Origin of the sequence: Streptomyces griseoflavus (assembly GCF_014649995.1) — a bacterium.
GTDB lineage: Bacteria > Actinomycetota > Actinomycetes > Streptomycetales > Streptomycetaceae > Streptomyces > Streptomyces griseoflavus.
Genome location: NZ_BMUC01000007.1, coordinates 1 through 57,671, shown reverse-complemented (window position 1 = coordinate 57,671; position 57,671 = coordinate 1). Strand labels below are relative to the sequence as shown.

Sequence of the window (57,671 nt, the reverse complement as noted above, 5' to 3'; positions counted from 1 at the left end):
AGCCGGTCGAGGCGTGCGAGCCCGTCACGAATGTCCGGGTACAGGGGGCTCGACATGACGTCGGGGCCGTAGATGTCCGCCAGCAGTTCCCGGTACCCGGCTTCCTCCGGGGACGGCTCCTGCGCCCGGTCGTCGTCCACGTCGTCGTCCTGGTGGTCGGACAGCGGCGCGTCGAAACCCTCCAGCAGGCCGTCCAGGCTCGGCAACGGGGTCTCGAGGCCCCCGACCGGTCCGGGGTCGAGGAGGTCGGCGAGCGCGGCGGGCGGCTCGGCCGGGACCTCGGTCGCGGGGCGGTCCGCGAAGGTGACGTCGTCCGCTCCGGTGCCGCCGTCGCCGGGCCGGACGGCCGCCCAGTCGGCCGCCGCGGGACGCCCCGGCGCGCTGGGCAGGAGGGAGGGGACGTGGGGCCGTGAGGGCCCGGTCGGGGCCAGGCTCACACTGCCCTGCGAGGCCCATACGGTACGGCCGGTGCCGGCGCCGACGACGGCCCGCGGATCGGGGCCCGGGGTGCCGCCCCCGGCCGGTGCGGTGAAGGCCGCCTTCGGGACGGCCAGGACGACGTCCGTGGTCTCCTGCGGCCGGGTGTTGAGCACCGGGTCGCGGGCCAGCAGCTCGGCGACCTCGTCGTAGGGGACCCGGGCGCGGAAGCCGCCGGGCAGGGTCATGAGGAGGTGGTCCCGCCCGCCGCCCGCCCACACCAGGTAGGCCGGCGATCCGCCGGGAACGCTCCACGGCGGGCGTTCCTGGCCCACGGCCCGGTAGCCGCCGTCCTGTTGCGGGGCGGCAACGACGACCCGGTCGGTGAGCGTGGTCGTGGCAGCGTCCGGCGGGGTCGGGGACCAGCGCCGCCCGGTGGGCACACCGCCCGGGTCGAGCAACTGGGTCTGGGGCGAGAGGGCGCCCAGGGTCTCCAGGTGGAACGCGCCCAGCTCGACCGGGTCGTCCACGTCGACGCCGACGGCCGCCGCCCGGGCGACCAGGTCGAGCAGCTCGGGCCGCCGGGCCGGGTCGGGCCGGTCCAGGTGCAGGATCCGGCCGGTGAGGGCGTCCGGGTCGGGGGTCCGGCTCTCCCACTCCAGGGCCTTGACCGTCGCCCAGAACAGCCGGGCCCGCTCGGGCTCCCCGACGGCCGTCGGGCCGTCGTCCAGTCGCAGGACGCGGGCGGCCTCGGCGTCCAGGTCCTGGTCCGTCAGGCCGCCCAGCCGCTGTGCGGCGGCGGTGACGTGGGGCAGGGTGACGAAGTCGGACAGCACGGTGTCCGGCCCTCGGCGTACGGCGTCGGCGGCGTCGGTGAGCAGGCCCCGGTAGGCGTCGGGGACGGTGTCACCCGGCCGGCGGGCGTGGGCCGCGCGTTCGAACAGGTCCATGGAGAACGGGGCGAGGTCGCGCAGGGCCGGGTCGGTCGCCCGCAGGGACTCCAGCGCGCCGATCCCGGCGAGGAGGTCGCCGTACCGGCTGTCGTCCTCGATCGCCGCGCCGAAGGCCAGCCGCAGCGCGCGGACCAGCCGCAGCGTCCGCTCACGGACCTCCTCCGAGGCCGGTCCCACCGGGTCGGTGTGCAGGCCCGCCGCGCGGGCGCGGTCGTCGAGCAGGGCGCCGGTGGGTTCCGGCCGGTGCTCCACCCACTTCCCGCGCCGGCCCCGCGAGTCCGTGTAGAGGCGGTGGACGAACGTCCCGTCCGGTCGCGTCGCGAAGCTGACCATGTGGGTGCCGCCGTACGTCGTGCGTCCGGTCTCGTTGGCGACGTGCTGGCTCTCGCTGAGGACCGCCAGCGGGTCGGGGACGAAGGTGTCGTCGATGCCCCTGCGGGTGCGGACGATCCCCGGCGGCTCGGCGCTCGAGCACGCCTCCATCAGGACGCCGTGGTCCTCGGGGAGCTGCGCCAGGCTCGCACGCCGCCTGAGCATCCCGCCGGTCGCCCGCCCGCGGGTGTGGTGCCTCGGGTCCGTCGTGGTCGGCACCCGGGTCGCGCCCGACCGGGCGTGGCCGCCGAAGACGTACACCGGCTTGCCGGCGAACGGGACCGGCTCGTCGTCCTTGGTCTCCTCCTTGGTGACCGGGTTGTAGTGCCACAGCTCCGACGACTCCGTCGCGAGCTTCAGCGCCGCGATCCGGCGCGGGGCCTCGGAGTCCTCGAACACGCCCCTGCCGATGGTCGCGCCCCCGTCGACGACGACGCTGTGCGACAGCATCTCGCGCTCCCACTCCGGCGCGTTCTCGCGCTCCGCCGGGTCGAGCACCTGGCCGGGGGTGCTGCGGATCCAGTCGGCGCGCGGCAGCCCCTGTCCGAACAGCAGGGAGACGACGTGCGGCTGCGACGGGTCCCGCTGCGGGGACACCTTCACGGCACCGTTGGCCGACCAGACCTCCCTGCCGATCCGGTCCGCCGCCTGGCGCGGGAGGTCCAGGCCGCGGGCGCCGGCGTCGGGGACCAGCAGCACCACGGGGGTGCCCGGGGGCAGTGCCGCGAGCCGGGGATCGCGGGCCAGCAGTTCGGCGAACACGTCGATCGGCACCTGGCGCGGGGCGCCGTCGTAGCCGCGTACGACGATCCGCTGGTGGTCGCCCTCCGCCATGACGACGTACGGCTTCGGCTCACCGGGCCCGTGCCAGGGCGCGGGCTGAACGTCGCCGCGGCCCAGGGTGCCGTCGGGCTGCCGGACCACCTTCCCCACCTCGGTGAGGTCGAGGTCGGGGATCGTGGCGTTCGTCCAGTTGCGGCCCGGGACGCCGCCGGCGTCGGTCAGCTCCTGGGTGGCGGACAGGACGCCGCGGAGTTCCAGGTGGAAGGCGGCCAGGGCGGCCAGGCTGCCCGCCTGCTCCACCTCCGGGGCCATCGCCACCCGGAACAGTTCGCCGCGCTGCGCGTCGGTCACCGGGTGGGCGGTGTCCAGGAGCAGCACCTGGCGGGTCACGGCGTCCAGGTCGAGCGGGCCGTCACGGAGCGCGGGGACGGCCTGCCGGAGCTGGTCGAGGTGGGCGAGGGTGTCGCGCAGGGCGGGGTGGAGGGGGTTCGTGGCGATGGAGGGGCCGAACACGTCCGTCAGCAGCCGGTCGTACCGCGCCTCGGTGGCCGGGTCCGGCTGCGAGGCCGCGTCGTACCCGGACGCGTCCCGACCGTCCTCCCAGTCCATGATCATGTCGAGGGAGTCCGGGGAGCCGGGCGTGGAGGACTCCCCGGCCGGGATCCCGGTCGGTGCCCGGGAGCTGAGCGGCGTCTCGTCGACGGTGACGGGCCGGGTGGGCTCCGCCGTGGGGCCGTCGACGGCCGGCGGGTCCTCGGACTCGGTGCGCACGGGCCGGTGGGGCTCCGGGTCGCCGGACATGGTCCGGGTATCGGCCTTCGGCACCGCGGGGGACGGGCGGGACGGCTCGGGCTCCTCGGGCGCGGGGGTTCGGGCGCCGCCGGGAGCGGTCGCGTCCGGGTCCGGGTCCGGGTTCGACGGCTCGGCGGTGACCGCCGGGTCGCCGGGCGGTGTGGTCTGGGGCCGTGACTGCGGGGTGGCGTTCGGCGCGGCCTGGCCCGGGGGCGTGGTGGTCGACGGGGTGGGCGCCGTGTGGGTCGCGAGGGGCGCCTGCGGATCCGGCTGCTGCGGCCCCTCGGAGCTGGACCGGGTCGTGTCGTCGCCCGTCGAGCGCTGCCGTTCGGTCCCGTCCGGGGTGAAGCCGCTGCCCCCCGTCCGGGTCGGGGACGGCTCCGGGACGGAGGAGCCGGCGGTGGAGGGACCGTCGGCCGTCGGGGCGTCGTCCGTGCCGCCGGTCCCGTCGGTTCCCGGGGTCCTGGTCACCGACGGGTTGAGGGTGGAGAAGACGGTGTCGGTTCCCGGGTCGTCCGCGAAGGAGTCCTGGTGGGCGTCGGTGTACGCGTTCGGGGAGGGGGCGGAGTAGGACGACGTCCTGACCGCGCCCGTCGTCCCCGGATGCCCGTACGCGCCGGTGTCCGTGCCCGTGCCGGTGCCGTGGTCCGAGAGGGACGGGAGGGACGAGAGGGAGGAGACGGACGAGACGTCGCTGGTGTCGCTGAAGACCGACGCGGTGTCACTGGTGTCGCCGACGGAGGAGCCGGCGTCGTCGTACGTGTCGCTGTGGGTGTCGTCGTAGGTGTTCCGGTACGTGCCGCTGCTGGTGTACGGGGCGCTGTACGGGCTGTACGGGTCGCTGTGGAGGTCCTGGTGGGTGTTTCCGCCGTCGTACGTCTTGTCGTACCGGCCCTCGTACTCGTACCGGCCGGTGCTTCCGTTCCCGTTCTCGTACCGGTTTCCGCCGCCCGGCGGGTCGTTGACGTCGCCGGAGCCGAAGCCGGTGTTCTGGAAGTAGTTCTTGTAGACGAACTTTCCGCCGAACTCCGCCCCGGTGGAGGCCGCTTCGAAGATCAGGCCGCTGAGGCCGGCGCTCAGGAACGTGCCGGGGTTGAGGGTGAACGTGCCGAGGAAGATCAGGCCGGTGAAGGCCTCGGCGAAGGTCTCCGCCTGCCCCTCGTTGAGGAAGCTGAAGGGGAGTTCGGAGGCTTCCTTCCAGAAGGTGTGGTTCTTGAGGTACTTGTTGATGAACTTGCCGCCGACCTCCCCGAAGATGCCCCCGAAGAGTCCGGCGAACGCGCCGGCGACCGCCGACTGGCCGATGTCCGTCCAGTCGAACTTGTCCCGCCGGCGCTCCGGGTCGTCCGGCGCGGTCATGGAGATCAGCTGCGAGGCGAAGGAGACGAACGCCTCCTGGATGGCCTCCAGGAGCACCGAGAGCGGTGTGGGGACGGCGCGGCCCAGCCGCTGGAGGATCAGCAGGATGGTGAGCGCGGTGCGCGCCTTCTGGAGGGCGATCTCGGTGAGCGACGTACCGCCGGTGAAGACCGCCAGCGCGGCGATCAGGGCCAGTTCGATGTTCATCAGGATGAACTCGATGAGGATCTGGTACTTCGCCTCGGACAGCTTGATGGAGCGGTTCACCTGCTGGGCGCCCAGTTCCCGGAGTTCGTCGGAGAACTTCTGCAGGTGGTTCTGGCCGTTGTCGTCGACGAAGAGCTTCATCGCGGCGACGAACTCCGTGGCGATCCGCGGCGGGAGCGAGTTCCCGGCGGTGGAGATCGCCCCCTTCATCGCGTCGGACAGGTCCCTGACGTCGTCGGCCAGCCGCTTGTAGGGGTTACGGCTGTCGAAGCCCCGGTCCTCGTTGCCGGTGGCGACGTTCGCGCCCACCCAGACCTCGATGAACTCCCGCAGGCCGGGCGGGAACATGATGGCCATTCAGCGCCTGTTCCCGCTCTCCGAGCCGTGCGTCTCGATGTCCTCCACCGCCTGGGTCTGCGGCCGCCGCACGTGGTCGGCCTCCGCGGCGACCGCGTCGACCAGCGCCATGAACCCCCCGGTGATGGCGAGGACCGTGTCCGTCACCTGCTGCTGTTCGCGCCGCACCTGCTCGCCGACGGCGTTGGCGAACTCGTCGTCGCCGCCCTCCTCGCCCCACCAGCCCGCGTAGGCGGCGCAGCCGGTCTCGAAGCGGGGCAGCATCTCGTCGCCGTGGCGCACGGCGTCGGCGAGGTGCCGGGAACCCTGCAGGATCGCCTGGATGTCGGCGGAGTAGTTGCCGGCCACGCTTACGCACCCCCCTGCCGTCGCTGCCGTCCGTCGCCCCTGCCGCGGGCCGCGCCGGGCGGGGCGGCGGGTTCCTCGTCGTCCTCGACGATCTCGTCGCGGAGCCTGCTCATGGCCGTGGGCCCCTGCGCCACGGCGGTCTCGTCGAGCAGCGCCCCGAAGACGGACTCCCAGTCGACGCCCATCCGTTCCGGTGCGGCGCCGCGCGCGGTCATCCGGGTGAGCGGGTCGAGGGTGGCGACGACCTTGCGGGCCATCTCGGCCCGCGCGGTGTTCGCGGCCTCCAGCACCGCCGCGGAGAGCTGGGCGGCGGCCATGGTCCGGTACTTGCCGTCGAGGAACTCCAGGCCGGTCAGCTCCCCCTTCGCGCCGACGGACACCCGGACCGACCGGTCCGACGAGCGCGCGGTGACCGACGCCGCGTCCAGCTCGGCGCGTGCCGAGGCCGCGGCCTGCTCCGCCGCCTCGAGGTGGGCCATCGCCCGGGCCACTCGGTCCTCCATCGGCTGACTCATTCCGGTCCCCTCTCCCTCAGCGCCCCAGGGCCTGCGGCGCGCCGCCCTCGTCGGTGCCCCAGACGTCCTCGTCCTCGGCCAGCCATGTGGTCCGTTCCCTGTCCCCGCTCTCCGTCTGCGGCCTGTCCCCCGCCCCGCCCATGCCTCCCATGGGCGGCATGAAGGGCGTGCTGCTGCTGGTCTGCGTGGACCTGGGGACGACGCGGTGCTCCTCGTCGTCGACGGTCTGCGGGGTGACCGTCCGGCCGGAGCGGCCGGCCCCGGGTTCGATGACGGTCCGGGTGCGCTCGCCGGAGGTGCCGCCGGCCTCGCCGCCCGCGCCGCGCATCATCGGCGGGTACATCCCCGGCGAGCCCGCTCCCGTGCCGGCGCCGCCGGCGGAGGCCCCCGCCAGGGCGTCGCCGCCCTGGGGACGCCCGAGCGCCGAGGCGAGGTCGTCCTGGTTGTACAGGTTGTCGTCGAACACGGAGGAGTACGCGGAGCCCGCGGAGCCGGTCGGGCCGCCCGGGCCGAGTGCGGAGAGGTCGGGGGGTTCGGGGAGGTCGGCGATGCGCTGCCGGATCAGCTCGTCGATGTCCTTCCCGCCGGCGCCGATCCGGTCGTACTCGGCCTGGATGTCGCCCATGCGCCGGTCGTAGTCGGCCTTGGCGTCCTTGCGCGCCTGCTCGGCCTCCGTGCGCGCCTCGTCCCGGTCCGCCTGGGCGTCGGCCTTCGCCCGGTCGTACTCCCGCCTGGCCTCGGCCTCGGCGGCGTCCGCCCGCTCGACGGCCTGCCGTTCGGCGGCGTCGATCTCCGCGATCCGCCGGTCGTACCGTTCGCGGGCCTCTTTCTCGCCGGTGCCGTCGGCGATCTCGCGCTCGTACTCCCGGCGGGCCTCGGCCCGTTCCTGCTCGGCGTCCTGGCGCGCCCGGTCCCGCTGTTCCTGGGCCTCTGCCTTCTCCTGCTCGTACTCCTGGCGCGCGGCCGCCTCCTGGCGGTCGGCGTCGTGGAGGGCGGCGTCCCGCTCGGCGCGGGCCTCGGCCTTCTGCTGCTCGTAGTCGGCCTGTGCGTCGGCTTTGGCGTTCTGGGCGTCCAGCCGGGCCTGCTGCTGTTCGCGCAGTGCCTCGCGGCGGGCCTCCTCCTGCTGGGCCTCCGCCCTGGACCGCGCGTCGGCCTGGTCCTGCCGGGCGGCTTCCCGCTCGGCACCGGCCTCCGCCCTGGCCGCTTCCTGCGCGGCCTTCGCCTCGGCCCTGGCGGCTTCCTGCTCCTGCTTCGCCTCGGCCTTGGCGGCCTCCTGCTCGGCCTTGGCGGCCGCCTTCTCCTTCGCCGCCTCTTCCTTCGCGGCCTCCTGCTCGGCCCTGGCCTCCGCCTTCTCCCTCTCGGCCGCCGCCTTGGCGGCCTCCTGCTCGCGCCTGGCCTCCTCCTTCGCGGCCTCCTGCTCGGCCTTGGCGTCGGCCTTCTCCTTCGCCGCCTCTTCCTTGGCGGCCTCCTGCTCGGCCTTGGCCTCGGCGCGGTCGGCTTCCGCCTGGGCCGTGGCCCGTTCCCGCTCCTTCTTCGCCTCGTCCTGCGCCTTCTGGTTCTGCGCGAGGACGAACGCCTGCTGCTGGGACGCCGCCTGCTTCGCCTCGGCCTTCTCCTTGTCCTGCTCGGCCTTGGCGTCGGCCTTCTCCTTCTCCGCCGCCTCCTTGGCGGCGGCCTGTTCCGCCTTGGCCTCCGCCTTCGCGGCATCCTGTTCGGCCTTGGCGTCGGCCTTCTCCTTCGCCGCCTCTTCCTTGGCGGCGGCCTGTTCGGCCTTGGCGTCGGCCTTCTCCTTCTCCGCCTGCGCCTTCGCCTCGGCCTTCTCCTTCTCGGCCTCCGCCTTCTCCTTGTCCCGCTCGGCCTTGGCCTCGGCCTTCTCCTTCTCCGCCTGCGCCTTCGCCTCGGCCTTCTCCTTCTCGGCCTCCGCCTTCTCCTTGTCCCGCTCGGCCTTGGCCTCGGCCTTCTCCTTCTCCGCCTGCGCCTTGGCCTCGGCCTTCTCCTTCTCCGCCGCCGCCTTCGCCTCGGCCTTCTCCTTCTCGGCCTCCGCCTTCTCCTTGTCCCGCTCGGCCTTGGCCTCGGCCTTCTCCTTCTCGGCCTCCGCCTTCTCCTTGTCCCGCTCGGCCTTGGCCTCCGCCTTCTCCTTCTCGGCCTGCGCCTTGGCCTCGGCCTTCTCCTTCTCCGCCTGCGCCTTGGCCGCCGCGGCTTCGGCCTCGGCCTTCTTCTTCTCGGCGTCGGACTCCACCTTGGCGGAGATCTCGGAGAGGGGACGCTTGTCCCTGTCGGTGATGCTGGTGTCGAAGGCCTTCTCGGCTTCCTTGAACGCCTTGTTGATGGCCACGATGGCCTCGGCGCCCTTCGTGCTGAGCCAGTCCTGCACGGACTGCTCCCACCGGCGCACCGCCTCGTCGGCGATCGCCTTCCACGTGGTCATGTCGCTCGGCTTGCCGTACGGCTTCCCCCCGACGACGATCTCGTTGCGGAAGCCGGCGGTCGACACCACGTAGTTGTGCCAGGTGGTGTACGGCCCGGAGCCACTGGACACCGTGTCGAAGTCCGTCTTGTCGAACTGGTTGTCGATGAGGTTGAACCGGGCGTCCTGCAGCATGTCGTAGAGCCAGCGCTGCGGGTTGCTCTCGGCCCTCCACGCCACCCAGGCGTCACGCAGGTTCTGCGCCTGTTCGAGGACGACGCCCTGGGCCGCGGCCAGCGCCCGGGCCGGCTCGGACCTCACCGTCACCGTGTCGATGGTGACCGCGGAGCCCTCGGTGCCCTTGCCGTCGAGCTGGTCGGCGTACCCCTCGTAGTTCCTGGCCAGTTTGTGGATGAGCTCCTTGAAGACGGCGGCCGACGTGCCGTCCCAGGAGTCGCTGCCCTCTCCGATGTTCTCGGTGTCCCACTTGCCGATGGTGACCGCGCTGTCCTCGAAGAACTTGACGACCCGGTCGAACGCCTGGGCCGTCTTCGTGAAGGTCAGCAGGTCGACGTAGGTGCCGTCGCCCACGGTGATGCCGCGGTTGTCGAATCCGTGGGTGGAGTAGGGCCACATCGTCAGCTGGTCGAGGGCGGCCTTGGAGCCGTAGACGTACTGGACCAGGGCGCTGGTGTCCCAGTCGAGCTTCTCGCCCTCGCTGTTGGAGCCGCCCTTGTCCATCAGGACCTTGCTCGTCTTCTCGAACTTCGCGATCACGTCCTCCCCGCTCGGGGGCGCGGCCGCGGGCGTGGCGAGGAAGGTGATGTACACGCGGTACCGGTAGAGGTAGCTGCCCTCGGAGACGTCCGTGCCGTTTCCGGCGGGCTGGTAGTACGGAATCGTGTAGTTGGTGTTGTGGGTGCCCCAACCGCCCGAGGACAGAAAGCCCGACGAATAGCCCGGACCGCCCTCGTCCTCCACCCGGACGTGGATCATCGGGATGTCGTCGTTGCCCTTGAGGGTGTCGAACAACGTCTTCCGCTCCGGCAGAACGTAGCCGGTGAGCAGGTCGACCGCTTTCTTCCAGTAGTCGTCGTTGTTGTCCTCGGGGTTGGCCATCGCCGAACTCCGCTACTCTTCCTTTTCGCCGCCACCCGGATTGTCGAGATCACTGTCGACATCCTCGAAGATGTCCATGAACTCGTCCGCGGTGATGTTCTCGAGATTCTTGCCCTGGGCCTTGGCCAGCTCGTCGATCGTGTCCCACAGGGCCTGTTCGAGGTCCTCGAAGAGAACCGTCTGGTCCTCCAGGATCCGCTCGACCTCGCCCGCGCCCTCCCGGATGACCTTGTTCAGGGCGCCCCCGCCGACCACGCTGTTCTCGTCCGCCATCGGACCGATGACGAGCGGCTTGGCGGACAGGATCGTGGTGGTCGAGATGCTCTCCGCGATGAACGAGATCGCCGGTCCGGCGGTCGGACTGTCCTTGAGGATGTTCTCCAGGCTCGTACGGAAGCCGTCGATGTGGTGGTTGATGAAGTTCTTCAGGAACGTGCTGTCGAGGACCGTGACGGCCATGCGTTCACCCTTACGTCACCGGCCGGCGTCAGCGGCTGCCGATCCTGATGTCGCCCCACCGCTGCGACAGGTTCTGCTCCGTGTAGCGGTAGTTGCCGGAGATCTCGGTGAGCAGACCGGAGTGGTTGGCGAGCAGCGTCTTGATGTTCTCGACAGCGTTGTCCCATTTCGCCTGGACCTCGCTGTAGACGTCCCTGTCGTCACCGATCCAGCTGTTGCGGAGTTCGGCCAGTTCCATTTCCAGGTTGGCCAGAATACTCATGATCGCCTGGGACTGGCCGACCATGTCGTCCGCCGCGCCTTCGGCGTGGTTGTAGTCGACGTAGATGTAGCCGTCGGAGAAGTCCATCGGAGTCCTCGATCCATCGGGAGAACGGCGAGAGGGGGAAGGGGAGTCGGCGGCCCGCGGGTGCGCCGGGGATCAGTTCGACGACGTGTTGGTGCCGTTGAGCTCGTCGAACACCTGCGTGGAGCGCGAGTACTCCGCGTCGATCGCGTCGCTGGTGGATCCCTGCACCAGCCCGTGCTCCCGGAGCGTGCCGTTGAGCTCGTCGACCATCCGGTCCAGGTTGATCAGGATGGTGTCGACGTGCTCGTCCCACTGCTCCAGCAGCTTCTTGTACTTTCCGCCGTCCACGCCCCCGTAATTCGAGGCGAGCGTGTGCGACGTGGACTGGACGTCCTGCTGACAGCGCTGAACACCGGTGAAGGCCTGTTCCAGCGCCATGATCCCATTTCGGGTGGCGCGTTCCTCGGACTGCTGCATGGCCATGTGGAAACTCCTTATCGGTGGAACTCACCGGGCTGCGGCCCCCATGTCACCCCGTGGGCAGACAGGGTGTTCCCGCGTTCGCGACCGACTCGCGGGGCCATGGGACGGCCAGATGCTATGCAGGCCTCAACTTGTTTGGCAATTGCCCACCGAACGGCGAGAATCCATTACCGCGGGCTCAGTTGAGCAATGTCCTCGCATTCACGCCGCTCAGGTGAGCGGAATGGTGAATACGGCCGGACAGAACGGACGCCGGCGACGCCACGGTGACGTCGCCGCATTCCCGGATTGACGTGAGGTGACCACGGGGATGCCAAGAATTTCCCTGGGGGTCGCCGGCCGGTCACCCCGCGACAGCCGCTACGGCCCCGGGCACCGCAGCGTCACCCGGGCCCGTCCCTCCGCCGCCGCCTCGGGCGTCAGGTCCGGGCCGCTGGGCAGCATCGCCAGCATCGGGGCCGGCATCGTGCGCGCCCCGGCGGCCTCGTAGCCCAGCGCCTTCACCGCCTCCTGGGACAGCAGCCGGTACTTCACCCCCTCGTCCGTCACCAGGTACGTGGTGTCGCCCAGGGCGCTGCCGCTCGCGCTCGACGCCCGCACCAGCGCGCCCTTCCCGGCCCGCACGGCGATGGCGTCGACCTTCAGGCAGCCCGGTTCGGTCTCGGGCGCCGGCGGCTGCACGGCCGGGGGCAGTGCGTCCCCGGGCAGCACCGACGTGCCCACCCGCACACCGGAGTCCGTGGAGTCGACCTCGGCGCAGGCCACAAAGCCGGCGGCCACGGTGGCCGCCTCCGGCGGCCGCGCGGGGAGCCCCGCCGCACCCGGGTTCTCCGTGCCGGGGGCCAGGCGCCCGGCCAGGGTGTCCGCGCCGAGCGTCCCGACGGTCGCCGGGCCCCCGCCGTACGCCTTCTCCCGCGTGCGCGGGTCGCCCAGCAGGAGCGCCGTCCCGGTGTCGGTGAGCGGTACCAGGCCCTCCCGGGTGAGCAGGTGGTGGCGGGCGTCGGAGCCGGGGACGTCCACCCGGAAGAGCTGCCCGATCCTGGTGGCCCGCCCGGCCAGTTCGGGGCCCTTCTCGCCCCGGCCCGGCACGTCGGCGGGGGCCAGGTCGGGGCCCAGCGGGAAGGCGTCGAGGAACGCCGCGGACACCGGCCGGGGGGTGACGTCGCCGTAGCCGAGCGCCCCGGCCGCCTTCGCCCGCTCGTCCAGGCGCAGCCGGCTGCCCTGCCACAGCAGGTACGTGGCGTCGTCCGGGCCCGCGACCAGCAGGCCCTCGTCCCCGCCGAGCCGACGGCCGCCGGTCACGTCCTGCGGGGCGTCGGTGCCGAGGGCGAGGGTCGTGGTCGCCGTGACGACGCCCGTCGTCCTGGGAAGGATCCCGGAGCAGACCAGCCACGGCGCGTGGTCCAGGTCGCCGGTGCCGGGCAGCGCCTCGGGCGCGTCCGGGATGCCGACGGGGGTGCCGTGCGGGGTGCCGGCGAGGGAGGCCGTGCCCACCGTGGTGACGCCGATGTCCCCGCCGTTGACCAGCCGGGCCGAGGCGTGGTTGCGCACCGGGCGCAGCCGCCCGTCCAGGTACAGGTAGCGCGCGCCGGTCTGCTTGTCGACGACCAGGTTCTCCCCCGACCGCCAGGAGTCGTTGCCGCCGGGCCGGAGCAGCCCGAAGACGAACGCCCCGGCGCACACCAGCACGGCCACGATCACGCCGATCGCGGCGCCGCGGTTGGTCCGGCCCAGCGGGCTCTCCGGGGAGTCCGGCTCGGCCCGCAGCATCGCCGAGGCCAGCCGTCCCATGATGAACAGATGCGCCTGTACCTGGTCGCGTTTGCTGTGCATGTCGCCGTGTCTCCCGGTCAGCCGTTGATGCCGCGGATCAGGCCGTAGACGCCCATCGACCAGAGCGTCAGCGGCAGGATGCTGATGGCGGCGAGCGAGTGCAGCAGTTCGGCCGCGCGCCCCCAGTACGGGACGAGCCGCCGTCCGGGCACGGTCCACGAGGCGATGGTGAGCGCCGCGGCCAGCCCCAGGAGACCGGCCGTCAGGGCGAGCCGGTCGGCGGGGGCGAGGGAGCGCGCGGAGACGAGCAGCAGCAGGACCACGCCCCACGCCCCGGCGGCGGTCAGCGCCAGCCGCTGCCACACGTTGCCCAGGCCCCTGCTGTGCAGCAGCAGGAGCAGGGAGAGGGCGACGACGGTGAGGATCTCCGCGAGTCCCGGGCGGGCCAGCAAAGCCGCCTGGCAGGGCAGGCACACCAGGCCGATGACGCCGTAGAGGGCGGTCATCCAGCCGTCCGCCAGCGCCGACCGCGCGTCGACGTCGGAGGAGGAGTACGGGTCGATGCCCTCCTGGAGCTGCTGGACGTTGGTCGGCAGGGGCGGCATCCGCATGCCGGCCAGCCGGAACGACAGGGACGGCACGAACCCGCCGAAGAGCACCACCACGACGGCCACCACGCCGGCCGCCTGCCCCGGGTCCAGGCCCAGCGTGATCAGGGCGGCACCGAGGGCGCCCGCCGCCGCGACCGAGGCCGCGCCGATGAACAGCGCCGGGTACACCCCGACGGCCGCCAGCGCGAGCACCGCGCCCGCGCCGCCGGCCGCGGACGCCGCCAGCAGCCGGGCGCCGAGGACCGCCTCGCCGCCGGCGCCGCCCAGGTCGCCGCCCGGCAGCAGCCAGCCCGCCAGCGCGAAGTAGGGGGCCGCCGTCAGGCCGAGCACCGAGCCCGCTCCGGCGTCCCCGACGGCGCGGGAGGCGGCGCCCGCCCCGGCGATCAGCAGCAGCCCCGCGGCCGCGGCGGCGACCGCCCGTACCCAGCCCGCCGTGCCCGGAACGGCCAGCAGCACGAGGCCCAGCACAAGGGTGGCCCCGGCCAGTCCGCGCAGCAGCCGCCGGCCCGCCTCAGCGCTCCAGCCGTGCGGTCTGCGGGCCATGCCGTCGGAGATGCCGTCGACCAGGTCGTCGATGTGGACCTCCGGCAACTCCTCGGTGCGCGGCCGAAGATGAAGCTCCTCTCCGTCCCGCAGACCGAGGGAGTCCAAGGTACTCTCGGGGTCGAGCGGCGGACCGCCGAGGCGTTGGAGCACCCAACCGCCGTGCTCCAGGCCGGATTCCTCCAGGTCGTCCCCTCCGTACGCGATCACTGTGGGCAGCAGATCGGCGACGGGGACGTCGGAGGGCACGGCCAGGTCGACGGTCCTGGCCGGAGCACGTACGGTGACGCGGCACAGGCTTGCCGCCTGAATCTCAGTCATGGGTTCGGGATTCACACTCTCTGGCGGGCCACGGAATGCGCGGTGGCTGGAAGGTGGCAGCGGCACACCGGCCGGTCGCCGAACGCGACGGAATAGTCGGACGGGGCATGCGCCGACGAGTTTGACCGGACGCCGGGCTTTTCGCAACACCACGCGATGAGTTCAGCTTCACGGCACCCCGTGGACATTCTCCCGCCGCCCTCGCGCGGGAATCTGACCCTTTACCAGTGACCCGCGCCGTTCCCGCGGGGTTTCCCCGGAATTCCTTCCGAAATCATGGAGGAGGACGTTCGTTGAGCGTGATCCTGTTCCGCCGGCCGGCCCGCCGCAAAGGGCCGGAAATGCCGTCGGGGGAACTGAGTCTCCAGGAGCCGCCGACGCTTCCGGAAGTCGTCCCGGACAGTTCCGCGGTGTGGACGTATCTGCCGATGGCGCTGATGTCGGTCTCGATGATGCTGATGTTCATGCGGCCGGGGATGAGCCGGGACAGCGGCGGGTTCATCTACATCGCGCTCGGGGTGATGGTGATCGCGTCGGCGGGGATGATGCTGGGGCAGGTCATGCGCCGCAACGGTGAGCGCAAGCAGCGCCTGAAGGGCGAGCGCCGCGACTACCTGCGCTACCTGCGCCAGACCCGGCGTGTGGTGCGGGCGTCCGTCGTGGAGCAGCAGCGGGCCCTCGCCTGGCGCCACCCGGATCCGGACGCGCTGTCCTCGCTGGTGCGCAGCACCCGACTGTGGGAGCGGCGGGCGTCGGACGAGGACTTCGCCGAGGTGCGCATGGGGGTGGGCGACCAGCGGCTCGCGATGAGGCTGACGCCGCTGTCGACCAAGCCCGTCGAGGATCTGGAGCCGCTGTCGGCGCACGCGCTGCGCAGTTTCACCCGGGCCTACTCCACCGTCCGGGACCAGCCCATCGCCATCTATCTGCGGGCCTGGTCGAAGGTGCTGTTCCGCGGCGACGAGGAGCGCGTACGCGCCCAGGCGCGCGCCCTGATCGCACAGCTGGCGGTGTTCCACTCCCCCGACGACCTGTGGATCGCGCTGTGCGTCTCGGACGAGCGGCGCGCGCAGTGGGAGTGGGCGAAGTGGCTGCCGCACGGTCTGCACCGGCACGAGGAGGACGGCGCCGGGCCCGCCCGCATGATCGCCTCGGCCTTCGCCGAGCTGGAGAACCTGCTCGGCGCGGAGTTCCTGGAGCGGCCGGCCGCCGACCCCGACGCGGTCCCGGGGCGTGAGGAGCCGTACACGGTCGTCGTGATCGACGGCTGCACGGTGCCGGCGGGGCACCGCTTCGACGGGACCGGCTTCCGCAACGCGGTGGTGCTCGACCTCACCGGGGCGCTCGCGTGGAAGCCGGGGCGGACCACGCTGCGCCTGGAGGTGGACGAGGGCGGGGTCGCGCTGGTGCGCACCGACCGCGACCGCAAGGAGCAGTCGACGGTCCTCGGCCGGCCCGACCGGCTGGGCACGGTGGGCGCGCTGGCGCTCGCCCGGCTGCTGGCGCCCTACCGGATGAGTGTGGGCGGCGACGACTCCAAGCCGCTCGCCGACGACGTCGAGCTGACCTCGCTGCTGAACATCCCCGACCTGCACCGGCACGACCCGGCCACGCTGTGGGAGCGCTCCAGGGGCGGCGCGCGGCTGCGGGTGCCGATCGCCGTGAGCGGCGAGGGCAGGCCCGTGGAACTGGACATCAAGGAGTCCGCGCAGGGCGGTACGGGACCGCACGGCATGCTGATCGGCGCGACCGGCTCCGGCAAGAGCGAGCTGCTGCGCACGCTGGTGCTGGGGCTGGCGCTGACCAACTCCTCCGAGACGCTGAACTTCGTCCTCGTCGACTTCAAGGGCGGCGCCACCTTCCTGGGTCTCGACGAGCTCCCGCACACCTCGGCGGTCATCACCAACCTGGCCGACGAGGTGGCGCTGGTCGCCCGGATGCAGGACGCCCTGCACGGGGAGCTGATCCGGCGCCAGGAACTGCTGCGCGCCGCCGGGAACTACACCTCCGCGCTGGAGTACGAGAAGGCGCGGCAGTCCGGGACGCCGTTGCAGCCGCTGCCCAGCCTGTTCGTGGTGGTCGACGAGTTCAGCGAACTGCTCGCCTCGCACCGCGACTTCATGGAGCTGTTCGTGATGATCGGCCGGCTCGGGCGCAGTCTCGGGGTGCATCTGCTGCTGGCCTCGCAGCGGCTGGACGAGGGCCGCATGCACCAGCTGGAGAGCCACCTGTCGTACCGGATCGGTCTGCGGACGTTCTCCGCGATGGAGAGCCGGGGTGTGCTCGGGGTGCCGGACGCCTACGAGCTGCCCGCGCAGCCCGGTGCCGGTTTCCTCAAGAGCGGTGTGGACGCGCTCACCCGGTTCCGGGCCGCCTACGTCTCGGGGCCGTACCGGCGGCGCCGGGCCGTCGCACAGGCGCAGGTGGCGCGGCAGGTGGTGCCGTGGACGGCCGAGTGGGTGGTGCCGCGCGCGCCCGCGGACCCGGATCCGGCGGGCGAGCCCGACGAGCCGGAGGGCGAGGGGGACGGCGGCGGGGAGACGCTGCTGTCGGTGGCGCTGGACCGGCTGCGCGGGGCGGGACCGCCCGCGCACCAGGTGTGGCTGCCGCCGCTGGGACGGCCGGCCACCCTGGACCAGATCCTGCCGCCGCTGGCACCCGATCCGCGCCACGGCCTGACCACGGCCGACTGGCCGCTGCGGGGGCGGCTCACCGTGCCGGTGGGCGTCGTGGACCGGCCCTTCGACCAGCTGCGCGACCTGCTGACCGTGGACCTGTCGGCGGCCGGCGGCCACGTGGCCATCGCCGGGGGCCCGCAGAGCGGCAAGAGCACGCTGCTGCGGACCCTCATCACCGCGCTCGCGCTCACCCACACCCCGCGCGAAGTGCAGTTCTACTGCCTGGACTTCGGCGGCGGCACGCTGGCCTCGCTGGACGGGCTGCCCCACATGAGCGGCGTCGCGGCCCGCGTGGACACCGAGCGGGTGGGCCGTACGATCGCGGAGGTCACCACGCTGCTCGCCCGGCGGGAGCGGTTCTTCCTGGAGCACGGCATCGACTCCATGGCGACGTACCGCAAGCGGCGGGCGGCGGGCGAGTTCCCCGACGAGCCGCACGGGGACGTCTTCCTGGCCATCGACGGCTGGGCCACCGTCCGCCAGGACTTCGACCGGCACATCCCCACGTTCAACGCGCTGGCCGCCCGCGGGCTCAACTACGGCGTCCACCTGATCGTCACCACCGCCCGCTGGGTGGAGCTGTCGTCCTCGGTGCGCGACCAGACCGGGACCCGGCTGGAGCTGCGCATGGGGGATCCGATGGACTCCCAGATCGACTCCCGGAAGGCGGCGACGATCCCGCGCAGCGCGGGGCGGGGGCTGACCCCGGACAAGCTGCACTACCTGTCGGCACTGCCGCGCGTCGACGGAGTCGAGGACGCCGACGACCTCGCCGACGGGGTGGCGGGGCTGGTCGCCGCGATCGCCGAGAACTGGACGGGGCCGACCGCGCCGCGGGTGCGGATGCTGCCGTCGACGCTGCCGGCCGGGGAGCTGCCGGAGGCGGAGGGCGAGCTCGGACTGCGGATCGCGATCGGGCTGGACGAGAACGAACTCGCCCCCGTGTGGCACGACTTCACCGAAAACCCGCACCTGATCGTGGTCGGCGACACGGAGAGCGGCAAGACGAACCTGCTGAAGCTGGTCGCGCGCGGCATCACCGAGCGGTACACGCCCGCCGAGGCGCGGATCATGACGGTGGACTACCGGCGGGAGCTGGTGGAGAGCGTTCCCGAGGCGTACCGGCTGGGACACGCCGTGTCGCTGGACATGCTGCGGGACCTGGTGGACGGGGCGGCGCGGGCGGTCAAGCAGCGGGTGCCGGGGGAGGACATCGCTCCGTCACGGATGCGGCTGTGCGACTGGTGGCAGGGACCGCGGCTGTTCGTCCTGGTCGACGACTACGACATGGTCGGCGGCGGGCCGATGACGCAGCCGTTCGCCCCGCTCCTCGACCACCTGGCGCTGGGGCACGAGGTGGGGCTGCACCTCGTGGTGGCGCGGTCGTCGGCGGGCGCCGGGCGGGGGCTCAACGAGGCGCTGCTGCGGCGGTTGCAGGAGGTGAACACGCCGGGGCTGCTGCTGTCGTGTCCGCCGAGCGAGGGGTACCTCTTCGGGAGCGTGAAGGGCCGGGAGCTGATTCCGGGGCGGGCGGTGCGGATCGCCCGGCGCAAGACCCTGCAGGTGCAGACGGGGCTCGTGGAGAACGCGTCGTGAGGCGTCCGGGCGGGGCGGGCCGGGGTGTGCGGGGTGCGCCCCGCAGGGGCCGGCCGGGGGCGGGGGGCACCGTCCGGCGTCCCCGGGGTGCCGTCGCGCCCGCCCGCCCCCACTCCCGGCTCCGCTCCGGCGGGGGCACCCCCGTCGCCCCGGCGGCACGACTGCCCGCGGGGGCGGAGGGGGTAGCGGGCGCGGGGCCGGCCGACGGAGCGGGGGTGCGGCCGCCGGCCGTGGGCGTGGAGGGGGTGTTTCTACAGGGCCGTAGGGGGGCGCCAGTTGCGGGTGCGGCCCCGGGGGACGACCGCGGCGAGGGCCGCGAGGAGGAGCACCGCGCCCAGGCCGGCCGCCGCGATCGTCAGGGCGCGGTGGCGGGGGGCGGGGTCGGCGGGGGGCGGCATCCGGGCGGGGGCGGGGGCCTGCGCCCGGGGCCTCGTGTCGTCCCGGATCAGCGACAGGGCCGCGTACGGGTCCAGGCGGGGGGTGTCCGACGGGTAGGCGGTGCCGAGGAGCCGGCGGGTGACCTCGGCCGCCGTGAGTCCGGGATGGTAGGCGCGGACGAGCGCGGCGGTCCCCGCGACGCCCGCGGCGGCCAGCGAGGCACCGGAGCCGATGTAGTGGCCGGCGCCGCCGGGGCCGACGCTGACCATCTCGCTGCCCGGCGCGGACAGGTCGGGCGCGTGGGCGGGCGGCGCGCCGTCCTGCCGTACGCCACCGGGGCCGAAGTCGACCACGGCGAGCACGCCGGGCGCGGCGGCCGGCCAGTACGGGCCGGCCGGCATCGCACCCCCGGGCCCGAGGTCCTCGCGGGGCACGGCGTCCGGCGCGGCCGGGGCGACGACCAGCGCGTCGCGCCGGGCTGCGTGGGCGACGGCCGCGGTGAGTTCGGCCCTGCCGGTACGCAGGGCCTGGCCGACGTAGATGACCTGCGCCCCGCGGTCCGCCGCCGTGCGGATGCCGGCGGCCACGCGCGCCACGGAGGGCACCCCGCGGTCGTCGGTGCCCGGCAGGGCGAGGATCTCCGCGCGCGGGGCGGCCCCCGTGATGCCGCTGCCCTTCTCCGGTGCGGCGGCGATCAGGCCGGCGGCGAACGTGCCGTGCCCCACGCAGTCCTCGTCCGCCCCGCCCTCGGCCCGCACCCTGCCGGACAGGCTGGGGACGCCGGAGGCGACACCGGTGTCGACCACCGCGACGGTCACCCCGTCGCCTCGGGAGATCCGCTGGGCCCGGGAGAGTCCGAGCGCCGTCTGCGACCAGGCCGCCCCGGTGGCCGTCCGCTCCGAGGCCCCGGTGCACGGCTTGTCCTCGCCGAGCCGGACCGGCAGCGGCGGCAGCAGCGTGGCGCCCGGCCCGTCGGCGGCCCGCGGGGCGGCGAGGGCCGGCCCCGAGGTGACCGACAGGAGCACGGCGACCGCCGGCACGAGCCCCGCACTCCGGCGTCTCATCACATTCCACATGAACCGCATGATAAGCACACGAAATGTACGGCGCACCAACGCCAACGGCACGGCAGCACAAGGAGGTTCGAGGCGTGGCACGTCACATCATCACGGTCGGTCCGGAACGGTCGGACGGCTTCCGGACGATCGGTGAGGCACTGGAGCAGGCCCGCACCGGGGCCGTGATCCGGGTCCGTCCCGGCCGCTACGCCGAGAACCTCGTCATCCGTCACCGGGTGACGATCGTCGGCGAGGGCGAGCCCGGCACCGTCGAGCTCTGCCCGCGGGACGGCACCGCCGTGACCCTCATGGCGGACGCGGTGATGCTCGGCTCGCTGACGCTGCGGGGCCGCGACAAGGAGGCCGCGGTCGTGGACGTACCGGCCGGCCAGGCCGCCCTCGACGGCTGCACCGTGACGGGCTCCGGATGGACGGCGCTGCTGGTGCGCGGCAAGGGCTCGCTGGCCGCCCGCGGCTGCCGCGTCAGCAACCCGGGCGGCGCCGGACTCGTCGACTCCTCGGAGTCCGAGAGCGTCGTCGAGGACTGCGTGTTCGAGAACTTCGGCACCTCGGCCGTGGTCATCGGGGAGACCGCCGGCCCCCTGGTCCGCGACTGCCGCATCCGGGGCGCGCGGGCCAACGGCGTCCTGGCGAACGGCGAGGCCCGGGGCACCGTGCAGGGCTGCGACATCTCCGGCACCGACAAACCCGCCATCGCCCTGGAGGGCCACAGCTCCACCCGCGTGGTCGGGTGCAGCGTCCACCACACCTCCGTGGGCCTGCTGGTCACCAGCATGTCCCGCCCGGAGATCGACGAGACGTCGTTCGAGTCCATCGCGCAGAGCGGCGTGGTCGTCTCCGCCGGAGCCGACCCGCACCTGCGCGGATGCGTCACACGGCGCACCAAGAAGAGCGGACTGCTCGTCCTGGACCGCTCGCGCGGAACGCTGGAGGGCTGCTCGTTCCACGGCTCGGCCGAGGCCGCCGTCCGGGTCGTGGAGGGCAGCGCCCCGCTGCTGCGGGACACCGTGGTGAGCGACTGCGCCGACCCGGCCGGGGCGGTACAGCTCTGGGACGACTCCACGGCCGAGTTCGAACGCCTGGAGGTGCTGGACGCGGCGGGCGTCGGCATCTCGGTGCGCTCCGCCGCCGACCCGCTGCTGCGCCACGCCCGGGTCGTCGGCGCCGGCGGTCACGGCATCGAGTTCACCGACGACGGGCGCGGCCGCCTGGAACACTGCGCGATCGAGTCCGCCGGCGGCTGCGCGCTGAGCATCGACGACGACGCCGCCCCCGAGATCAGCGACACCGTGCTGAGTTCGGCCGCCCGCTCGGGCCTCCTCGTCGGCGAACGCGGCCGGGGCACCCTGCGGGACTGCGAGATCGGCGACAGCGCGGACGCCGGGATCGGGGTGCGGGACGGCGCGGAGATCACCCTGACACGGGTCCGGGTGCACGGGTCGAGGGCCCACGGCGTCCAGGTGTCACGAGGCGGCAGGGCCGTCCTCGACGCCTGCGAGATCTCCGGCAGCACGGGCGACGGCGTACGGGTCGACAGTGCCGAGCCGGTCGGCCTCACCCGGTGCGTGGTGCGCGACAACCGCGGCGCGGGACTGCGCCAGAGCCGTGCGGGCGAACGGCTCACGGTCGAGCTGCTGACCAGCGCGGACAACGGCCTGCCGGACAGCTGGGGCGACGCGGCCGCACCGGCCGGCGAGGACGGCGCCCCGGGCGGGCCGGGCGCGGAGCCGGAGCCGCGGGGCCCGCTGGCCGAACTGGAGGCGCTCGTCGGCCTGGAGAACGTGAAGCACCAGGTGAGCACGCTGGTCAATCTGAACCAGCTCGCGGAACGCCGGCGCCGGCTCGGCATGCCGGTCCCGTCGATGAGCCGGCACCTGATCTTCGCGGGGCCGCCCGGCACCGGCAAGACCACGGTCGCCCGCCTCTACGGCAGCATCCTCGCCGACCTGGGCGTGCTCAGGAGCGGGCACCTGGTCGAGGTCGCCCGCGCCGATCTCGTCGCCCAGGTCATCGGCGGGACGGCCATCAAGACCACCGAGGCGTTCACCAGCGCGCTGGGCGGGGTGCTGTTCATCGACGAGGCCTACACCCTCACCGTCGAGGGGACGTCCAACGACTTCGGCCGCGAGGCCGTCGACACCCTGCTGAAGCTGATGGAGGACCACCGCGACGACGTGGTCGTGGTGGCGGCCGGCTACTCGGGGGAGATGGAGTCGTTCCTGACCGCCAACCCCGGCCTCTCCTCCCGGTTCACCCGCACGATCGAGTTCGGCAACTACACGGTGGAGGAGCTGGTGACGATCACCGAGAGCCTCTGCCACCGGCACCAGTTCGAGCTCGGGCCGCTGACCCGGGAAGCCCTCGCCGTGCGCTTCGAGCAGATGACGCGCGACGCGACCTTCGGCAACGGGCGTGCGGCCCGGGGCGTGTTCGAGGACATGGTGGACCGGCAGGCGTTCCGGCTCGCGGCCATGACCGACCCGGCCGAGCACGACCTGACGCTGCTGCTGCCGCAGGACGTCGGCGACGCGGAGGCGGCGGCCGTGGGCGGCGGAACGGCCCAGGACGCCGACGACGCGTCCGACCCGATGGCCGAACTCACCGCCATGGTCGGGCTCGCCGCCGTCAAACGGGAGGTCGCCGACCTGGTCAGTCTGCTCACCAACGCCCGGCAGCGGATCGCGGCGGGGCTGCCCGCCCCCCGCATCAGCAACCACCTGGTCTTCAGCGGTCCGCCCGGCACCGGCAAGACGACCGTCGCCCGCCTCTACGCGCGGCTCCTGCACTCGCTGGGGGTGCTCCCCCGTGACTCCCTGGTGGAGGTGGCGCGGGCGGACCTGGTGGGCCAGTACGTCGGCCACACCGCCCAGCGCACCAAGGACGTCTTCACCAGCGCGCTGGGCGGGGTGCTGTTCATCGACGAGGCCTACACCCTCACGCCCGAGGGCTCGTCCAACGACTTCGGCCGCGAGGCCGTCGACACCCTGCTGAAGCTCATGGAGGACCACCGCGACGAGATCGTGGTCGTCGTCGCCGGATACACCCGGGAGATGGAGCGCTTCCTCGCCTCCAACCCCGGACTGACGTCCCGCTTCTCCAAGTTCGTGACGTTCGAGGACTACAGCACGGACGAGCTGGTCACCATCGTGTCCCGGCACGCCGAGGCCTCCGGGTACGAGTGCGCCGAGGCCACCGTCGAGGCGCTGCGCGCCCACGTGGACGGCATCCCCCGCGACCGCTCGTTCGGCAACGCGCGGCTCGCCCGGCAGTTGCTGGAGACGATGATGACGAGCCAGGCCCGCCGGCTGGGCGGGCTGCGGTCTCCCAGCCTCGCCGACCTGACGACCCTGCTGCCGGAGGACCTGCCCGAAGGGCAGGTGGTGGGGCAGCGGCCGGCCCGGTGAGGACGGACGCCCGCCGGCCGGTGCCGGCGGGCGTCCGCCGCGCTGTCGCGCCCGTCAGAGGTTGAACTTGACGCTCTCCAGCCACACGTCCGGGTTCAGCGACCCGCCGAACCGCCACCCCTGGGACGACTCGCACAGGTAGGCGCCCCAGTCGTGCCCGCCGAGCTTGTGGTGGTGGCAGACGTTGCCGTCGTCGACGCCGATGGCGTAGCCGCTGAGGTTCGGGGCGTTCGGGGAGTCGCTGCCCAGCGTCAGGTCCGTCCCGTCGGCCGCGCCCGACCACGGGGTCGTCCACCCGTCCTTCTGGACGTACTCGTTGGCGGACACCCTCTTGGCGCCGACCACCGCGATGTTGATGGCCGTGATCGGCAGCCCCTTGCCCGACATGGCCCCGTCGCACCGCGGGTTCGTCCAGCCGGCCCCCTTCCTGTGCACCCGGTAGCAGATGTGCCGGCCGGGGTTCGACGCGGCCAGCCGCTGGACGGCGTAGGCGGCGGTGTTCGGCGGGAGCACGGGAGCCTCGCGCTTCTCGACCCGGGGCTCGGCCTTCTCCGTCTTCTTCTCCTTCGCCCCGGGCGACTCGCCGGCCGGTGCCGTCGAACTCACCGCCGGGGGCGCCTTCTCCACGACCTTCTTCGGCTCGGCGGACGGCTTCCTCGTCGACGGCTCCGGCGTGGGCTCCGCCGGGGCGTAGTCGCCCTTCGGCACCTCCAGGGGGTCCTCCTCGAGCAGGGTGTCGGCCCCGGCGGCGACCGCCACGTCGTCCTTCTTCTGCCGCGAGTCGTCGGTGGCCCAGATCAGCAGCGGTACGGAGAGGAGGACGACGCCCGCGATGCCGGCCGCGGCGAGCAGCGGCTTCTTCGGCTTCCCCGACGGGGGCCCGTCCGCTCCCGCAGCGGCAGCGGCGGCGGCGGTCGGGGTGGCGTCCGCTCCTCCGGCGGCGCCGGCCGCGCCGACTCCCGCGGCCCGCGCCGCCCCACGGGTCCCGCCGTCCGGTTCCGCCCGGGCGGCGGCGTCCGGTTCACCGGCGCTGTCGGGGGTGGCGGACTTTTCGGCCGCTTCCCCGTCCGTACCGTCCGAGGCGGCGGACGGTACGGCAGCGGCCGCGCTCCCGGCGGTGCCGGGGGCCGGCCGTGCCGGCTCCGGTGCTTCGGCATCGCGCCCGTCCGGCTCCGGTGCGGCCGCACGCCGGGCGGCCGGTGCCGGCATCGGGCCGGGGTCGGCGGCGGCCGACCCGAGGGAGACGGCCCTGCGGACGGACGGACCGCCCGTGGCGTCGGGCCCGTCGGGAGTGGGCGGCTTCTTCTGGCTCGGCATCGTTCTCCTCGGTCTGTCGGTGTGGACTGTGGGGTGACAGGTGGTCGTGCGGTACGGGCCGCGCCGGCTATCCGTCCTGGCCCACGGGCCCGGAACAGCGCTGCGGCCACCGCGGGCCGTCGCCCGTGGGGAAGCCCTTGGCGAGCGCCTCCTCCAGGTGCGCGAGCGCCTTGAGGTCGAGCCCGCTCAGCTCCCGCGACCCGTCCATGTAGGCGGTCGCGTTGCCGGGGAGCTCGCGCAGCAGCACGACGGGCGGGCCCGCCGGCGGGGTCCGTACCCCCAGCACCCGGAATCCGGTCCCCGGCACGAAGACGATCTCCTCGTACGCGTCCGGGGAGCCGCCGGGCCGGTCGAGGAGCCCCCGTACCTTGCGTCCGGTCACTGACCAGACCGCATAGCGCACGGGAGCCCCGGCGGGGAGCGCCGTGGAACCGGCCAGGGCGCTGACCGGGGCGGGGTCCTGCAGCAGCGTGCCGACCGCCGGTGCGGGCCCGTCGGTGTCCCCGCCGCGCAGTGCGACCCCCCGGTAGGAGGGCAGCCGGCGCAGCGCGGACGCCAGACAGCCCGCGTAGGGCAGCAGGCGCCCCTCGCCGGTGTGCAGGTCGCGGATCAACTCGCGGTGGTGCAGCGGCCCTTCCTCGGCGGTGAGGTAGGCGTGCGCGGCGACGAGGTCGGTGCGGGCCGCCTCCAGTTCGTGGCCGCGCAGGGCGGGCATCCGGGTGAGCACCCGCGACACGGCGGCGGCGTGCCCTTCCCAGGCGCCGGCGGCGGCGTCCCGGAACGCGGCACGTTCGGCGGCGCCGCTGACGTGCCCGGGTGCGAAGGGCAGGGCGGCGGTACGGGACACGCCCGCCGCGTCACCGTGCCCTCGCGCCCCCGCACCACCAGCGTCCGCCCCCGCGGCACGCCCACCGACGACACCGCCGGCTCCGGAGCGCGCCGCGTCGGAAGCGCCGGCCCGGGGTCCCGCGGCCCCCGCACCCACCTCACCGGCGGCACCCTCGGCTCCGGAGCGCGCCGCGTCAGAAGCGCCGGTCCGCGACCCCACGGGGCCCGGCGCCACCCCGACGTCCGGCACCCCATCGGCCCCGGAAACCCCCGGTTCACTCCCGGCGCCGGCGCCGCCCATCGGCGACGCGACAGCCACGATCCCTTCGGCCGCCGGCCCTTCCGGGCGGGGCTCCGAAAGCCCGACCGGCCCGAGCGCCCCCCGCTCAGTCTCCCCGGAGCCGGCATCCTCCCCACCCGCCACGTCTTCGGAGCGCGCCGCAGCCTGCTCACTCCCGGCACCGGCACCGCCCACCGGCGACGCGACGGCCGCAGTCCCCTCGACCGACCGCCCCTCCGGACCGGACTCCGAAAGCCCTGCGGGTGCGAGGGCTTCGGGCTCCGCCGCCCCTGGGACCGCGCCCTCGCGCGATACCCCGACCGCTCCCTCAGGGGCGGCGGACTCCCCGTCCGCCGTGGCTTCGCCGGCCCGTGTGGGCTCCGGCGACAGGGCCGGCACGGGTGCGCCGGTGCCGGTGGCCGGTCGGCGGGGAGCCTCCGCGGCCGCCCGGGGCCGCGGGGACGCCCCGGCAGCCGCGGACGCGCCGGCGGGCCCCCTCGCGGGCGACGGCACGCCGGGCTCACCGGCCCGCGCGGCAGCGGCGCCCGCGCCGGGCCTCCTGCCCAGGGCCCCGGACGACGTGGGCCGGCCGGGCTCGGCGGCCTGCGACCCGCCGGGCGCCTCACCGGACCGGCGCACCACCCCGGCACCGGATGCGGCAGCCTCGGCGGAAACGCCCTCGACCGCTCCGGGAGCGACGCCACCGGGCGGCGCCGTCCGGCCGGTCTCGGCACTCCCCGGACCGAGCGGCGCCGTCCGCCCGTGCTCCGCGCCCGGCGGGCCACCGACACCCTGACCGCTCCCGCCCCCGCCCGCACCGGGCGGCGCGCCGCGACCGGGCTCCGCGGGTGCCGGCCCGCCGACGCCCGCGCCCAGCACCGGCCGGACCCCTGCGGACGACGAAGACCGGCCGGACTCCGCGGCCGGCGGGCCACCGACACCCTGACCGCTCCCGCCCCCGCCCGCACCGGGCGGCGCGCCGCGACCGGGCTCCGCGGGTGCCGGCCCGCCGACGCCCGCGCCCAGCACCGGCCGGACCACCGCGGACGACGAAGACCGGCCGGACTCCGCAGCCGGCGGGGTGCCGGCGGGCGACGGCAGCCGGCCGGGTCCCGCCGCCGTCGCCGGGAGCGGGGGCCGGGCGGAGGTGACGTAGCGGATGGCGGGGATGCCGTGGTCGGCGGCCAGGCGGCGCAGGGCGCCGTCGCCCGCCAGGAGCCGGCCGCGGACCAGCAGGGTGGTGCGGGAGCGGACGCCGGTGCCGAGGCCGCGCAGGAGCCGGGACAGCGCGGGCAGCAGGGAGTCGTCCAACGGCTGCCCCGGCATGCCCAGTTCGACGGCGCACACCTCGGGGTCGACGGCCGGTCCGACCGGTCCGGGGCGGGGACCGTCCGGGGCCCACAGGGCGAGGCCGGCCCGGGTCACCGTCGCCTGCCAGCGGTCGGTGAGCCGTACCGTCCCCGGTTCGCCGCCGCCGAGTATCCAGTCGGGCGGGTGGATCCCGGCCGGCCGGGGCACGGGAGCCCGCCCCGCGGAGTCCACCGGCCCGCAGACCACGGACGACACGAACGGCCGCCAGGTCGGCCGGCCGTCCCGTCCGACCAGCGTGGCCCTGGGGGGTGTCCCGGGCGGTGCGTGGTCGTCGAGCAGCGGCAGGCCGGTGAGCACCTCCACCTCGCTGCCGAGCAGGTCGGCGACCTGCTGCCCGAGCCGCAGCAGATCGCGCCGCCCGCCGGGCGCGAGCCGGGACCGGGCGCGCTCGGCCTCCGGCAGCCCCGCGAGTACGGCCGCCACCTCGTCGGCGGCGACGTCCTCCGCCTGCGGGGCCCCCACCAGGACCGTGAGACGTTCGGCGTCGACGGGCACGGAGAAGCTCAGGTCGTCGGGGCCGGGTCCGGGGGCCCCGGCCGGGCGGATGCGCACGCCTGCCGGGACCCGGTCCACGACACAGCCGCCGTCCGTGCGTTCGGGCACCCCGTCCAGCGCCTCCTCCCAGACGGGCGCCGGGGCGCGCCGCCCCAGCCTCCTCGGTCGCGCACCGGGCGCGAAGCGCCACCAGCCGCACCCGGGACGGGCGTCGCCGTGGACGAAGAGCGTGCCCCCGGGGGTGATCAGGACGGCCCCGTCGGGAGCCGTCACCTCCAGTTCCCAGGCGTCGGCGATCCGGCGGGCGACGCAGGGCCGGTCCGGACGGTCGTCGCCGGCGCCGGACATGACGAGCCGGATCCGGTCGGTGCCCCGCGCGCGGAGGGAGTCGAGGAGCGCGCCCAGCCGTGCCCAGTGGTCGGCGCCGGACGCTCCGTCCCGGGCGGCGGAGCCCACGATCACCGTGACGACGTCCGCCTCCGCGCCGACGGCGCCGGCCACTTCCGCCACCACGTCCAGGGGGAAGGAGTCGTCCTCGACCGCGCGCACCAGCAGGACGCCGTCGACGTCCTCGACGGGCGGCCCGCCGGGGCCGCGGTTCACCTCGCCGCGGGCGCCGCCCGCCGGGCCCGCCGCGCCGGCCGGGTCCGCCGGGCCGCGGCGGCCCGTGCCGGAGCGGGACCCGCGTCCCCGGCCCGGCAGCACGGACGTCCAGCGGCTCACGCGTCCGTCCCCCGGACCGGGTGGACGGCCCCGGTCAGCAGCCGCGCCCCGGCGCGGCCGGTGTCCACGGCGGCGGCGGCAGCGGCCGGGGACCGCTCCCCCGCGTCCTCCCGGACCGCGTCGCGCACGGCGCCGGGGTCCAGCAGCATGCTCACCGTGGCGGAGGGGTTCAGGTACAGCGCGTGCCCCTCGGGGACACGGGCCAGCAGGTCGTCCACGCGGACCAGTTCGAAGGCGTAGCGCCCGGTGGTGTGCAGGAACACCGACGAGGTGAACACCGGCACCACCGGCGTCCCGTCCGAGGCGGCCGCGCTCAGCGGGCCGCCGTCGGGTGCCGTCAGCACGGCCACCTCCCGCCCCGCCAGTGCCGCCGGCACCGCCTCGCCGGGCCCGTATCCGGTCGAGGCGAGCTGGACGGCGCGGTCCACCTCGTCCTCCGGTTCGGGCCAGCCGAGCGCGCGCGGTGACGGCCGGTAGGCGGGGTTGTCCTCCCACTCGACGATCTCGCCGTCGGGTCCGGACCGCCACCGTCCGGTCGTCGCCCAGTCCGGGGGTTTCCCGGCTCCCGACCACATCGGGTCGACCACTCCCAGCCAGTGGTCGGGGGCGAGGCGTCCCGCCTCACGGATGTCGTCCGGAACGGGCGGAAGCGGCTCGTCCTGCCGGTTCATCGGTGTCCTCGTTCGGTGCGTGGGGACGCCGGTGCCGCTGTCGGCGTGGTGTCGCCCGGGTCGTCGTGCCGGAGGAGGCGGCGCGCGGTCGTGGCGTCCGTGACGACCGCGGTGAGCAGTCCGGAGCGCAGGGCGGCACGGACCGCTCCGGTGCCGGGTCCGGCGTCCGTGACGCCGATCCGCTCCGGGACGTTGCGGAGCCGGTCGGCGCCGACGGCGATCGTGCGGGCGTCGAGGGTGGTGGGCAGCACCCGGCCGGCGGCGTCCAGGACCCGGCCGGCCACCGCGGCGCGGGCACCCGCCGCGCGGAGCGCCTCCCGTTCCCGCTCGGTGAGGGCGGCGTAGATCGGGGAGCCCGGCGCGTCCCACGCGCAGACACCGACGACGGCCTTGGTGAGCAGGCCGAAGCGGTCCAGCGTCTCGGCGGTGCCGGGCTGGCTGCGCAGGACGGCGGCGGTCGCCGCGTCGGGCAGCAGGAAGGGGGTGTGCAGCGGGAACGCCCTGCCGCCGCCCGCCTCGGCCGTGCGGCGGACCGCGGCGATCGCGCTGTCGTGGGCGAGGTCCCGTCCGTGGACCCCGGTCAGCTGGACCACGTCGCAGGGCGGCAGCCGGGTGACCGCCTCGCTCAGCGCGTCCGCCGCGAGGCTGCCGTCCAGGCCGATGACGTCGCCCTCCTCGGCGATGTCCGAGAGCAGCCGGGCCGCCGCCGTACCGAGCCAGCGGCCGCCCCGCCCCCCGTCCGCCGCGGTCGTGCCGCCCTCGCTGCGGGCCAGGTCGACGACGATGCCGTGCCGGAGTCCGAACCTCTCGGCGAGCGCCCTGCCGAGCGGTACGTCGATCTCGGCCGGGACGGTGATGTCGATGCGCACGATGTCGTGGGCGACGGCCGCGTCGAGGAGACGGGCCACCTTGAAGCGGCTGATGCCGAACTCCTCGGCTATCTCCACCTTCGACCGGTTCTCCAGGTAGAAGCGCCGGGCGACCGCGGCGGTGAGGAGCGTGTCGATCGGCGCGGGTAACGCCACCAGCTCGGCCGGTTCGGCCATGTCGTCTCTCCGCGCTCTCTCACGTTCAGCAACTACCGCCATTTCTCTGGCTAGTTCATCTGTACGAAGTGAGCGGAGCATGACGGGCAGGCGACGCGGGAGTGACACAAGGGGTCTCAGGGGCCGCAGGGCCGCCCGGGGAGGAACTTTCCGGCCGCCGGACGGGTCGCGGCCGCCGGGGCGGGGAATGCTCCATCCGACTCCCCTCCCCCCACCAGCACCTCAGGGAGCTCCATGCTGCGCGGCATCGACGTGAGTGCGTACCAGTCGTCCTCCTACGACACCGACGGCCTGTCCTTCGTCTTCGTCAAGGCGACGGAGGGCCGTTCGTACACCAACCCCAGGCTCGCGGACCAGACGAAGCGGGCCCGGGACGCCGGACTGGTCGTCGGCTTCTACCACTTCCTGTGGCCGGGGAACCTCACCGCCCAGGCCGAGTACTTCGTGGGCAAGGTCCCGCAGGAGCGGGGCGACATCCTCGCGGTCGACTGGGAGACGACGGGCGGGGGGACGCGGGCCGGTGCCTCCGAGAAGGACCGCTTCATCCGCGAGGTGAAGGAGCTGCGGCCGGACCACCGCGTCGTCCTGTACTGCAACCGGGATTTCTGGCTCAACGCCGACACGACGTCGTACGCCGGTGACGGACTCTGGATCGCCGACTACGTCACCGCCGGAAAGCCGCGCATCGAGGCCGCGTGGCGTTTCCACCAGTACACCGACGACCCGCTGGACAAGAACGTCGCGGACTTCCCCAGCAGGTCGTCACTCGCCGAGTGGGCGCGGAACGCCTAGGCGGCCCCCGGGCGACGCCCGGTCAGCCCCGGAACTCCGGCTTGCGCTCGGGGGACGCCTCCGCCAGCGCCCTGGTGACCGCTTCGGTGCCGCCGCGCAGGCCGTAGACCGGGGTGTCGGGCTGCTGGCGCCAGGAGTCGTCGATGCCGCCCGCGTCCACCGTGTCGAAGCCGAGCTCGTCGATCAGCGCCCGGACCTTCCGCTTGGCGGCCTCGTCGTCACCGGCGACGGGGAGCGCCATCCGGTCGGGGTCGCCGGCGGGACGGTGGCGGTCCAGGATGTCCTGGGCGTAGGTGCCGTTGAAGGCCTTGATCACGGGGTGTCCGATGGCGCGTTCGGTCCAGCGGCTCTCGGTGAGGCCCTCGTCCTCGATGCCCGCGATCCGGCCGTCGCGCCGGCGCGGGTAGTAGTTGCCGGTGTCGATGACGGCCACGCCCTCCGCGGCCCCGTCGAACAGGCCGGACGGCAGGTCCGGGACGGCCTTGAGGGGAACGGTGACGACGACGATCTCCGCGCCGCGCGCCGCTTCCGCGGCCCGCACCGGGGTCGCGCCCGTCTCCTCGGCCAGTTCCTTCAGCGTCTCGGGGCCGCGGGAATTGGCGACGGAGACGTCGTGGCCGAGGGCCGTGAGCCGCCGCGTGAGGTTCCCGCCGATGTTGCCCGCGCCGATGATGCCGATCTTCATGTCCGCTCGCCTCGCCCTTCCGGGGATCGATGTCCGCTTCGGTTCCCTGCGGGAACCCGCATGATCGGCACCAACCACCCGGACGGGCGGGCTATTCCGGACCTACTTGCTCAAGTGCGCCCAGAACTCGTCGAAGGACAGGACCTTGTCGCCGTCCAGGTCGCGGGACTTGATCAGGGCCTCCGCGACCGCCTCGGTGACGTTCCAGTCCCCGCCCTGGGCCAGAGCGGTCTTGAACTCGGCGGCGGTGATGAATCCGTCCCCGTCCGTGTCGATCCGATCGAACTGCTTGCGCGCTTCCTCGATGTCCGCCACCGGTCCGCCCCTCGTCTCGTGCTGTGTCTCGTACGGTGTCGTCGTGCTGACGCGGGTCAGATTATCCGGCGCCCCTGAAGCGCGGTGCGGCGACCACCGGATGCCGGGAGTCCGGTGCCGGCGTCGATCGTGTCTGGGAGTCTGGGCCTTCCGGTGGGTGCGGACGCGAGGAGCACGAGGGTGGCCGACGGGCTGAGGGAGATTCTCGACGGGGCGGCGCGGGGCGTCTTCCCGGCGCCGGACGGGGGGACGACGGTGGTGGCGCAGCCGTCCGCCCGGGACGCGGGGGTGCTGGCGTTCACCGGACACTCCGTGGTGTTCACCGACGAGGACCCCGCGTGGGTGCGGCGGACGCTCGCCGAGGCCGACTGCGACGCCCTGGCCGCCACCATGAACGTGCGTTTCCTGTCCGCCTTCCTGGAGCGCACGGGGCGGCGGACGGACACCATCGACGTGGTGACGGTGGCGCGGCCGCTGCCGGGCGGCCCGCCGCCCGGCCTGGCGGAGGTCGGCGACCCCGGCCATCCCCGCGTCGCCGCCGCCCTGACCCGGCGGGACGAGGTGCGGGTGTGGACGGCGGACGGGGGCGTGCTGGTCCTGGGCCGGGGAGTCGCGGGGCGGCTGGAGGTCGCGGTGGAGGTGGCGGAGGAGGCACGGCACCGGGGCCTGGGCCGGCGGCTGGCGCTCGCGGCGCGGCGGCTGGCCGTGGGTGAGCCGGTGTGGGCGCAGATCTCGCCGGGCAACGCGCGCAGCATGCGGGCGTTCCAGGCGGCGGGCTACCGGCCGGTGGGTTCGGAGGCGCTGTTCCTTCCGGGCCGGTGAGCGGCCGGGGCGGGCGGGCTCTCAGCGGTCCGTGACCCGCATCTCGAACCAGGTGGTCTTGCCGCGGGGCAGCAGGTCGACGCCCCAGCGGTCGGCGAGTGTGTCGACGAGGAAGAGACCGCGGCCGCTGACGTCCAGGTCCTGGACCGGCATGAGGCAGGGCAGGCCGCGGGACGGGTCGCGGACCTCGACGCGGATCCAGCCGCGCCGGTGGCGCATGCGGAGGCCGAAGGCGCGGGCTCCGGTGTGGCGTACGGCGTTGCCGACCAGTTCGGAGACGAGCAGGACGGCGTCCTCGGTGGTCTTCGCGGGGAGGCACCACTGGCGCAGGGCGACGACCTGGACGAGGCGGCGGGCGGTGGCGGCGGACTCGGGGCGGGACGGTAACGGAACTTCCGCCTCCGTGGGGTTGCCGAAGGACTCCAGCGCCTTCAGGGCCCGTTCGTCCTCGACCGTCGGCGACCAGCGCGACGCGCTCGTACGTCCGTCTCCCCGCGGCTGTTCCCTGCGATCCAGCCCCGCCGTGCCCCCATCATGGCCGTCCGCCGGGGCCCGCGGGGCCGTTCGGCGGGAAGGCGCCGCCGGTGCGTCCGCGTCGGACACCGGGCCCCCGGCATGTGCCGTCGGCACGTCGGAGGTGTCGAAGGCCCGTCCTGCCTGCGGAAACGGCTCGCTCTCGGGCAATCGACGGGCTCCCTCGACACGGCGGCTTAAGGGTGCCCCAAGGCTCCCACACTCCGCCGCGTCGAGTGACCCGGATCAGACATCGCGTCAATTGCAAGCCCCCGCGGTGGTTTTTCAGCGGGGCGTCACAGGAACTTCGCCTTGCCGGGGCCCTCCTCGACGAAGCTGCGCATGCCGCGCTCGCGGTCCTCCGTGGCGAACAGGCCCGCGAACCAGTTGCGTTCGACGGCCAGACCGGTGTCGATGTCGGTCTCCAGACCGGTGTCGACGGACTCCTTGGCGGCCCGCAGCGCGATCGCCGGGCCCTTGGCCAGCTTCGCCGCCCAGGCGTGCGCCTGCGGGTAGACCTCGTCGGCGGGGACCACGCGGTCGACCAGGCCGAGCGTCAGCGCCTCGTCGGCCCGGACCTGGCGGCCGGTGAAGATGAGGTCCTTGGCCCTGGAGGGGCCGATCAGCCGGGACAGCCGCTGGGTGCCGCCGGCGCCCGGCATCAGGCCGAGAAGGATCTCCGGCTGGCCCAGCTTGGTGTTCTCCCCGGCGATGCGGTAGTCGGCGCAGAGGGCGAGTTCGCAGCCCCCGCCGAGCGCGTAGCCGGTGACGGCGGCCACGACCGGCTTGGGGATGCGGGCGACGGCGGTGAAGGAGTCCTGGAGCGCGCGGGCCCGCCGGACCATGGCCGCGTGGTCCATGGCCTGCATCTCCTTGATGTCCGCGCCCGCCGCGAACACCTTCTCGCCGCCGTGGATCACCACGGCGCGCACGTCGTCGCGCCGGGTGACCTCCTCGGCGAGTTCCTTCAGCCGGTCCTGCGTGGCGATGTCCAGCGCGTTCATGGGCGGCCGGTCCAGCCGCAGCGTGCCGACGCCTTCGGCGACTTCGAGATGTACGGTCATGCTCCGCAGGTTAGCGGGCGTTCACACGCCGGGACAGCGCAGGTGCGCCGCCCGCCGGGCCGGCCCCGCGCCCCCTCGGGGACGCGGGGCACCCGCTCCGCTACGCCGTCCACTTCTCCCAGGACATGTTCCAGCCGTTGAGGCCGTTGTCCGGGGCGACCACCGCGTCGTTGGAGTTCTTGACGACCACCACGTCGCCGATCATGGAGTTCTCGAAGAACCAGGCGCCCGGCGCCTTCTTGTCCCAGCCGCCGCGCACGTCCCGCAGACCGATGCAGCCGTGGCTGGCGTTGTAGTTGCCGAAGGCGCCGCCACCCCAGTAGTTGCCGTGCAGGAAGGTGCCGGAGGTGGTCAGGCGCATGGCGTGGGGGACGTCCTTGATGTCGTACTCGCCGCCGTAGCCGACCGTCTCGCCGTTCATGCGGGTGACCTTCAGCCGCTCGCTGATGACCATCTGGCCGTTCCAGGTCTCCATGCCGGCCTTGCCGGTGGTGACGGGGATGGTCTTGATGACCTTGCCGTCCCGCTGGACCTCCATCGTCAGCTTCTTGGCGTCGACGACGGAGACCTGCGCGCGGCCGATGGTGAAGGAGACCTTCTTGGACTGCTTCCCGTAGACGCCGTCCCGGCCCTCGACGCCGTCGAGGTTGACGTCGACGGTGACCTTGGTGCCGGCCTGCCAGTACTTCTCCGGGCGGAAGTCGAGGCGGTCGTTGCCGAACCAGTGGCCCTCGACCTCGACGGCCGGCTCGGTGGTGACGCGGATGGCCTTCTCGACGTCCTCGGGGTTGGTGATGCCCCGGGTGAAGCGGAGCGAGAACGGCATGCCGACGCCGACCTCGGAGCCGTCCTCGGGCGTGAAGTGACCGATGAAGGTGTTCTTCGGCGTCAGGGTCGTGAAGGTGGAGTCCTCCGCCGCGGTGCGGCCCCCGGAGTCCTTGGCGACGGCGTGCACCGTGTACTTGGTCGAGGCGGCGAGGTGGGTGGACGGCGTCCAGGTGGCGCCGTCGCCGGATATCTCCCCCTCGACCGTGCCGCCGTCCGGGTTCCTGACGACGACCTCGGTCAGCTTGCCCTTGCTCGCGGTCACCTTCAGCGCGCCGGTGGTCCTGACGGACTCGGCGCCGTCCTCGGGCGCGATCGCGACCACGGCCTCGGACTGCTTGCTCTGCGCCGCGGTGGAGTCCTTGCCCTCCCCCTTGCCGTCCCCCGGACCGGCTCCCGCGCCCGTTCCCCCGCCGCCGCAGGCGGTGACCGCCAGCGCCAGCCCGAGCGCCAGGGCCGCCAGTTTCCTGCCGCTCCGTCGCCGCGCGCCCACCGACGCCCCCGATATCGGCCCCACGTTCACTTGTTTCTCCCCTCGGCGGCCCCGGCACCTGCCGGCCGGACCCGCGCCCCCGCGCGCCCCACGCGCGCTCGGCCGCATAGTAACCACAGGCCAGGGGCTGTTCCGGCGGCGGTATTGTCACCGTTGCGTTCCAACTTCCGGCGGCCGCCCGAAGGGTTGCGGTCAGCGCCGCTTCTCCGCGCCGCCCGCCGTCCATTGCCTCCAGTTCATGTTCCAGCCGCCGAGGCCGTTGTCGGGCGCCACCTTCCTGTCCTTGCTGTTGACGACCTCGACGACGTCACCGATGAGGCTGCGGTCGAAGAACCAGCCGGCCGGTGTGTCCGCGCCCCCGCCCTTCTCGTCGCGCAGGCCGACGCAGCCGTGGCTGACGTTGCTGCTGCCGAACACCCCGGGCTCCGCCCAGTAGTTGCCGTGCAGGAAGGTGCCGGAGCTGGTCAGGCGGATGGCGTGCGGCACGTCGGGGATGTCGTACTCGCCGCCGAAACCGACCGTGCGGCTGTTCATGCGGGTGACCTCGAGCATCTCGGTGATCACCATCTTGCCGTTGTAGGTGGGCGTCTTCGCCGCCCCCGCCGTGATCGGCACGGTGGTGAGCAGCTCCCCGTCCCGCCGCACCCGCATGGTGTGCCGGGAGGCGTCCACCACCGAGACCTGGCTGCGGCCGACGGTGAAGGTGAAGGTGCGGCGCTGCAGGCCGTACACCCCGGGCGCGCCCTCGACGTCGCGCAGGTCGAGGTCGACGGTGACCCTGGTGCCGGGTTTCCAGTAGTGCTCGGGGCGGAAGTCCAGGCGGGAGTCGCCGAACCAGTGCGGGCGGATCTCCACGGCGGGGCGGGCGGTGACGCGGACGGCGCGTTCGACGGCGGCGCGGTGGGCGATCTTCCGGTTGAACTCCAGGGAGACGATCATCCCGGTGCCGACGGTGGCGCGGTCCTCCGGGGCGACGTAGCCGATGAAGCGTTCCTCGGGGACGAAGGTGGTGAAGGTGGTGTGCCGGGCGGAGCGGCGGCCCTCGCCGTCCACCGCCACCGCGTCGACGGTGTACTTGGCGGCGAGCGCCAGCCGGTCGTCGTCGGGCTTCCAGGTCAGCCCGTCGGCGGAGACCCGTCCCGGGACCGGCGACTCCCGCGCGTCCTGGGACACGACGACCTTCACCGACTCCAGCCGCCCGTCGGGCACCCGTACCCGCAGCGGGGAGCCGGGCCGTACGTCCTCGCTGCCGTCGTCGGGGACCACCCGGATGGCGTCCCCCCGGCCCGGGGGGCCGAACGCCCCCCGGACGGGGCCGTCCGCGGTGCATCCGGCGGTTCCGGTCAGCAGTCCTGCCCATGCCACTACGACGGCCAGCGCGGCCCTCGCGCGCCGTGCGCGCCCAGTTACGTGCCTCACGCGGTACCCAACGACGCGCCTCGCCTCCGGAAACGACCATGCCGCCCCCCGGGGACACGTGAGTGCGAGGCACGCGCTGGGCAGAACAGTGGGAGGACGACGCGCCGGGGAGCCGCGGACGGAGCCGAGGGGACGGGCCGTCGCACACCCCTGTCCGCCGTCGTCCCCCACGAGCCGCGGGAGGCTGACAGGTGTCCAGCGCAGCCGAGCAGGAGGCGGTGGCCGGAGAACGGGCCACCGGGGACGGGCGCCCGGCCGTCGTCGTGAACGGCGCGCGGCCGGCGCCGCCCGTGCCCACGGTGCCGGTCCGGCCGGGGCGGCCGACGCCGCTGGGCGCCCGGTTCCGGACCGGCCCGGACGGGGTGGCGGGGACCAACTTCGCGCTGTGGGCGGGCGGCGCGGAGGGGGTCGAGCTGTGCCTGTTCGACGAGGGCGGCCGGGAGAACCGCGCCCGGCTCACCGAGCTGACGCACGGGATCTGGCACGGCTTCGTGCCGGGTGTGCGGCCCGGGCAGCGGTACGGGTACCGGGTGCACGGCCGCTGGGACCCGTGGACCGGCGCCCGCTGGAACCCGGCGAAGCTGCTGCTCGATCCGTACGCCCGCGCGGTGGACGGGGACTTCCTGCTGCCGCCCGAGGTGTACGGACACGTCCGCGACTGGCCGGAGCAGCACGTCGCGGACACCGTGCGCGACGACCGGGACTCGGCGCCGTACGTGCCCAAGGGGGTGGTCGTCCACGACGACGGACCCGACGACGAATGGACGGACGACCGCCGGCCGAAGACGCCGTGGGCGGACTCGGTGATCTACGAGCTGCACGTCAAGGGGTTCACCCAGCGGCACCCGGGGGTCCCGGAGGAGCTGCGCGGCACGTACGCCGGTCTCGCGCACCCGGCGGCGGTCGAGCACCTGGTGAAGCTGGGCGTGACGGCCGTGGAACTGCTGCCGGTGCACCAGTTCGCGCACGAGGACCACCTGCTGCGGCGCGGCCTGCGCAACTACTGGGGTTACAACTCCATCGGCTACTTCGCCCCGCACGCCGGCTACGCGGCGTCCGGGTCGGCGGGGCAGCAGGTGGGCGAGTTCAGGCGGATGGTGCGCGCCCTGCACGCCGCGGGGATCGAGGTGATCCTCGACGTGGTCTACAACCACACCGCCGAGGCGGGCGAGCTGGGCCCCACGCTCTCCCTGAAGGGCGTCGACAACCGGGGCTACTACCGGCTCCAGCACGACGCCCGCCGGTACGCCGACTACACGGGCTGCGGCAACACCCTGCACGTCGTCCAGCCGCACGTGCTGCGCCTGATCACCGACTCGCTGCGCTACTGGGTGACGGAGATGGGCGTGGACGGCTTCCGTTTCGACCTGGCGGCGGCGCTGGCCCGCTCCATGCACGACGTCGACATGCTGTCGCCGTTCCTCGCGGTGATCGCCCAGGACCCGGTGCTGCGCCGGGTGAAGCTGATCGCGGAACCGTGGGACGTCGGCTCCGGGGGCTACCAGGTGGGCGCGTTCCCTCCGCTGTGGACGGAGTGGAACGACCGGTACCGCGACACGGTACGGGACTTCTGGCGGCACGCGCTGCCGGACGTGCGGGAGATGGGCTACCGGCTGTCCGGGTCGAGCGACCTGTACGCGTGGGGCGGGCGGCGGCCGTACGCCTCGGTCAACTTCGTCACCGCGCACGACGGTCTCACCCTGCGGGACCTGGTGTCCTACGACCGCAAGCACAACGAGGCGAACGGCGAGGGCAACCGGGACGGCACGGACGACAACCGCTCCTGGAACTGCGGCGCCGAGGGGGAGACCGACGACGAGGACGTACGGGCCCTGCGGCGGCGGCAGATGCGCAACCTGCTGACCACGCTGCTGCTGTCGACGGGCGTGCCGATGCTGGTCGCCGGTGACGAGATGGGCCGCACCCAGCGCGGCAACAACAACGCCTACTGCCAGGACAACGAGATCGGCTGGGTGGACTGGTCCCTGCTGGACGACCCCGGCTGGCGGCCCCTGTTCGAGCTGACGTCCCGGCTGATCGCCCTGCGCCACCGGCACCCGGTGCTGCGCCGCCGGGCCTTCTTCTCCGGGCGCCCGCACTCCGCGGACGGGCTGCGCGACCTGGCCTGGTTCACCCCGCACGGCACGGAGATGACGGCGGACGACTGGTACGCGCCGGCCGCCACGCTCGGCATGTACCTCTCCGGACGGGACATCCCCGGGCGCGACGAGCGGGGGGCGCCGGTCCTCGACGACAGCTTCCTGGCGGTGCTGCACGCGGGCCACGGCCCGGTGGAGTTCGAGCTGCCGGGACCGCCGTGGGCCGGGCGGTACGAGGTGGTGGTGGACACCGCGCGGGAGGAACAGGACCGGGCGCCGGAGGCGGAGCACCGCGCGGGGTCCCGGATCACGGTGCCGGGGCGGTCGGTCCTGCTGCTGCGGGTGCGGCCCTGACGGGCGGGCGCGGCGCGTTCAGCCGAGGATGCCCCGGTCGTAGCCGACCGCCACCGCCGCCGCGCGGTCCTTGGCCCCGAGCTTGCCGAAGATGTGGGTGAGGTGGGTCTTCACGGTCGCCTCGCTGATGAACAGTTCGCGGGCGATCTCCCGGTTGGAGGTGCCCTTGGCGACCAGGGCCAGGACCTCGCGTTCGCGGGCGGAGAGCGGCTCGTTGCCGGGGGCCGCGGGGGTGCGGACGGCGGAGACCAGGCGGGAGGCGACGGCCGGGGAGAGCACCGTACGGCCCCGGGCTGCGGCGCGGACGGCGGTGAACAGTTCCTCGCGGGGCGCGTCCTTGAGGAGGTAGCCGGTGGCGCCCGCCTCGATGGCGGGCAGGGTGTCGGAGTCGGTGTCGTACGTCGTGAGCACCAGGACCCGGGCGCGGGTGCCCCGGCGGGAGAGTTCGGCGATGGCGTCGACGCCGCCCCCGCCCGGCATCCGCAGGTCCATGAGGATCACGTCGGGGTCCAGGGCGGCGGCGCGCTCCAGCGCCTCGACGCCGTTGGCGGCCTCCCCGAGGACGTGGAAACCGGGCGCGGAGTCGAACATGCCGCGCAGGCCGTCCCGTACGACGGGGTGGTCGTCGACGACGAGGAGGGAGATCACCGCGTCGCCGGTCACGGCGTCGGTCGGGGCGTCATCGGTCATGGCGGACCAACGGTACGCGAGCCGAGACGGCCGTGCCGCCGCCGGGTTCGGACTCGACGGTGAGCGCCCCGGCGACGCGTTCGGCGCGGGCCCGCATCCCGTCGAGGCCGAAGCCGCCGGTGCCGGTGCGCGCGGGGACGGCGAGCGGGTCGAAGCCCCGGCCGTCGTCGCGGATGTCAAGGGTGACCTCGTCACCCATGTAGGAGAGGGTGACGCCGACGCGTCCGGCGGCGGCGTGGCGGGCGGCGTTGGACAGGGCCTCCTGGGCGATGCGCAGCAGGGTGGCCGCCACCTCGTCGTGCAGCGGCTCGGCGGTGCCGGTGACCGTGAACCCGGCGCGGACACCGCTGCGTTCGTCCCATTCGGTGACGGTCTTCTTCAGTGCCTCGGGCAGCCCGCCGTCGGCGAGGGCGACCGGGGAGAGGTTGTGCACGGAGCGGCGGGCCTCGCCGAGGCTCTCGCGGGCGAGGGCGAGGGCGCGTTCCCCGTGGGTGCGGGCCGCGTCCGGGTCCCGGACGCTCGCCGCGACCTGGAGCTGGGTGATGATGCCGGTCAGCCCTTGGGCGATGGTGTCGTGGATCTCGGCGGCCAGCCGCCGCCGCTCGTCGGCGACCCCGGCCTCCCGTGCCTGGACGAGGAGCTGGGTGTGCAGGGCGGCGTTCTCGTCGAGGGCCTGCTGCAACGCCAGGTTGGTGCGTTCGAGTTCGGCGATGGTCTCCACCCGGGCACGCCCGCGGGCCTCCTCCAGTTCGGCGAAGTGGCCGAAGAGGAGGGCCAGCACGCTGTTGGCGGCGAGGAGCGAGCCGAAGAGCACCCAGCCGAGCCCGTCGCCCGGCGGCAGCCCGCCCGACTGGGAGCCCGCCATGGTCACGGCGGTGGCGAACAGACCGGCCTTGCGCAGACGGCTCGGCAGCAGCCGCTCGGTGCTGAAGTAGCCGAGGGCGGCGTAGAAGGCGAACAGCGGGTGCAGCACGGTGAGGGCGAAGGCGAGCGCCCAGCGCAGGGCGTACTGGCGGGCGCCCGCCGGGGAGGGTTCCGGACGGCCGGGGGCCGCCCTGTTCCACCGCAGTTCCAGGGCGACGGCCGCGACGACCAGCACGGCGCACGCCCCTCGTTGACCGGTGCCCATGTCGAGGGCGTCGGCGGTCGCCCAGGCGATCAGGGTGCTCAGGGCCAGCAGCCCGTACGGGCCCCAGCGGTCGAACACCGCCCACCGGTGATCGAGTTGCGTCGCGTCCGCCATGGCGTCATTGTCGGTCACGTCCGCGCGTCCGCTCCCGGTCGTCATTCCCAGCGGAACCAGCGCGAGGCCGCCGCCGTGAGCAGCACCGTCCAGAACGCGAGGACCGCGAGGCGGAGCGGGCCCGGCCAGTCGCCGGCCGCGGCCTCGTTCAGGGCCTGGGCGGCGGCGCCGAACGGGGTCCAGCCGACGATGTCGGCCAGCAGGTCCGGCATGGCCTCCACCGGGAGCCACACGCCCGCGGTGAACATCGAGGGGAAGAGCGCGGTCGACCCGATCGCGGTGGCGATCTTCGCGGTGCGTGAGACGGCGCAGAGGACGGCGCCCAGGGCGAGGGAGGCCAGCAGGGCCAGCAGCAGGGCGACGAGGTAGCCGAACGGCTGCTGGGGCAGGCCCACCCCGAAGGCGAGCCGGCCGACGGCGAGGGTGACCAGGGCGGAGAGCAGCGAGGCGGCGCCGAGCACCACCATCTGTGCGGTGAGCAGCGCGGCGGGGCGTACCGGGGTGGTGGACATCCGGCGCAGGATGCCGGTCTCCCGGTAGCCGGTCAGGGTGGGCGGCATGCCCTGGAGCCCGCCGATGATCAGCCCGAGGAGGACGGCGACCGGCACGTAGGCGTCGACCGGGCGCAGACCGCCGAGGGCCGGGTCGGCCTCCCGGAAGGACGGGATGGAGCCCAGGATCACCAGCAGCATCGTCGGGAAGAGCATGATCCAGAAGATGCCGCCGGGTTCGCGCCGGAAGAGGCGGAACTCGGTCCTGAGGACCGCGGTGTCGAGGACGTCGGTGCTCATGCCGTGGCCTCCGTGAGGTCCAGGAAGGCGTCGTCCAGCGTGGCGTCGGTGACGCGCAGCTGGTGGGCGGTGACGCGGGAGCGGGCGAGGAGGGTGATGACGGCGTTGACCGTCTCGTCGGTGCCGGACAGGGTGATCCGGCCGTCCTTGTGCTGGACCGAGGCGAGCCCGGGCAGGGCGCCCAGGTCGGTGTCGTCCAGCGGCGCGGACGGGGTGAAGCTGATGACGGTGGCGCCCGCCGAGCGGCGGATCAGCCCGGCCGGGGTGTCCAGCGCGGCGATCCGGCCCCTGTCGATCACCGCGATGCGGTCGCAGAGGCGCTGGGCCTCCTCCATGAAGTGGGTGACGAGGAGGACGGTGACACCGCCGGCGCGGACGTCCTCGATGAGTTCCCAGGTGTCGCGCCGGGCGCGCGGGTCGAGGCCGGTGGTGAGCTCGTCCAGGACGACGACCCGCGGGTTGCCGATGAGGGCGAGCGCGATGAACAGGCGTTGTTTCTGGCCGCCGGACAGCTTGCCGAAACGGGTGGTCAGTTTCCCGGTGAGACCGAGCCGTTCGGCGAGCGGGCGCCAGTCGGCGGGGTGCGGGTAGAAGGAGGCGTACAGCTCCAGGGCCTCGCGGACGGTGAGTTTGGGCTGGAGTTCGCTCTGCTGGAGCTGGGCTCCGAGGACGCGGGTGACCTCCTGGTGGTCGGTGACGGGGTCGAGGCCGGTGACGCGGACGCGGCCCGCGTCGGGGACGCGCAGGCCCTCGACACACTCCACGGTGGTGGTCTTGCCGGCGCCGTTGGGGCCGAGGATCCCGAAGATCTCCCCCTCCTCGACGGTGAAGGAGACACCGTCGACGGCCGCGTGGCCCCCGTAGGACTTGCGCAGATCGGTGACGTCGATGACGGACATGGCTCCAGCGTCGCGGCGCGGGCACCGCCGGCGCATCGGGCGATGCGCTCGGACCGGCATCGGCCGATCGGTTGATACGGGGGTACGACCCTCCGGATGGCGCGGGCCGTGGGCGCGGGCCGGGCGCGGGCGGTAGCCGCAGGTCGTAGGACCGGAGGCGGAGGCCGGTCCGGCCAAAACTCGGTGGGCAGTGTCAGTGGCGAACCGTAGGCTCGCTGCTGATGCCCACTACACCTTCTCCCCCGGAGTCCCGTTCCGCCGTGCGCACGCTGCTGCGGCTGTGGCCGTACGTGCGGCCGGTGCGGGCGCGGTTGTTCAGCGCCGCCTTCATCGCGATCCTCGCCTCCTGCATCGGGCTGGTCATCCCGCTCGTCCTGAAGTGGATGGTGGACGGCCCGATCGCCGACCGGGACCCGGCCGGGGTGTGGCTCGGTGCGCTGTACCTGCTGCTGCTCGGGCTCGCGGAGGCGCTGCTGTTCGGGTTCCGGCGGTGGCTGGTGGCGCGTCCGCTGTCGCACGTGGAGGCGGAGATGCGGGCGGATCTCTACCGGCGTCTGCAGCGGCTTCCGGTGGCCTTCCACGACCGGTGGCCGTCGGGGCAGTTGCTGTCGCGGGCCACCACGGATCTGATGCTGCTGCGGATGTTCCTCGCCTTCCCGCTGACGTTCTTGCTGGTCAACGGCGTGACCATCCTGGTCGGTGTGATCATCATGCTGGTGCAGGACTGGGCGCTGGGGCTGGTCATCCTGGTGCCGGCCGTGCCCGTGCTGATCACCTGCGTGGTCTTCGAGAAGCGGTACTCGGGTGCGGCGCGGCGGGCGCAGGACCAGGTGGGGGACCTGACGACGGTCGTCGAGGAGAGCGTGCTCGGCATCCGGATCATCAAGGGCTTCGGGCGGCACCGCAGCCAGGCCATGGCGTTCCGGAAGCTGTCGGGGGACCTGCGGGGGACGGAACTGCACAAGGCGCGGCTGCTGGCGACGATCCTGGGCGTCATCGTCACGCTCCCGGAGCTGGCGATCGGCGCGGCGCTGGTGCTGGGTGCCGTGCAGGTGGCGGACGGCTCGCTGTCGGCGGGAACGCTGGTGGCGTTCCTGTCCACCGCACTGGCCCTGCGGTGGCCGGTGGACTCGATCGGCTTCCTGCTGGCCATGAGCCAGGAGGCGGCGACGGCCACGGAACGCTACTTCGAGGTGATGGACGCGGAACCCGAGTCCCCCGCGCCCGGGCCGCGGCCCGCCGCGGACGGGGGCGGTCGCCCGCGGGACGGCGAGGGCGGACTGGTCTTCCACTCCGTCGGCTTCCGCTACCCCGACGCGCCCGAGGGCTCGGCACCCGTGCTGCACGGCATCGACCTGCACATCCGCCCCGGCGAATCCCTCGCCCTCGTCGGCGCCACCGGCAGCGGCAAGACGACGCTCACCGCCCTCGTCCCCCGCCTCCACGAGGTCACCGAGGGCCGCATCACGCTCGACGGGACGGACATCACGGCGATGTCCCTCGAGGAACTGCGCTCCCGCGTCGCCGTGGCCTTCGAGGAACCCACCCTCTTCTCCGCGACGGTCGGCGAGAACGTGCTGATGGGTGGCGGAACCGGCGAGGAGGACCTCGCCCGCGCCCTGGCCGTCGCGCAGGCCGACTTCGCGCACGCGCTGCCCCGGGGCACGGACACCCAGGTCGGAGAACAGGGCCTCAGCCTCTCCGGCGGCCAGCGCCAGCGCCTCGCCCTGGCCCGCGCCGTGGTCGGCCGCCCCGACTTCCTCGTCCTGGACGACCCCCTCTCGGCACTCGACGTGCACACCGAGGCCGCCGTCGAGGCCGCCCTGCGCCGCGTGCTCGCCGACACCACCGCCCTCATCGTCGCGCACCGCCCCTCCACGGTCCTGCTCGCCGACCGCGTCGCCCTGCTCTCCGGCGGCCGGATCACCGCCGTCGGCACGCACCACGAACTGCTGCGCGGCAACCCCGAGTACGCCCACCTCATGTCCGGCGCCCCGGCTGGGGAACAGGAGGACCAGCGATGACGGCGGCCACCACCGCACCCGTCGAGGACAAGGACGACGACCGGACCCCGAAGGCCGGCGACCCCTTCGACCAGGACCGGCTCCCCGCTCCCCCGGGCGCCACCGGCGCCCTGCTGCGTTCCCTGCTCTCGCCCCTGCGGGGCAGGGTCGCCGTCACCGCCGTACTGCTGCTGCTCCAGCAGGCCGCGGTGCAGGCCGGCCCGCTGCTGGTGGCGTACGCGATCGACCGGGCGGTGCCGGCGTTCCGCGCCGCCGACCACGGGCCGCTCGTCGCGGTGGCCGTGGCGTACCTGCTGTGCGCGACGGCGTCCGGCACGCTCCAGTACGCGTTCGTCAAGGCCTCCGCCCGGGTCAGCCAGGACGTGCTGCTCGACCTGCGCGGCCGGATCTTCCGCCACGCGCAGGAGCTGAGCGTCGACTTCCACGAGCGCTACACCTCGGGCCGCCTCATCTCCCGCTCCACCACCGACGTGGAGTCGCTGCGGGAACTGCTGGAGGAGGGCCTGCAGGAACTGGTGACGGTCATCCTCTCGGCCGTCTACATCTCGGTGCTGCTGCTCTGGCTCGACCTGGGCCTCGGCGCGGTCGCCCTGGCGTCGTTCGTGCCGCTGTACCTGCTCGTGCGGTCGTACCAGCGGCGGGCCGGGCGGGTGTACCGGAAGCGGTCGACGGCCATCGCCGCGGTGATCGTGAAGTTCGTCGAGACGATGAACGGCATCCGTCCGGTGCGCGCCTTCCGCCGGGAAGCGGCGAACGACGCGGAGTTCGCGGTGCTGAACGGGCGGCACGAGCGGACCAACGGCGACGCGCTGCTGGAGATGGCCCGCTATGTGGTCGGCTCCCGGATCACCGCCAACACCACCGTCGCGCTGATCGTGCTGTGGGGCGCCTACCGGGTGGCGGACGGGTCGCTGGAACTCGGCGTCCTGGCGGCGGCGGTCCTGTACCTGCGCCGGCTGTACGACCCGATCGACCGGCTCGGCATGTTCCTCAACTCCTACCAGTCGGCGGCGGCCTCCCTGGAGAAGATCGCCGGCCTGCTGGCCCAGACCCCGTCCGTGCCCGAGCCGGTGTCCCCCCGGGAGCTGCCCGGGCGGCGTCCCGGCCTGCCCGGCCGTGAGGTCGTCTTCGACGACGTCCGTTTCGCCTACCGCACCGGCGGTGAGGTGCTCCCCCGCTTCGGCCTCACCCTGCCGGCCGGGCAGACCGTCGCGGTCGTCGGCTCCACCGGCGCGGGCAAGTCGACCCTGGCGAAGCTGCTCGCCCGGTTCTACGACCCCACCGACGGCCGGGTGCTGCTGGACGGCGTGGACCTGGGCGACCTGACGGGAGGCGACCTGCGGCGCGAGGTGGTGATGGTGACGCAGGAGGCGTTCCTGTTCTCCGGGACGGTCGCGGAGAACATCGCGATCGGCCGGCCGGACGCCACCCGGGAGGAGATCGAGCAGGCGGCGAAGGAGATCGGCGCGCACGACTTCATCGCCGCCCTGCCCGACGGCTACGACACCGACGTGCGCAAGCGGGGCGGCCGCATCTCGGCGGGCCAGCGGCAACTGGTGGCGTTCGCCCGCGCGTTGCTGGCCGACCCGGCGGTGCTCATCCTGGACGAGGCGACCAGCTCCCTGGACATCCCCGGCGAACGGGCGGTCCAGCGGGCCATGGCGACGGTGCTGAAGGGGCGCACGGCGGTGGTGATCGCCCACCGTCTGTCCACCGTGGAGATCGCGGACCGGGTGCTGGTGATGGAGCACGGGCGGATCGTCGAGGACGGCAGCCCGGCCCACCTCATCGCGGGCACGGGCAGGTTCGCGGACCTGCACCGGGCGTGGCGGGACAGTCTGGCGTAGGTCCGGCGGCGGCGAGGGGGGAGCGAGCGGTGATCGACGCGTACGGGGATCCCGGCACGCCGGACTGCCGGGGCGGGGCCCGCTATCTGTGGTGGCTGGTGCTGCGGCAGCCGGGGCGGTGCGCGGCGGGAGCCGTGTTCGGCAGCGTGTGGATGGTGCTGCTGGCGGCGACGCCGTACGCGATGTCGCGGGCCGTGGACGACGGGCTGGAGCCGGGCGACATGGGGGCGCTGGCGCTGTGGACCGGCACGCTGTTCGTGGTGAACGGGATCAACTCGTGGCTGAGCATCATGCGGCACCGCACGATGACGCGGGTGCGGATGGACGCCAACTTCCGGACCGTCAAGGTGGTCGTGGGGCACACGGTGCGGCTCGGCGCCTCGCTGGAGCGGCGGACCGGGGCCGGGGAGGTCGTCACCATCGGGGTGGGCGACGTGCAGACGGTCGCCCAGTCGCTCACCGCCGTCGGGCCCGGGATCGGCGCGGTCGTGGCGTACGCGGTGGTGGCGGGGCTGCTGCTGTCGGTGTCGCCGTTGCTGGCGGTGGTGGTGCTGCTCGGGGTGTCGGTGATCGGGCTGGTGGTGGGACCGCTGACGGGGCGGCTGCGGGACACGGAGACGGAGTACCGGGAGCGGCAGGGCGTGCTGACGGCGCGGATCGGTGATCTCGCCGGCGGGCTGCGGGTGCTGAGCGGGCTGGGCGGGAAGAGCCTGGTCTCGGACGCGTTCCGCCGGGACTCGGGGCGGCTGCGGGAGCAGGGCTACCGGGTCGGGTCGGTCACGAGCTGGATCCAGGCCCTCACCGCGGGGCTGCCGGCGCTGTTCCTCGCCGTGGTGACCTGGATCGCGGCACGGCTGGCCGCGCGGGGCGAGATCACGGTGGGCGAACTGGTCTCGGTGTACGGCTATGTGACCGTCCTGGTGTGGCCGGTGATGTTCCTCATCGAGTGCGGCTACCAGCTGAGCAGGGGCGTGGTGGCCGGCCGCCGGGTGGCGGCGCTGCTGCGGCTGGAGCCGCCGGCCGACGCGGCCACCGCCGATCCGCCGGCCGAACCGTCCGCGCTGTACGACCCGGAGTCGGGGGCGCGGGTCCTGCCGGGCCGGCTGACCGCGCTCGCCGCCGCACGCCCCGCCGACGCGCTCGCCGTGGTGGACCGCCTCGGCCGGTACGCGCCGTCGGAGGCGACCTGGGGCGGGGTGCGACTGGACGAGATCGCGCTCACGCGGGTGCGGGAGCGGATCCTGGTCGCCGACCCGGAGGCCGCCCTGTTCGCCGGCCCGCTGCGGGAGGTGGTGGCCGGGCGCGCGGACGCGTCCGACGAGGACGTGCTGCGGGCGCTGCGCGCGGCCGCCGCCGACGACATCGTGCAGGGGCTGCCCGACGGGCTCGCCTCGACGGTGTCCGCGCAGGGACGCAGTCTCTCCGGAGGGCAGCGGCAGCGGGTCCGGCTGGCACGGGCGTTGCTGGCCGACCCGGAGGTGCTGCTGGCCGTCGAGCCGACCTCGGCGCTCGACGCGCACACCGAGGCCACGGCCGCCGACCGGCTGCGCGCGGTCAGGAAGGGGCGTACGACGGTGCTGGCGACCAGTTCGCCGCTGGTGCTCGACCGGGCCGACCGGGTGCTCTACCTGGCCGACGGCAAGGTGGTGGCGAGCGGCAGCCACCGTGAACTGCTCGACAGGGAGCCCGGATACCGGGAGCTGGTGGCACGGGACGCCGACGAGCGTGCCGGCGAGGAGGTTCCGGGATGAGCGGGGACCGGCTTCCCCTCGCCGGGCCCGCCGATGTGCGGCGGGCCGCCGCGGGGCTGGTGCGCGCGGACCGGCGGGCCTTCGCCGGCGTACTGGCGCTGAACGGGCTGGCGGCCCTGGCCGGGCTGGCCGGGCCCTGGCTGCTCGGGCGGATCGTCGACGGGGTGCGCGACGGGGGCGGGGTGGCGGTGGTGGACCGGCTGGCGCCGGTCATCCTGCTGTGCGCCGTCACGCAGTTGCTGCTGTCCCGCTGGGCCCGGTACGTGGGGCACCGTTTCGGGGAGCGGACGCTGGCCCGGGTGCGGGAGCGGTTCGTGGACCGGGCGCTGGCGCTGCCGTCGTCGGTGGTCGAGCGGGCCGGCACGGGTGATCTGACGGCGCGGGGCACGGCGGACGTCACCGCCGTGGGGACGACGCTGCGCGACGCCGGTCCCTCGCTGCTGGTCAACGCCGTGCAGTCGCTGTTCCTGATGGGGGCGGTCCTGGTGGTGGCTCCGCTGCCGGGCGTCCTGGGGCTGCTCGGGCTGACGCCGATCTGGCTGGTGCTGCGCTGGTATCTGCGCCGGGCCCGCGCCGCCTACCTCGCCGAGGGCGCGGCCAACTCGGACGTGGCGGAGATCGTCGCGGCGACGGCGGCGGGGGCCCGTACGGTGGAGGCGTTCCGGCTGGAGGAGCGGCGGATCCGGGCGAGCCGCGAGGCGCTGGAGACGTCCCGGCGCACCCGGTTCCACACGCTGTTCCTGCGCACGGTGTTCTTTCCCGTGGTCGAGGTGTCCTACGTCGTGCCGGTGGCCGGTGTGCTGCTGCTCGGCGGATGGCTGCACCAGCAGGGCACGGTGAGTCTCGGGGCGGTGGTGAGCGCGTCGCTGTACCTGCTCCAGCTGACCGGGCCGCTGGACGAGGTGCTGATGCGGCTGGAGCAGTTGCAGGCCGGCGGGGCCTCCTTCGCCCGGGTGGAGGGACTGGCCCGGGCGCCGCGCCAGGTGGAGCGGGGCGCCGGCCCCGACCCGGCCGGCGGCCTCATCGACGTGTCCGGGGTGCGCTACGCGTACGACGGCGGCGGTGAGGTGCTGCGCGGGGTCGATCTGACGGTGACACCGGGCGAACGGCTGGCGGTGGTGGGTCCGTCCGGCGCCGGCAAGACCACGCTGAGCCGGCTGCTGGCGGGCGTGGACGCGCCGACGTCGGGGACGGTGACCGTGGGCGGGGTGCCGGTGTCCGCCCTCGACCCGGAGCGGCTGCGCCGGCAGGTGGTGCTGGTCACCCAGGAGCACCACGTCTTCCTCGGGTCGGTGCGCGACAACCTGCGGATCGCCGAACCAGCGGCAACGGACGGGGAGGTGTGGGCGGCGCTGGACGTGGTGGGCGCCGCGCCGTGGGTGCGCGGGCTGCCGCGGGGGCTGGACACCGAGCTCGGCGAGGGCGGGCACGCGACCGACGGTTCGCAGGCGCAGCAACTCGCACTGGCCCGGGTCGTGCTGGCCGATCCGCACACGCTGATCCTCGACGAGGCGACCGCGCTGCTCGACCCGACGACGGCCCGGCACACCGAGCGCGCGCTGGCCGCCGTCCTGGAGGGCCGTACGGTCATAGCCGTCGCGCACCGGCTGCACACCGCGCACGACGCGGACCGGGTGGCCGTCATGGAGGACGGCCGCCTGACCGAACTCGGCACGCACGAGACCCTGGTGGCGGCGGGCGGCACCTACGCCTCCCTCTGGAACTCCTGGCACGGCACCCCCGCCTCCGGCCCATCCGGCCCATCCACCCCGCCCGGCCCATCCAGCCCGTCCGGCGTTTGAGGACAAGGCCCGTTCAGGGCCGGAGGGGGGTCCGGGGGCGCAGCCCCCGGGGACGGGACGGGAAGGGGCGGCGGGGGCGAGAACCGGACCACCCGCACCCCCACCACCCCACCCCGCCCCCCAACCGTTCGTATACCGAACCCGAACTCCCGGACAACGAACGATTTCCGGCCAATGTGTTGACGCGCTCCTGACAGCAACCGCGATCCCCTGCCACTCTTCCCACGGCCGCCGCACAGCAACCCCACAGCTCCACCCCACGGCTCCACCCCGCTGCGGGGCGGCCACGGCTCAGAGCACCTCGCACTTCCGTTCTGCCCGGACGGCTCACCCGCCGGCCGGTCTCCCCAGGCCGCGTGACCCGCGGCCACGCAGAAGGAGTCAGCGTTGAGAACCAGGTCGTCCCACAGACGCACCCCCCACACCACGCACCGCCGCGCCGCCGCCGTCGCCCTCGCCGGGGTGGCCGCGCTGGTCGCCACGGCCGTGCAGTCCGGCTCCGCCACCGCCGCCCCGGAACGGTCACCGGCGGCCGAGAGCAAGGCGAAGCCGGGCGCCGAGTCGGTCCGGCTCACCCCCGCCGAGCGGGCCGCGCTGATCCGCGAGGCCGACGCCACCAAGGCGCGCACCGCCAAGGACCTCGGGCTGGGCGCCAAGGAGAAGCTCGTCGTCCGTGACGTCCTCAAGGACCGCGACGGCACCGTGCACGTGCGCTACGAGCGCACCTACGACGGACTGCCCGTCCTCGGCGGCGACCTGGTCGTCCAGGGCGACACGGCCGGCGAGGCCGCCTCCGTGGTCAAGGCCACCCGGGCCGCGGTGAAGCCCGCGACCACCACCGCCAAGGTGCCGGCCGCCAAGGCCGAGCAGCAGGCCCTGTCCGCCGCGAAGGCCGAGAAGGCCGAGAGCCCCGACGTCGACCGCGCCCCCCGCAAGGTGATCTGGGCGGCCGACGGCGAGCCGGTCGTGGCGTACGAGACGGTCGTCGGCGGGCTCCAGCACGACGGCACCCCGCAGGAGCTGCACGTCGTCACGGACGCCACCACGGGCGAGAAGCTGTACGAGTGGCAGGCCGTCCACAACGGAACCGGCCACACCGTCTACAGCGGCACCGTCGACCTGACCACCACGCAGTCCGGGTCGTCGTACAACCTCACCGACGGCGCGCGCGGCGGGCACAAGACGTACAACCTCAACCGCGGCACCTCCGGAACCGGCACCCTGTTCTCCGGCTCCGACGACGTGTGGGGCAACGGCAGCCCGTCCAACCTGGAGTCGGCCGCCGCCGACGCCCACTACGGGGCCGCGCTGACCTGGGACTACTACAAGAACGTGCACGGCCGCAGCGGCATCCGAGGCGACGGCGTGGGCGCCTACTCCCGGGTCCACTACGGCAACAACTACGTCAACGCGTTCTGGTCCGACAGCTGCTTCTGCATGACGTACGGCGACGGCTCGGGCAACGCCAACCCGCTGACCTCGATCGACGTGGCCGCGCACGAGATGACCCACGGCCTCACCTCGAACACCGCCCGCCTCGTCTACAGCGGCGAGTCCGGCGGCCTGAACGAGGCGACCAGCGACATCTTCGGCGCCACCGTCGAGTTCTACGCCAACAACGCCTCCGACGTCGGTGACTACCTCATCGGCGAGGAGATCGACATCAACGGCGACGGCACGCCGCTGCGCTACATGGACAAGCCCAGCAAGGACGGCGCGTCCAAGGACTACTGGTACTCGGGCATCGGCAGCGTCGACGTCCACTACTCGTCCGGCCCCGCGAACCACTTCTTCTACCTGCTGAGCGAGGGCAGCGGCACCAAGACCATCAACGGTGTCACCTACAACTCGGCCACCTCCGACGGCCTCCCGGTCACCGGCATCGGCCGCGCCAAGGCGGAGAAGATCTGGTTCCGCGCGCTCACCACGAAGTTCACCTCCACCACCAACTACGCGGGCGCCCGCACCGGCACCCTGGCGGCCACCGGTGAGCTGTACGGCACGGACAGCGCCGAGTACAAGGCGGTGCAGGACGCCTGGGCCGGCATCAACGTCGGCACCCGCTCCGGTGACGGCGGCGGTGGCGGCACGTCCTTCGAGAACACCGCCGACGTCTCGATCCCGGACTACGGTGCCGCGGTGACGTCCCCGATCACCGTCACCGGGCGGACGGGCAACGCGCCGTCCAACCTCCAGGTCGCGGTCGACATCGTGCACACCTACAGCGGTGACCTGGTCGTCGACCTGGTGGCCCCGGACGGCACGGTGTACAACCTGCGCAACCGCACCGGCGGCTCCGCGGACAACATCAACCAGACGTTCACGGTCAACGCCTCCTCCGAGACGGCCAACGGCACCTGGAACCTGCGCGTGCAGGACCGGGCACGCTACGACACCGGCTACATCAACGGCTGGAAGCTCACCTTCCCGTAAACGGCCGTGGACAGGGCGGCGCCCCGGGTGGTGGGAACCACCCGGGGCGCCGCCTCTTTCCTGCCCGGCTCCGTCCTCCCGCACCGGTGCGGTGCCCGGCGCGAGAGCCGGACACCGCCCCGCCCGCGTCCCCGGAGCTCCGGGCCCCCTAGTCTTGGGTCCCATGTCTTCGGCGGACTTCACCTACGACCACGTCGGCGCGACCCGGGAGCCGGGCTTCTGCCCTCCCGGCTTCCACCCGATGCGCGTGCGCACCCGCCTCGGCGAGGGCGAGGCGGTCTTCCGGCAGGCCGCCGAGGCGCTGCTGACCTGGGAACTGCACCGGGAGATGGGGGTCGGCGTCGAGACCGCCGCCGACCGCGCGGCCCCGGACGTCGACGTCACGATCACCCTCGCCGGCGTCGTCAGGGCGCCCTGCCGGGTGGTGTGGACGGTGGAGGAGCACCGCAGGGCCGGCTGGGCGTACGGCACCCTGGCCGGCCATCCGGAGTGCGGCGAGGAGTCCTTCGTCGTGGACCGGACGGGTGACGGGACGGTGTGGCTGACCGTCGAGGCGTTCAGCAGGCCCGCCCGCTGGTACTCCCGCGCGGGCGGGCCCGCCACCCGGGGCCTCCAGCAGGCCTACGCCCGCCGCTGCGGCAAGGTGCTGCGCCGCCTCGCCACCCGGGGCCTCGACGAGTACTGAGCCCGCGCCCCGGCACACTCCCTCACCGCATCAGCAGTCCCGCCCCCGCCAGGTCCTCCGACGGCACCGCCAGCAGCCCCAGCTCCGCGCCCGACGCCAGCAGGCGGTGCCCGGGCAGGATCCGCACCGTGTACCCGAAGGGTCCCGTACGGTCCAGCGACAGCGGTCCCTCGTACACCCACCGTCCTTCCGCGTCCGGCGCCCCCACCGGTTTCAGCGGCACCGCCGTCGCGTCGGTGAGGCGGTCCTCCTCGTCGACCCGTCCCGACACCGCCTGCACCTCGACGTCGTCGGGACCGAGGTCGCCGAGCCCCACCCGCACCCGCAGCCCCAGCGTGGTGCCGAGCTCCGCGGTGGCGGCCGTCACGGACGTCTCGACGTGGTCGACGGTGACGCCGTGCCAGGCGGAGCGCACCCGCGCCTTCCACGCGGCGAGCGCCCGCGCCGAGTCGGGGTCCATCGCCCGGTGGGCGCGGGCGGCGGGCGCGTACAGCCGCTCGACGTACTCCCGGACCATCCGTCCGGCCAGCACCTTCGGCCCGAGCAGGCTCAGCGTCCGCCGCACCATCTCGATCCACCGGTCCGGCATCCCGTCGCGCCCCCGCTCGTAGAAGCAGGGCGTGATCCGCTGCTCCAGCAGGTCGTACAGCGCCGCGGCCTCTATGTCGTCGCGCCGGTCCGGGTCCGTCCCCGCGCCGTCCGCGGTGGGGATGGCCCAGCCGAAGTCGGGCTGGAACCACTCGTCCCACCAGCCGTCCAGCACGGACAGGTTGAGGCAGCCGTTGAGCGCGGCCTTCATGCCGCTGGTGCCGCACGCCTCCAGCGGCCGGAGCGGGTTGTTCAGCCAGATGTCGCAGCCGGGGTAGAGCTTCTGCGCCATCGCCATGCCGTAGTCGGGCAGGAACACGATCCGGTGCCGCACCCGCGGGTCGTCGGCGAAGCGGACCAGCTCCTGGATGAGCCGCTTGCCGCCGTCGTCCGCCGGGTGCGCCTTGCCCGCGATCACGAACTGCACCGGCCGCTCCGGGTGCAGCAGCAGGTTCCTCAGCCGGTCCCGGTCGCGCAGCATCAGCGTCAGCCGCTTGTACGAGGGGACGCGCCGGGCGAACCCGATGGTCAGTACGTCCGGGTCGAGCACCCCGTCGATCCAGCCCAGTTCGGCCGTCCCGGCGCCGCGCTGCCGCCAGGAGGCACGCAGCCGCTCCCGCACCTCCAGCACCAGCAGCTCGCGCAGCGACCGGCGCAGCTCCCAGATGTCCTGGTCGGCGATGTCGGCGACGGAGTCCCAGCGGTCGGAGTCACCGACGCTCAGCGCCTCCTCGGCCCGCCGGGCGCCGATGTGCCGGGCGCCGAGCCGGTACACCTCGGGGGCGACCCAGGTGGGCGCGTGCACCCCGTTGGTGACGGAGGTGATGGGCACCTCCTCGGCGTCGAACCCCGGCCAGAGCCCGGCGAACATCCGCCGGCTGACGTCGCCGTGCAGCAGGGAGACGCCGTTGGCGCGCTGGGCCAGCCGCAGACCCATCACGGCCATGTTGAACAGGTCGGGCGCGCCACCGGGGTAGGTCTCCATGCCGAGCCGGAGGATGCGGTCGACCTCCATGTTCGGCAGTTCCGCGTGCGGGCCGAAGTGCCGGGCGACCAGTTCGCGGTCGAAGCGGTCGATGCCGGCCGGGACGGGCGTGTGGGTGGTGAACACCGTCCCCGCCCGGACCGTCTCGAGCGCGGCGTCGAAGTCCAGCCCGCCGGCGCGCAGTTCGGCGATGCGTTCCAGGCCGAGGAAGCCCGCGTGGCCCTCGTTGGTGTGGAACACCTCGGGCTCGGGGTGCCCGGTCAGCGCGCAGTACGCGCGCACCGCGCGGACACCTCCTATGCCCAGCAGCATCTCCTGGAGCAGCCGGTGCTCGCTGCCGCCGCCGTAGAGCCGGTCGGTCACCCCGCGCTCGCCGAGGTCGTTCTCCTCCACGTCGGAGTCCAGCAGCAGCAGCGGGACCCTGCCCACCTGGGCCAGCCAGATCCGGGCCCGCAACGAGCGCCCGCCCGGCAGGGCGAGGACGACATGGGCGGGGGTGCCGTCGGCCTCCTTGAGCTGGTCCAGGGGCAGCTCGTTGGGGTCGAGGACGGGGTAGTGCTCCTGCTGCCAGCCGTCCCGGGACAGGGACTGGCGGAAGTAGCCGTGCCGGTACAGCAGCCCGACGCCGATGAGGGGGGCGCCGAGGTCGCTGGCGGCCTTGAGGTGGTCGCCGGCGAGGATGCCGAGTCCGCCGGAGTACTGCGGCAGGGCGGCCGTGATGCCGAATTCCGGGGAGAAGTAGGCGACGGCGGCGGGCAGCCGTTCGGTCTGCGCCTGGTACCAGCGCTCGCCGGTCATGTAGGCGTCCAGATCGGCCGCGACCGCGGCGAGGCGGTCCAGGAACGCGCGGTCGGCGGCGAGCTCGCCGAGCCTCGCGGCCGCCACGCTGCCCAGCAGCCGTACGGGGTCGCCGCCGGCGGCGGCCCAGCGTTCGGGGTCGACGGAGCGGAACAGGTCACGGGTCTCGGCGTGCCAGGACCAGCGCAGGTTGCGGGCCAGGTCGCTCAGAGGCCGGAGGGGTTCGGGGAGCACGGGTCGGACGGTGAATCGACGGATCGCCTTCACAAGCCACCTCGGCGCGTTCGTCGGAGACGCGGTGTGCGTCCGGGCATCGCTGCCGACAGTACCGGCGCGGGCACGGTCCGCGCGGGAAGCCGGGAGACACGGGTACCCCCGTGCCCCTGTCCGAACGATTCACACCATGACGGACATGGCCGTTTCCGCACCCGAGGGCGTCCTTGTCGCGCTCGACCCCGGCGTGCGACGGCATCACGCCCATGTCGCCCCCGCGGCGGCCGGGGGCGGCCGCTCACGCCTCCACCGCCCCCGGTGTCACCCGCGAGCCCGGAGCCGCCGCGCGGCAGGACAAGAAACCGGCCTTTTCCGGCTCGGGTTCCCTGCCCCGGCCCGTTCACTTCAGGACTCCCGGTCACCTCGGTCCCCACCGTGTGCGGCACCGCGCGGATCACCCGGGCGGGCACACCGGCGGACTCCCCCCGCGGGACGGGCGCGGCGGCGCCGGGCGCCGGCGGCCGGCCCCGGCCCGGGTGGCGAACGTGCTGCTCAGGGGGCCCGGCGGGGGGAGAGGTGAGCGGGTGCGGGCGCGGTCCGCCGCACCGGCCGCTCCGGGTTCCCCGCGCGTGGCGCGGCCCCCGCGAGGTGCCGGGCACCGGGCGTCCGGGACGGCGCCGGCGGCCGTGGGAGCGGGCCCACCGGCGACCGGCTCCGCCCGCCCGGGAGGGGGCCGGTCTTGTGTGTCGACATACGCGTGAGTAGTTAACAAGGTGCCGGATTGCCCACCCGAACAGTGTGGGAAGGCTCCAGCGGGTAACCCTCAACAACACCACGCAGGACCCACCTCCCCACAGTCATCCGCCCACCCACGTTGACGCGGACAGGAGCGGTCATGCCCGCCAAGCACCACTCGCCATCCCCCCCGGCACCCGGCGCCCGGACGCCGGTGGAACGCGGCCCCGGATCCCCTCCCGACCGTCCTGCCGAGACAGGGCCCCCGCCACCGTCCACGCACCGGGCCACCGCCGTGGGGCGCATCCCGGTCCTGGACGTCCGGCCACTGGTCCGGCAGGGGCGCCGTCCCGCCAAGGCCGTGACCGGGGAGTCGTTCGAGATCTCCGCCACGGTGTTCCGGGAGGGCCACGACGCGGTGGCCGCCGACGTGGTGCTGACAGATCCGCAGGGCCGCCGGGGACCGTTCACGCCGATGCGGGAGCTGGCCCCGGGCACGGACAGGTGGGGGGCGACCGTCACCGCCGGGGAGCCCGGCCTGTGGACGTACACGGTGGAGGCATGGGGCGATCCGGTCACCACCTGGCGGCACCACGCGCAGATCAAGATCCCGGCGGGGATGGACACGGAGCTGGTGCTGGAGGAGGGCGCCCGGCTGTACGAGCGGGCGGCGTCCGGCGTGCCCGAGTCGGCGCCGAGGGGCGTGCTGCTCGGGGCCGTGCGCGCGCTGCGCGACGAGGGGCGTCCGGCCGCCTCCCGGCTGGCGGCGGCGTTGACGCCGGAGGTGGAGGCGGTGCTGGCCCGGTATCCGCTGCGGGAGCTGGTCACCAGC

General features: G+C 74.0%; 37 protein-coding genes (1 of these 37 running past the window's edge). 12 read left to right on the top strand and 25 right to left on the bottom strand.

Features of this window, described 5'->3' with window-relative positions:
- From IE172_RS16260 to eccD, 9 genes are all read right to left on the bottom strand, one after another.
- Positions 1–5,240, bottom strand: the 5' portion of a protein-coding gene (locus IE172_RS16260) for a lonely Cys domain-containing protein (RefSeq protein WP_190097963.1). Its footprint begins 15,727 nt before the window's first position; the window shows 5,240 of its 20,967 coding nt (coding positions 1–5,240); it begins with the start codon at positions 5,238–5,240; its stop codon lies off the left edge, out of view.
- Entirely contained in the window at positions 5,241–5,588 is a 348-nt protein-coding gene (locus IE172_RS16255) for a hypothetical protein (protein WP_190097962.1), read from the bottom strand.
- A gap of 2 nt (positions 5,589–5,590) precedes the next feature.
- The gene (locus IE172_RS16250; RefSeq protein ID WP_229886121.1) at positions 5,591–6,091 is read right to left on the bottom strand and encodes a YbaB/EbfC family nucleoid-associated protein; all 501 of its coding nucleotides are present in this window, start codon (positions 6,089–6,091) and stop codon (positions 5,591–5,593) included.
- Between the two features lie 28 nt (positions 6,092–6,119).
- Positions 6,120–9,629: an AAWKG family protein gene (locus tag IE172_RS16245; protein ID WP_190097960.1), complete on the bottom strand. Its 3,510-nt coding sequence runs from the start codon at positions 9,627–9,629 to the stop codon at positions 6,120–6,122.
- Positions 9,630–9,641: 12 nt separating this feature from the next.
- Positions 9,642–10,088, bottom strand: coding sequence for a type VII secretion system-associated protein (locus tag IE172_RS16240; protein ID WP_190097959.1), 447 nt, complete (start codon positions 10,086–10,088; stop codon positions 9,642–9,644).
- A gap of 28 nt (positions 10,089–10,116) precedes the next feature.
- Positions 10,117–10,437 (bottom strand): WXG100 family type VII secretion target, encoded by a 321-nt coding sequence (locus IE172_RS16235; protein ID WP_189559631.1) that lies wholly within the window; start codon positions 10,435–10,437, stop codon positions 10,117–10,119.
- A gap of 72 nt (positions 10,438–10,509) precedes the next feature.
- Positions 10,510–10,860, bottom strand: a complete 351-nt coding sequence (locus tag IE172_RS16230; protein ID WP_159535891.1) for a hypothetical protein — start codon at positions 10,858–10,860, stop codon at positions 10,510–10,512.
- A 360-nt stretch (positions 10,861–11,220) separates the two neighbouring features.
- Positions 11,221–12,693: a type VII secretion protein EccB gene (eccB, locus tag IE172_RS16225; RefSeq protein WP_190097958.1), complete on the bottom strand. Its 1,473-nt coding sequence runs from the start codon at positions 12,691–12,693 to the stop codon at positions 11,221–11,223.
- A gap of 17 nt (positions 12,694–12,710) precedes the next feature.
- Positions 12,711–14,108: a type VII secretion integral membrane protein EccD gene (gene eccD / locus IE172_RS16220; RefSeq protein ID WP_190097957.1), complete on the bottom strand. Its 1,398-nt coding sequence runs from the start codon at positions 14,106–14,108 to the stop codon at positions 12,711–12,713.
- Positions 14,109–14,407: 299 nt separating this feature from the next.
- Here eccD and eccCa point away from each other — a divergent pair, with 299 nt between their 5' ends.
- The gene (gene eccCa / locus IE172_RS16215; RefSeq protein ID WP_190098174.1) at positions 14,408–18,382 is read left to right on the top strand and encodes a type VII secretion protein EccCa; all 3,975 of its coding nucleotides are present in this window, start codon (positions 14,408–14,410) and stop codon (positions 18,380–18,382) included.
- Positions 18,383–18,633: 251 nt separating this feature from the next.
- On the opposite strand, the gene IE172_RS16210 is transcribed toward eccCa, so the two are convergent.
- The gene (locus tag IE172_RS16210) at positions 18,634–19,836 is read right to left on the bottom strand and encodes a S8 family serine peptidase (protein ID WP_229886119.1); all 1,203 of its coding nucleotides are present in this window, start codon (positions 19,834–19,836) and stop codon (positions 18,634–18,636) included.
- A 74-nt stretch (positions 19,837–19,910) separates the two neighbouring features.
- On the opposite strand from IE172_RS16210, the gene IE172_RS16205 reads away from it, so the two are divergent.
- Positions 19,911–23,243 (top strand): right-handed parallel beta-helix repeat-containing protein, encoded by a 3,333-nt coding sequence (locus IE172_RS16205; protein ID WP_190097956.1) that lies wholly within the window; start codon positions 19,911–19,913, stop codon positions 23,241–23,243.
- A 54-nt stretch (positions 23,244–23,297) separates the two neighbouring features.
- On the opposite strand, the gene IE172_RS16200 is transcribed toward IE172_RS16205, so the two are convergent.
- The 4 genes from IE172_RS16200 to IE172_RS16185 all read right to left on the bottom strand — a co-directional run bounded on the left by IE172_RS16200 (position 23,298) and on the right by IE172_RS16185 (position 29,974).
- A complete protein-coding gene (locus IE172_RS16200) occupies positions 23,298–24,560 on the bottom strand; it encodes a hypothetical protein (protein ID WP_190097955.1) in 1,263 nt (420 codons plus the stop codon).
- 67 nt (positions 24,561–24,627) lie between these two features.
- On the bottom strand, positions 24,628–28,257 hold the full coding sequence (locus tag IE172_RS16195; RefSeq protein ID WP_190097954.1) for a hypothetical protein: 3,630 nt from the start codon (positions 28,255–28,257) through the stop codon (positions 24,628–24,630).
- Positions 28,254–28,928: a type VII secretion system-associated protein gene (locus tag IE172_RS16190; RefSeq protein ID WP_190097953.1), complete on the bottom strand. Its 675-nt coding sequence runs from the start codon at positions 28,926–28,928 to the stop codon at positions 28,254–28,256. The genes IE172_RS16195 and IE172_RS16190 overlap by 4 nt, the downstream gene beginning before the upstream one ends.
- Entirely contained in the window at positions 28,925–29,974 is a 1,050-nt protein-coding gene (locus tag IE172_RS16185) for a sugar-binding transcriptional regulator (protein ID WP_190097952.1), read from the bottom strand. The genes IE172_RS16190 and IE172_RS16185 overlap by 4 nt, the downstream gene beginning before the upstream one ends.
- 234 nt (positions 29,975–30,208) lie before the next feature.
- Here IE172_RS16185 and IE172_RS16180 point away from each other — a divergent pair, with 234 nt between their 5' ends.
- Positions 30,209–30,766 (top strand): glycoside hydrolase family 25 protein, encoded by a 558-nt coding sequence (locus tag IE172_RS16180; RefSeq protein WP_190097951.1) that lies wholly within the window; start codon positions 30,209–30,211, stop codon positions 30,764–30,766.
- Positions 30,767–30,788: 22 nt separating this feature from the next.
- Here the strand turns inward: IE172_RS16180 and IE172_RS16175 are convergent, their stop codons facing one another.
- Entirely contained in the window at positions 30,789–31,478 is a 690-nt protein-coding gene (locus IE172_RS16175; RefSeq protein WP_368858550.1) for an NADPH-dependent F420 reductase, read from the bottom strand.
- Positions 31,479–31,553: 75 nt separating this feature from the next.
- Positions 31,554–31,766 (bottom strand): EF-hand domain-containing protein, encoded by a 213-nt coding sequence (locus tag IE172_RS16170; RefSeq protein ID WP_190097949.1) that lies wholly within the window; start codon positions 31,764–31,766, stop codon positions 31,554–31,556.
- 180 nt (positions 31,767–31,946) lie between these two features.
- On the opposite strand from IE172_RS16170, the gene IE172_RS16165 reads away from it, so the two are divergent.
- Entirely contained in the window at positions 31,947–32,588 is a 642-nt protein-coding gene (locus tag IE172_RS16165) for a GNAT family N-acetyltransferase (protein WP_190097948.1), read from the top strand.
- 21 nt (positions 32,589–32,609) lie between these two features.
- Here the strand turns inward: IE172_RS16165 and IE172_RS16160 are convergent, their stop codons facing one another.
- From IE172_RS16160 to IE172_RS16145, 4 genes are all read right to left on the bottom strand, one after another.
- The gene (locus tag IE172_RS16160) at positions 32,610–33,218 is read right to left on the bottom strand and encodes an ATP-binding protein (protein WP_190098172.1); all 609 of its coding nucleotides are present in this window, start codon (positions 33,216–33,218) and stop codon (positions 32,610–32,612) included.
- 179 nt (positions 33,219–33,397) lie between these two features.
- Positions 33,398–34,165, bottom strand: a complete 768-nt coding sequence (locus IE172_RS16155) for an enoyl-CoA hydratase/isomerase family protein (RefSeq protein ID WP_190097947.1) — start codon at positions 34,163–34,165, stop codon at positions 33,398–33,400.
- A gap of 100 nt (positions 34,166–34,265) precedes the next feature.
- Entirely contained in the window at positions 34,266–35,513 is a 1,248-nt protein-coding gene (locus tag IE172_RS16150) for a L,D-transpeptidase (RefSeq protein ID WP_190097946.1), read from the bottom strand.
- A gap of 162 nt (positions 35,514–35,675) precedes the next feature.
- Positions 35,676–36,902, bottom strand: coding sequence for a L,D-transpeptidase (locus tag IE172_RS16145; protein WP_190097945.1), 1,227 nt, complete (start codon positions 36,900–36,902; stop codon positions 35,676–35,678).
- Positions 36,903–37,093: 191 nt separating this feature from the next.
- Between IE172_RS16145 and glgX the strand changes: the two genes are divergently transcribed.
- The gene (gene glgX, locus IE172_RS16140; RefSeq protein WP_190097944.1) at positions 37,094–39,355 is read left to right on the top strand and encodes a glycogen debranching protein GlgX; all 2,262 of its coding nucleotides are present in this window, start codon (positions 37,094–37,096) and stop codon (positions 39,353–39,355) included.
- A gap of 18 nt (positions 39,356–39,373) precedes the next feature.
- Here the strand turns inward: glgX and IE172_RS16135 are convergent, their stop codons facing one another.
- From IE172_RS16135 to IE172_RS16120, 4 genes are read right to left on the bottom strand one after another with little or no spacing between them, the layout of a single operon-like run.
- The gene (locus tag IE172_RS16135; protein WP_190097943.1) at positions 39,374–40,045 is read right to left on the bottom strand and encodes a response regulator; all 672 of its coding nucleotides are present in this window, start codon (positions 40,043–40,045) and stop codon (positions 39,374–39,376) included.
- Positions 40,035–41,288: a sensor histidine kinase gene (locus tag IE172_RS16130; RefSeq protein WP_229886117.1), complete on the bottom strand. Its 1,254-nt coding sequence runs from the start codon at positions 41,286–41,288 to the stop codon at positions 40,035–40,037. Before IE172_RS16130 ends, IE172_RS16135 begins: the two co-directional genes overlap by 11 nt.
- 41 nt (positions 41,289–41,329) lie before the next feature.
- A complete protein-coding gene (locus IE172_RS16125; RefSeq protein ID WP_190097941.1) occupies positions 41,330–42,079 on the bottom strand; it encodes an ABC transporter permease in 750 nt (249 codons plus the stop codon).
- Entirely contained in the window at positions 42,076–42,978 is a 903-nt protein-coding gene (locus tag IE172_RS16120; RefSeq protein WP_190097940.1) for an ABC transporter ATP-binding protein, read from the bottom strand. Before IE172_RS16120 ends, IE172_RS16125 begins: the two co-directional genes overlap by 4 nt.
- A gap of 221 nt (positions 42,979–43,199) precedes the next feature.
- On the opposite strand from IE172_RS16120, the gene IE172_RS16115 reads away from it, so the two are divergent.
- The 6 genes from IE172_RS16115 to IE172_RS16090 all read left to right on the top strand — a co-directional run bounded on the left by IE172_RS16115 (position 43,200) and on the right by IE172_RS16090 (position 53,520).
- Complete coding sequence (locus IE172_RS16115; RefSeq protein ID WP_190097939.1) at positions 43,200–45,002, top strand: ABC transporter ATP-binding protein; 1,803 nt, start codon at positions 43,200–43,202, stop codon at positions 45,000–45,002.
- Positions 44,999–46,849 carry an ABC transporter ATP-binding protein gene (locus IE172_RS16110; protein ID WP_190097938.1) on the top strand — a complete coding sequence of 617 codons (1,851 nt, stop codon included), beginning with the start codon at positions 44,999–45,001 and terminating at the stop codon, positions 46,847–46,849. The genes IE172_RS16115 and IE172_RS16110 overlap by 4 nt, the downstream gene beginning before the upstream one ends.
- Before the next feature lie 29 nt (positions 46,850–46,878).
- Positions 46,879–48,600 carry an ABC transporter transmembrane domain-containing protein gene (locus IE172_RS16105; protein WP_190097937.1) on the top strand — a complete coding sequence of 574 codons (1,722 nt, stop codon included), beginning with the start codon at positions 46,879–46,881 and terminating at the stop codon, positions 48,598–48,600.
- Positions 48,597–50,402: an ABC transporter ATP-binding protein gene (locus tag IE172_RS16100; protein WP_190097936.1), complete on the top strand. Its 1,806-nt coding sequence runs from the start codon at positions 48,597–48,599 to the stop codon at positions 50,400–50,402. The genes IE172_RS16105 and IE172_RS16100 overlap by 4 nt, the downstream gene beginning before the upstream one ends.
- Before the next feature lie 387 nt (positions 50,403–50,789).
- On the top strand, positions 50,790–52,835 hold the full coding sequence (locus tag IE172_RS16095; protein WP_190097935.1) for a M4 family metallopeptidase: 2,046 nt from the start codon (positions 50,790–50,792) through the stop codon (positions 52,833–52,835).
- 163 nt (positions 52,836–52,998) lie between these two features.
- The gene (locus IE172_RS16090; protein WP_190097934.1) at positions 52,999–53,520 is read left to right on the top strand and encodes a DUF1990 domain-containing protein; all 522 of its coding nucleotides are present in this window, start codon (positions 52,999–53,001) and stop codon (positions 53,518–53,520) included.
- A 22-nt stretch (positions 53,521–53,542) separates the two neighbouring features.
- On the opposite strand, the gene glgP is transcribed toward IE172_RS16090, so the two are convergent.
- On the bottom strand, positions 53,543–56,158 hold the full coding sequence (glgP, locus tag IE172_RS16085) for an alpha-glucan family phosphorylase (RefSeq protein ID WP_190097933.1): 2,616 nt from the start codon (positions 56,156–56,158) through the stop codon (positions 53,543–53,545).
- 841 nt (positions 56,159–56,999) lie between these two features.
- Between glgP and IE172_RS16080 the strand changes: the two genes are divergently transcribed.
- The coding region (locus tag IE172_RS16080) for a maltotransferase domain-containing protein (RefSeq protein ID WP_190097932.1) at positions 57,000–57,671 on the top strand (672 nt) is incomplete at its 3' end.

Excerpts from the sequence above, each read along its gene's own strand:
- IE172_RS16250 (WP_229886121.1), bottom strand. The coding sequence starts at position 6,091 with ATGGAGGACCGAGTGGCCCGGGCGATGGCCCACCTCGAGGCGGCGGAG.
- IE172_RS16245 (WP_190097960.1), bottom strand. The coding sequence starts at position 9,629 with ATGGCCAACCCCGAGGACAACAACGACGACTACTGGAAGAAAGCGGTC.
- IE172_RS16240 (WP_190097959.1), bottom strand. The coding sequence starts at position 10,088 with ATGGCCGTCACGGTCCTCGACAGCACGTTCCTGAAGAACTTCATCAAC.
- IE172_RS16235 (WP_189559631.1), bottom strand. The coding sequence starts at position 10,437 with ATGGACTTCTCCGACGGCTACATCTACGTCGACTACAACCACGCCGAA.
- IE172_RS16230 (WP_159535891.1), bottom strand. The coding sequence starts at position 10,860 with ATGGCCATGCAGCAGTCCGAGGAACGCGCCACCCGAAATGGGATCATG.
- eccB (WP_190097958.1), bottom strand. The coding sequence starts at position 12,693 with ATGCACAGCAAACGCGACCAGGTACAGGCGCATCTGTTCATCATGGGA.
- eccD (WP_190097957.1), bottom strand. The coding sequence starts at position 14,108 with ATGACTGAGATTCAGGCGGCAAGCCTGTGCCGCGTCACCGTACGTGCT.
- IE172_RS16210 (WP_229886119.1), bottom strand. The coding sequence starts at position 19,836 with ATGTGGAATGTGATGAGACGCCGGAGTGCGGGGCTCGTGCCGGCGGTC.
- IE172_RS16200 (WP_190097955.1), bottom strand. The coding sequence starts at position 24,560 with ATGCCGAGCCAGAAGAAGCCGCCCACTCCCGACGGGCCCGACGCCACG.
- IE172_RS16190 (WP_190097953.1), bottom strand. The coding sequence starts at position 28,928 with ATGAACCGGCAGGACGAGCCGCTTCCGCCCGTTCCGGACGACATCCGT.
- IE172_RS16185 (WP_190097952.1), bottom strand. The coding sequence starts at position 29,974 with ATGGCCGAACCGGCCGAGCTGGTGGCGTTACCCGCGCCGATCGACACG.
- IE172_RS16180 (WP_190097951.1), top strand. The coding sequence starts at position 30,209 with ATGCTGCGCGGCATCGACGTGAGTGCGTACCAGTCGTCCTCCTACGAC.
- IE172_RS16155 (WP_190097947.1), bottom strand. The coding sequence starts at position 34,165 with ATGACCGTACATCTCGAAGTCGCCGAAGGCGTCGGCACGCTGCGGCTG.
- IE172_RS16135 (WP_190097943.1), bottom strand. The coding sequence starts at position 40,045 with ATGACCGATGACGCCCCGACCGACGCCGTGACCGGCGACGCGGTGATC.
- IE172_RS16130 (WP_229886117.1), bottom strand. The coding sequence starts at position 41,288 with ATGGCGGACGCGACGCAACTCGATCACCGGTGGGCGGTGTTCGACCGC.
- IE172_RS16125 (WP_190097941.1), bottom strand. The coding sequence starts at position 42,079 with ATGAGCACCGACGTCCTCGACACCGCGGTCCTCAGGACCGAGTTCCGC.
- IE172_RS16120 (WP_190097940.1), bottom strand. The coding sequence starts at position 42,978 with ATGTCCGTCATCGACGTCACCGATCTGCGCAAGTCCTACGGGGGCCAC.
- IE172_RS16115 (WP_190097939.1), top strand. The coding sequence starts at position 43,200 with ATGCCCACTACACCTTCTCCCCCGGAGTCCCGTTCCGCCGTGCGCACG.
- IE172_RS16110 (WP_190097938.1), top strand. The coding sequence starts at position 44,999 with ATGACGGCGGCCACCACCGCACCCGTCGAGGACAAGGACGACGACCGG.
- IE172_RS16100 (WP_190097936.1), top strand. The coding sequence starts at position 48,597 with ATGAGCGGGGACCGGCTTCCCCTCGCCGGGCCCGCCGATGTGCGGCGG.
- IE172_RS16090 (WP_190097934.1), top strand. The coding sequence starts at position 52,999 with ATGTCTTCGGCGGACTTCACCTACGACCACGTCGGCGCGACCCGGGAG.